The following is a 57,318-nucleotide window of genomic DNA, read 5'->3' on the forward strand; positions in this document are numbered from 1 at the left end:
GCCGAGGCTGCCTGATGCGCCCGATAACCTTATTCGAATCAGGGCAGCCGCTGGCGGCTGTCCGGGAGTCTTGCATGTCTGAACCAAGCGCAATTGCCGTTAACCCTGCTCTGGACCCCCGTGCATTTCGCCGGGCGCTGGGTAATTTCGCCACCGGTGTGACGGTGGTCACCGCCGCCACCGCTGCGGGTCACAAGGTCGGGGTGACGGCCAATAGCTTTAACTCGGTGTCGCTGGACCCGGCGCTGATTCTCTGGAGTCTGGACAAACGCTCGACCAGCCATGAGGTGTTTGCCGAGGCCACCCATTTTGCGGTCAATATTCTGGCTGCGGATCAGATCGAGCTGTCCAACAACTTCGCCCGGCCACGCGACGACCGCTTTGCCGGTATCGCCCATGAGCCGGGTGTCGGTGGTTCACCGTTGTTGCTCGATTGCTCGGCGCGTTTCGATTGCCAGAAGTATCAGCAGATCGACGGCGGCGACCACTGGATTCTGATCGGCAAGGTGGTGGCCTTCGATGATTTTGGCCGTTCACCGCTGCTCTACCATCAGGGTGCCTACTCGATGGTGCTGCCACATACCCGGATGACCAGGCGTGAAGAGGGCCAGGCGCCGAGCAGTCACTTTCAGGGGCGTCTGCAGCACAACCTGTATTACCTGATGACTCAGGCCTTGCGTGCGTATCAGGCCGGCTACCAGCCTCGCCAGTTATCTACCGGCCTGCGCACCAGCGAGGCGCGGATGCTGATGGTGCTGGAAAACGATGCCGGCCTGAGCCTCAATGACCTGCAACGAGAGGTCGCGATGCCGGCCCTGGAAATCGACGAAGCCGTCGCCAATCTGCGCCGCAAGGGGCTGGTCTGTGATCGTGGCGAGCGGGTTTGCCTGACCGCCAGCGGCGTGGATGAAACCGAGGGCCTGTGGAGCATTGCCCGCGAGCAGCAGGACAAGGTATTCGGTGCGTTCAGCGCTGAACAGATCGCGACCTTCAAGGCGGTGTTGCAGGCGGTGATTCGCGGCTGAGCAACTGGGGGGTGGGGGCTGGCTGGCAGGGTGATGCAAATCGCCTGGCAGCCTGGCACATGCGAACCCCGGCGATTTAAGGCCTGATGGCAACGGGTGTCTCTCACGTCCGGGGTGTCTGATGTTTTTCAATAACAACAAATGGGTCGATGAACTTAACCAGGCCTTGCAACAGTTGGGCAATGGACAGCCCGTGGCACCAGGCGTGATGCAGCGCTTTCCTCTGGTGCAGCAAAACCTGCAGGCAGTTGCGGCGTTACACGCTCAGTGGCGTGCCCGTGAGCAGCAACAAGCCAGCGCGCAGGCCGACGTCGAGGAACGTCTGAGCCAACTGCGCAATGCGTTGGCGGCGGCCGAGCTTGAGCAGCAGCGGCTGTTGCCACAGCTCAAGGCGCTTGAAGACAGCAACCAGCAGTTGCATGAACGCTTGCATCAGCATCATCAGGAGCAGCGGGTCTGGGAGCTGTTGCAGTCGACCCTCACTGAAGGCTTCTGGGACATTCGCGTGGCGCATGGGCGGATTGACGATCCGGCCAGCTTCATGCGCATCTCTGACCCGTTTCGGGCCTTGATGGGCTATGCCGCCAACGAGTTGCCTGATGGCTGGGATGCCCAGGTCGGTATCACTCATCCGGATGACCTGGCGGCAATCATGGCGATCTTTGAACGTGAGATCGTCATGCCCGCAGGCAGCGGAGAGTATGTGTTCGAGTACCGCATGCGGCACAAGACCCGTGGCTATATCTGGTGCCGCGAGCGGGGCCGGGCGGTCCGTGACGAGCGCGGTGTGCTGCAACGGGTGATGGGCGCGGTGCGCGATATCAGCGACGAGCGTTCGGCCCAGGCCAGTCACGCGCAGATGCTGGAGCAGAACCAGGCGACTTACGCGCAGATTTCCACGGTGGTCGGGGTGATCAAGGGGATTGCCGAACAGACCAACCTGCTGGCCCTCAATGCAGCGATTGAAGCGGCCCGTGCCGGTGAGGTGGGCCGCGGCTTTGCGGTGGTCGCCGATGAGGTCAAGAAGCTGGCCGAAAGCACCCGCCACGCGACCCAGCAGATCCAGACCATGCTGGTGCGTGATGCGCGGCGTTAGGGGCTAGCTGCAGGAGTGTTCAGTAGCAGCCGGTCGGCGTTCCGGTTGCTCGCGAAAGCGGCGATGAAACCAGCACATTCGCAGTGGATCTCACGCCGCCTTCGTCAATCTGCCGACCAGACCAAGGTCCGACAAGGATCGCGTCGGCCTTGACTGATCAGCATTAACCACAAGCTCGCTGCTGGCTATCAGAACGGGACCGCGACAATCAGCTGGCTGTAGACGTTGGTGCCGTTGCCACCGACCTGGTTTCCGCCGTTGTCCTGATCCTTGCGCGGTTTGTACAGGCCGACCAGCGGGGTGATGATCAGGTGATCATTGACCGCCCATTCGACATACAGGTCGGCTTCGCGGCCATCGAGGTTGAGCGCCTGGCCGGTGTGCAAGGTCCGGTAGTCAAAGAACAGGGCGCCGATGGTCAGGTTGTCCAGCGGCTTGAGCTTCAGGCCCAAGTGGTGAATGGCGGTGTTGCTGTTGAAGGGGCCGGCATAGTTGGCGGTGACCTCACCCTGGAACCAGGTGCCAAAGCCACGGTTCTGGCCATTGAACATCGAGTCCCAACCCTCGGAGTAGCGGCTGTAGCGGTAGCTCAGGTCCGGGCTCCAGGGCAGATCGGCGAAGGTGTAGCCGGCCTCGGTGTACCAGGCTTGCTCGTGACCTGCGTCCTTGGTTTGCCTGGCGTATTCGAACGAGAAGTGTGCGTTGTCGATGCCGGCATTACCGGCGCCACGCAGGCTGTAGATGTTCATGCCGTCACGCTGGCGCTGAAAGTCACTGGCGTATTGCTTGTCGACGCCCAGACCGTGGATCCAGGTCAGGCCCAGGGTGCCTGGCGCAGCGCTGTATTCCAGGGTCGCGGCGGCCAGTTCGGTATTGGCCTGGGCACGGTTGTCGGACTTGAACCACAACAGGCTGCCATGCAGGCCATCCTTGCCGCCCAGGCGCAATACTGCCGTTTTGTCGAAGGCGTGACGGGCGGCCAGATAGTAGGCGCCGCCGCGGTTCATGTCACCGTCAGCGATACCTTTACCCAGGTTGATACCGTCGTCGTTGATGATGAAACCGTCTCCCAGGGTAATGACCTGGCGTCCCCATGACAGATCGACACCATCCTTGCCCAGCACTGGAAACAGGTCACCGGACTTCCAGCCGGCAAAGGCTTCGTCGAATTTTGTCGTGCGCTCACTGCCATTGGTGTAGCCGGCCGCATCGCCGTCGCCCCAAGTGGCTGAACTGACCAGGTTTGCGGTGCCATACAGGCTGCCAAAACCCGCCAGGCCCTGGCTGGCGCTCAGCCCGTATTTGATGAACCCCTCGCGCCAGGTCGAACCGCCTGGCGTGCCGTCGTAGTTCTTGCGGCTGTTGAAGTGGCCGTAGACGGCGAGGAAGTTACCCGTTAGTTGGGTGTCTTCATCGCTGTACAGTTCGATGGCCTGGCTCTGACTGACGCCGAGCAGGCTGCTCAGGCCGATGACCAGAGCCAGGGTGTTACGTCGGGTAAAGCGCTCCATGGTGTTGCCCCTTTTTTCTAATGGACGTGGGTTGCCATCAGTTAGGGGTATTGCAAGGCGGCAGGTCTTTGCCGAGCGTGCCAGCCATTTGTATCTGTCCGCCATGGCCTCGCTGCTGGCAGGCTGCAACAAAATCGCCGTCAGCCATGGGCAAGACGTTGAAGGAGGGCCGGCGCACAGTGATTGCATGGCGCAGTGCGGCGATCGTCGGCTGGCATCGCTTGACAGGGGAGTGGCGCAATACTTGCCGGCGATTGTTTGCATTGCCTGATCGAACGACTAGAACAGCAGGGGTCCAGCATGTCACTCAACCAACAGCTCACTGAGCATCTGAATCGCGGCACAGTGGGGTTTCCCACCGCGCTGGCCAGTACCATCGGCCTGATCATGGCAAGCCCGGTGATTCTCACCGCGACCATGGGCTTCGGCATCGGCGGCAGCGCCTTTGCCCTGGCCATGATCCTGGCGGTGATCATGATGCTGGCGCAGGCCACCACCTTTGCCGAGGCGGCCTCAATCCTGCCGACCACAGGCTCCGTATATGACTACATCAACTGCGGTCTGGGACGCTTTTTCGCCATTATGGGCACATTGGCGGCTTACCTGATCGTCCACGTTTTTGCCGGCACCGCCGAGACCATCCTGGCCGGGGTCATGGCGTTGGTGAATTTCGAGCACCTCAATACCCTGGCCGAATCGGCCGGCGGTTCCTGGTTGCTGGGCGTAGGGTTCGTGGTGGTGCTGGGTATCCTCAATGCCTTTGGCGTCAGTGCGTTCGGCAAGGCCGAGATCATCCTGACTTTCGGGATGTGGGTGACCCTGATGACCTTCGGTGTGCTGGGCCTGATCGCCGCGCCGGCGGTGCAGCTCGACGGGCTGTTCGGTGCGTCGCTGGTCGGTACTGACCTGGTGACCATTCTGTCGCTGGTGGGCATGGCGATGTTCATGTTCGTCGGCTGCGAGTTCGTCACCCCGCTGGCGCCGGACTTGCGCCGTTCGGCTCAGGTCATGCCCAAGGCGATGATCCTGGGATTGCTGGGCGTGGCGAGCTGCATGTTCATCTACGGCGCTGCGATGAAGCGCCAGGTGGAGAACGTGGTGCTGGACGCCGCTACCGGCGTGCACTTGCTCGACACACCCATGGCCATCCCGAAATTCGCCGAGCAGGTAATGGGCGATATCGGCCCGATCTGGCTGGGTATCGGTTTTCTGTTCGCCGGTGCAGCGACCATCAACACGCTGATGGCCGGCGTGCCGCGAATCATCTATGGCATGGCGGTCGACGGTGCGTTACCCAAGGTGTTCACCTACCTGAGCCCGCGCTTCAAGACGCCGCTGTTGTGCATTCTGGTCGCGATGCTGATCCCATGCGTGCATGCCTGGTATCTGGGCGGTAACACCGACAACATTATCAACCTGGTGCTGGCGGCGGTGTGTGCCTGGAGCACGGCTTATCTGCTGGTGACCCTGTCGGTGGTCAGCCTGCGTATCCGCCGCCCGGACCTGCCGCGCGCCTATCGCTCGCCGCTGTTCCCGTTGCCGCAGATCGTCTCCAGTGTCGGCATCCTGCTGGGCATGTGGTTTATCACCCCACCCGGGATGAATCCTGCAGATATCTACGTACCGTTCGGCATCATGCTCGCGGGCACTGCCGCCTATGCATTGTTCTGGACGCTGGTGATACAGAAGGTCCATCCATTCAAGCCAGCCAGGGTCGAAGACGTACTGGCCAAAGAGTTCGCCAACGAACCAGGCATTCACCCGGAGGCTGCAGCCCGTGATGCTTTCAAGACTGTTTGATGGCCTGACCGCCCCGCGTGATCCGGCCGGTTACCGGCCGGGCGTGACGCTTGAGTGCCTGCGGCGCAACCTGGCGCTCAGCGGCTGGCAGCAGCTTGAGCCGCGCCTAGCGCGAGTGAGCCTCGATGGCCTGATGGTTGAGGTGCGCGAGCGCACCGAGTCGCAATTGCTGATGCACCTGGTGATGAGTGAGTTTGTGCTGCAGGTGCCGGGCGCAAATCAGTGCGCCGGGCGTTATGAGCTGCACCATACCGGTTCGATCCGCCGCAGCGGCTTGCGTTGCCGGCGCCGGGGTGGTGATAGCGCAGCACTCGCTACGCTGCGTCAGGCACTGGAGCTGGATCAGCCGCTGCGTGAGGCCCTGATGCCGCTGGACTTCAAACGTCTGCTTCTGGAGGCCGCTGACGGCCAGTGGACGGTGCGTCTGGAGCATATGGGCGGCAGTGAAGTGGTCAACCGCATGCCTGCGTTCCGTCGCTATATCGCTATCAGCGCAGAACAAAAAACCAGCCTGTTCGCGGCGCTGAATGCCTTGTCCCGCGTCTTGCGCGAGATCTAGGTCGACTGGCACGTATCCTGCCTGTACATGAACGATTCAAGTGAAGTTGTGTGCTTATTATTAACATGTTATCAATAAGCGCATAACAACAAGATTCATCGTGGAGGCAGGTATGAACACTGATCAAATCGCCCGCAATGCCCTTGAGCAATGGAATAGCCGACTGCGCGCCATCTGTGGCCGCTTCGAGACTGACCTTGCGTTCAATCGCTCACTGTTCATCGGTGAGATCTGCACCTGGACACGCTCCGGTCTGGAGTTGGCCAGCCTGCGCACCAACGCTGGCAATATCGTCCGTCAGGCCGGCAATGCCGACCTGGACAACGACCAGGACTGTTTTCTGGTCAGCCAGCGCAGTGGCTATTCACAGATCACCCAGCACGGCATCAGCATCAAGCTGGCGCCGGGCGACATGTTGCTGATGGACTCGAGCGGCTACTGTGAAATTACCCCGTTCGGCCTGATCGAACACGCCTCGCTATCCTTGCCGCGCCAGGATGTACTCAAGGGGCTGAAAAACCAGCGGCTGGCCTTCGGCAAGGTATCTGCCGCCAAGACCTGCGGGCGCATGCTGCATGTGTTGATGGATCAGATTTGCAAGGACACCCGCGATGACGAGGCCGTCGCAACCGATGAGCACGGCTTGCAGAATGCACTGATCTCGCTGCTGCCATCGGCGCTGGAACACAGCGATGAGGCCTGTACCGACTTGAGCGCGTCAGGCAGTGTCAACCTGCGCAGTTGTGTGCAGAAGCTGATCGACGAATCGCTGGGCCAGCCTGGCCTGAACCCGGCGGTGCTGGCGGGGCGCCTGAACATCTCGGTGCGGCATCTGTATCGCTTGTTCGAAGATGAAGGCGACAGTGTGTGCCGTTACATTCAGCGTGCACGGCTCAAACGCAGTGCCGAAGACCTTGCCAATCCTTTCCTGCGCAGCGAATCGATCACCACCATTGCCTACAAATGGGGCTTCACCGACTCGGCGCATTTCAGCCGCTCATTCAAGAAGCAGTTTGAACAGTCGCCCAAGGATTTCCGCAGTGTCAGCCTGACCCATGCGGCTGGCGCGGCGTGAAGCAGCACAACCAAAACCTGGAGCGTTTGCCTCTTTGCGAGAAGGTTTTTATAGTGGCCAATTACCCTTCCTATCGATAGGTAGATTTGGGCGTCGGTAGGCTGTACGGGAGGGGCGGGGGTCATGCCGGGACTCTGCGTAGCCCCGTATGGTCCCCACCGGCATTACTGGCGTGAGCCACTAAAATAGTGATTGGCAGGAAAACACTGATGAAAACCCTGAGTGCCTCGGCTGAACGCATCTGCTGCCTGGCCATTGAGCATTTCGCCGAACGCGGCTACGACGGTTCGTCGCTCAACGACATCGCGATCCTGGCCAATATGCGCAAGCCGTCGCTGTATGCGCATTTCTCCAGCAAGGATGAGCTCTACAGCGTGGTGTTTGAACGCGCTCTGGAAAACGAACGGCTGCACATGCAAAGCTGCTTCGATACCGCCAGCGAGCTCAATAGCGTGCCGGGCGGCCTGCTGGTCCACCAGTTGGCCGAGCGCTACCAGGCATCGGCCTCGTTGCGTTGCCTGTTGCGCGCGGCCTTCTACCCGCCAGAAGTCCTGAGGCCATTGATCAGTGCGGGCTTCGAAGATTATCTGGCACAGATGCGCCAGTTGTTCAGACCACTGCTCGCCCAGCGTTACCCGCAGATGGACGACACCGACCTGGAACTGTACTGCGACGCCTGGCAAGGCATCGTCGACAGCCTTCACGTCGAGCTGCTCTATGCAACACCCGAGGCTTATGCCAGACGCCTCAAGGCGCTGTGGAGGGTGTACGGCGACTCACTGTCGCTACTGCGTCAGGGATCGTCGCCGTACGTTTCGTACATCACATCAGGCCGATAGCGGGTAGCTCGCCAAGCCCTTACCGATCATGTCCTGTACCCCCAGGATCAGCCGCTCAGCCGGGTAGGCAGGGCAGGATGCGCCGACCTTGCCGATCAGCTCAGCCGCCGAAATGGGCTTGATGGCTGTATGGCGGATCAGATCCGCCACCTGGCGGGGCAGGAAGATGGTCTGGCTGTCGGTATGCGAATCGGCAATCAGGATGTTTTCCGGCGGTAGCGAAACCGGTGTTTGCCGCCTCACCCAGAAAGGTGAAGTGCCAAAGCGGGTTTCCATGCCGTAAATGCGCCAGCGTGTACGCAAGTACTGGCGAAAGTCAGCGGCAATGGCGGTCTCGTAGGCCGACACCAGTAGCCCCTCGCCGTGCAGACGATCCGAGGCAACACGGGCAGCCTGTATGCCTGTAGCCAGGGCGTGGGGAATACCACCGGAAGACAGCGGGTCAAACGATGCCGCTGCATCCCCGGCAGGAATGATCCCGCCGCCTGAGCCAGGCACAAGGCAGGCCGAGAAGGCCGGATCAGTGCGTAACTCGACATCGTTCCCGGCAGGATTGATGAGCTCGGCGATATGGCGCGTGCCCGCCAGGGCTGTCAGCCAGTTCTCCGGGCGCGACAGCTTGTTCTGATGAATGATGTCCGAATCACTCATGAACGACACTGCAACGCGGCCTCCGGGTACGGGGGCCGCATACCACCAGCCATTGGCCACGGTCTCAACGGTCGTCAAGGCCGCCGGCGAATGGGTTGCAGAGGCCGTCAGCAGAGCGCTGACGCCGACCAGATCATCATGGCGGTGGTGCAGCGCCTCATTCCAGCGTGATGTCCGGCCCGCAGCATCAATCACCACTCTGGCACGCACCGCATGCTCGCGGTCATCGCTGCTGCGCAGTGTCAGTTGCCAGCCAGCATATTGATCACGATCAGGCATCAACTGGCGCACTGCCAGGCAGCGGGTATCGCACTCCAGCCGCCCGCCGCGCTGGCTCACCAGGCGGGCCATCATGTGTTCAAAACGGGCGCGGTCAATCGCCCAACCGTGCCCGTGGACGTTGAACATGAAGTCGAACGACGCCAACTGTTCACTGCCCCAGGCGGCCTGGTTGCCCCAAGTCTGCAACGGTGCCATCCCGGCAAATTCATCCCACACCGCCAGGTAATCCAGCAGGTTGCGAACCCCGGGTGATAAGGACTCACCCGACTTGGGCCGGTCATAATGACCGGCCTCTACTACCAGAACCGAGATATCGGTGCGTTTTAGCAGAGTCAAGGCGGCCGAGGTACCGGCCGGCCCGCCCCCGATTATCACGACATCGAAACACGGTATTGTTTCGTCGACAGAACCGGTCATGACGTTTACTTACCTTGGGCTTTAAGTCTGATGGCGTAATCGTTATTCATTTTGAACTGCGCCAACTGCCCAAAGTTACGCTCTTTCTCCACCAGATAGGGGATTTCGTTACTCCCTTGATTAACGACAAAGCCCAGCGCCGACCAGTTGCTGATCATGTCTTCTTTCGAAAAAATGCCGCGTTGATATTCAACATTCTGCCCGGCCGGGATAACGGGCTGCCCGTCAATCTGGCTGACATAAGCGTCCAGCACCTGATCTTGCGGGTGAGTGGCGCCAGTCATGACATTGAACGGGCTTTGTGGCGGCCACCAGTACACATAATAGGTCGGCGGCAGTTCAATTCCGGAACCATCGGAAAGTTGGTTGATATTGATATCGGAAATATTCGGGGTCTGAACCGTGCATTCCTGAAAGTCGGCCATCCACGGGATTGCCATGCGTTTGGTCAAGTCCCCCGGTTCACAACCAATTTTCTTGCCATCAGCATCTGGGGCGGTTTCATTACGGCTTTGAATCGACAGGCCATATTCCCGATAGTGTGCCTGCATATCGGTTTGCCCCGAATTGGCATGGGCCAGCATGATATGGAAAGGCGCATCATAGAGATTGGCACTGCGCATGCTCCAGGTCACTTCGATGCCTGGTGAGAACGGCCCGCCGACACAGTTGCTGATATCTACCAGCGCCAGTTGGGTTTGCGGAGCCTCTGCGGCCGCATGATGGAGCTGATGATAGTATTTCTGCACCGAGCGATGGGACGTGCTGCCGCTTGAGCGGGCTGTCGTAAAGTTACCCTTCGCCCATTGGTAGAGAAAGAAGTACTGGGTGGCGGAGAGGGTCAGGAATTTATAAATGGGGCCAAAATTGGTGACGGAGTTGTCACCGGAATTGAGCGGCATCATCGGCTGACCGTCGCGCTCAAGCTGGGCCGGACCGAATTCCATGTCGGCGTAATGGCTGTCGTAGTCTGCGGGCAAGAGCGGAACGCGGAAGTATTTGAAGTAGGCCATGCGCAGTTCACGGTTCGCGTCACTGCTATCACGCATGTCAAAAGACGGCCTGGCAAACTCATCCATGGTGGGAACGTTGGCGACCCATTTGTAGCGGGACAGGGCATCCAGAATCGGCTGAATATGGGCGTCGAAGTTGATTTTGAACGTGGGGTTGAAGCCGTACAACGGACAATATTTTCCGATCTCGGCAAAATAATCGGCCGAGTTTTGCGCCGTGTGCTGCTCCGAATCAAACAGGCTCGGATCTGCCCCCATCTGGCGAACCGCTACATCGTACAAGGTATCGGCGAGGGTGATGACGTTGACCACCTCGGGCACATACTTCGGACTGCCAACGATCAGCCATGCCGGCTCAGGTGTGATTTTACTGCCATCGCGCAGGGTGATTTGCGCACAGACAAAACCGTCGGAGATATCATCCCAATACCCGGAGGCACCCCGAAATGAAGATATTTCTCCTGACCCCGTCACCTTGCCAAAACCACCCAGTGCCACAAGATTGCCGCTGCTGTCGGTTTTCAGCTCGCCCAATACATCAATTTGCTCTCCACCCGAACCCACGGACGGGAACGAACCTTTTGAATAATCGCTCGGGATGTTATAGCGCGAGAATTGAATGTTTTGCCCGGCCCCGGAAATACTGCGCGGACCCGGGTCAATAATCAGTTGCTGACGCGCCACGGGGTCGGTGACATTGGAGTTGTTAACCGGAATATGTTGGGCTTCATAACTGTTGTCTGGACCAAACTCCAGATTGCCCTGCAACTCGGAAAACGTGTACCAGATCGGCTTCTTGTTAGCGATATGGACAGTCCACTCAATGGAACTGATTTCTTCACTGTCAAGTGTGACTGGTTGCGGGCTAGTACCATCAGTGCGGACAATCTGAAACTTGGCAGCCTGGCGCTTGATACGACCAACACTGTCTTTGAAGGCATTGACGAACCTGGGCTTGCCGTTATCCAGTTGCAGATTGCCCTGTGCGTCACATTCAAGGGGTAAGCCCCCGGTGGCTTGTGGCGATAAATAAAACTCTGTGGGGCTGTTACCAAGACGGGCAACACCAATCTTTGGAAAAATCTCGTAAGTCGAACTCATCCGAACCGCCCCTCCGTTGGGCACTTGCGCGATACATGCTCTGGTGCTGAATACCGATAATGGCATTACGGCATCAGATTATTGGTGGTCTTTTGAGTTCGTCAAGTTGAGATCAGAAAAAAATGGGTGACAGATAGCCGGCCAATTGTAAAAAGCGCTCTGCGGCACGGCTCAGGCTGGTTTGGGTTTTTATAAATAACTTGGAAAATCAGTTGTCTGGCGCGGGTGTTATGCGAGGGATTGAAGCGACGGTTCTTTGGCTCCTCGTCACTTCTGAAACACCCACTCACATTTAAGCCACTTTTGTTCACTTAAATGCCGCCTGCTCCTGTAGGAGCGACCTTGGTTGCGAAGACGGCGGCACATTCGCCGCTGTTGCTGTGACCTTACCGGCCTCTTCGCTACCCAGGTAGCTCCCACAGAGATGTATAGCGTCTAACCGATTAAGCCACTGCTGCCTGGCTTGAACCATTGCTGTTGCCCGGATCGACGACGAGCGCACGCCCGCAAAATCAGTAAACCCCGCCCCCACTGCTCGGCGCAGGCCCGTCCTTGAATGCCGCCGCCAGGGTCTGCAACCCCCGCATCAGCACGGTCGTATCCACCCCTACTGCTACAAACTTTGCTCCCAGCTCAATGTACCGCCGTGCCAGCTTCTGGTCGGCGCTGAGAATCCCTGCCGCCTTGCCGGTCTGACCGATCCGCACAATCGCATCCTCGATCGCCGCCTGCACCTCAGGATGCCCGGGATTACCCCGATGCCCCATGGCCGCACTCAGGTCCGCCGGGCCAATAAACACCCCGTCGACCCCCTCTACCGCGACAATCTCGTCCAGCCGCGCCAGACCCTCCAGATTCTCGATCTGTACCAGCAGGCACATCTGCTCGTCGGCCTTATCCAGGTAACCGTCAATCGTGTTCCAGCGCGAAGCCCGCGCCAGTGCGCTGCCCACCCCGCGTATTCCGTTGGGCGGATAGTGAATCGCGCGCACCAGCTCACGGGCCTGCTCGGCACTTTCGACCATTGGCACCAGCAGCGTCTGCACACCAATATCGAGAACCTGTTTGATCAGCGCTGTATCACCGATCACCGGACGAATCACCGCCTGGCCAGGGTAGGGCGCCACCGCTTGCAGCTGACCGAGCAGACCCCGCAGATCATTGGGCGCGTGCTCACCGTCGATCAGTAGCCAGTCGAAACCGGCATTGGCCGCCAGCTCGGCGCAATACGGGTCGGCCAGACCCAGCCACAGACCGATTTGCGCCTCGCCCGATTGCAGGCGCTGCTTGAAGGTATTGATAGGCATATCCATGGGGGGACTCCTGGGTAGGAGCGGCTTTGGCCGCGAAGTCTGCCCGACATAATGAATGTGATGCCTGGCGTGGTCTTTTTCGCTGCTAAAGCAGCTCCTACAGCATTTCAAAGGGGGTTACACGAAACGGCAGGCAATGCTGCCCAACTGGTCGTAATCGACGTGGAAGGTGTCGCCCGGCCTGGCGGCGACCGGTCGGGTGAAGGAGCCACCCAGAATGATCTGCCCGGCCTGCAGGGTGACGTCATACGGCGCCAGTTTGTTGGCCAGCCACGCCACGCCTTTGGCCGGATGATTGAGCACGGCAGCCGAAACCCCGGACTCTTCGATTACGCCATTGCGGTAAAGCACCGCTGGCACCCGGCGCAGGTCGATGTCGGTAGGGCGTACCGGCTTGCCGCCCATGACCACGCCGGCATTGGCGGCGTTGTCGGAAATGGTGTCGAACACCTTGCGGGTGACCTGGGTCTGCGGGTCGACCTGCTGGATGCGGGCATCGATGATTTCCAGCGCCGGAACCACCCACTCAGTGGCATCGAGCACATCGAAGATCGTCACGTTCGGGCCTTTGAGCGGCTTGCCGAGGATGAACGCCAGCTCCACCTCCACGCGCGGCACGATGAAGCGATTGAACGGGATGTCGGTGCCTTCGTCGAAAAACATGTCATCGAGCAGCGCGCCGTAGTCCGGTTCGGTGATGTTCGACGACACCTGCATGGCGCGGGAGGTCAGGCCGATCTTGTGGCCGACCAGCTTGCGCCCGTCGCGGATCTTGCGGGCGACCCAGGCACGTTGGATGGCGTAGGCGTCTTCGATGCTGATGTCCGGGTATTGCAGAGAGAACTGGCCAACCTGCTCGCGGGAGCGTTCGGCCTGGTCGAGCCGCTCGGCGGCTTGCTGGATGAGGGTAGGGGCAAGCATGGAAAGCTCCTTATTGCGGATTGACGATAGCGGCCGGGGTACGCAACACCAGCAGGCCGCCCAGGGCGATGAGCAGCGCCAGCACATAAAGGGCCAGGCTGGCGCTGTGAGTGGTGTCGCGCATCCAGCCGATCAGGTAGGGCGCGAGAAACGAGGCAATGCTGCCAAACGAGCTGATCAGGCCGATGCCGGCGGCGATGGCGCGCAGCGAGAGAAAGGCCGGCGGCAATTGCCAGAACATCGGCAGTGCGGCGCTGGCACCCATGCCGGCGATGATCAGCCCGGCCATGACCGGCACCGCGCTGGCTGGCGTGACGCCGGTCACGGCAATGCCAAGTGCGCACATCAGCAGCGGCACGCACAGGTGCCAGCGGCGTTCACGATGGCGGTCTGACGAGCGTCCGCAGGCGAGCATGAACAGCACACCGGCCAGGTAAGGAATCGCACTGAGCAGGCCGACCATGCTGTCGCGGCCAATGCCGGCGCCGTGAATCAGGGTCGGCATCCAGAATGCCAGGGTATTGACCGCCAGCATCACGGCAAAGTAGATCGCCACCAGCAGCCATACGTGAGCATCACGCAGGATCCCGGCGAACGAGGTGATGGTTTTGCGCTGCTCTTCGGCGGCCAGTTCTTCGCCCAGGCGTTGCTTCTGCTCAGCGCTGAGCCAGCCGACCTGGCTGAAATGCTCCGGCAGCACCCGCCAGACCAGCAAGCCGAGCAATACCACCGGCGAGCCCTCCAGGACAAACATCCACTGCCAGCCGCGCAGCCCGCCGGTGCCGTTGAACCACTCCAGGATGGCCCCGGACAGCGGGCCGCCAATCACTCCGGCCATCGGTACCGCAATCGCAAACAACGCGGTGATCTGCGCACGGCGGCGTGCCGGGTACCAGCGGTTGAGGTAGACCAGAATGCCCGGAAAGAACCCGGCCTCGGCCACCCCCAGCAAAAAGCGCAGGGTGTAGAAGCCGCTTGGGCTCTGGACCAGAAACATACCGGCAGACAACAGCCCCCAGACCACCATCAGGCAGGCGATCCAGCGGCGTGGCCCGACCCGTTCCAGTGCCAGGTTGCTGGGCACCCCGAACAGCGCATAGGCGACGAAGAACAGCCCGGCACCCAGGCCATAGACGGTGTCGCTGAAGTGCAGGTCGGCACTCATTTGCATCTTGGCAAAACCAATGTTGATGCGGTCCAGGTGGGCGAACAGGTAGCACACCAGCAACAGCGGCATCAGCCGCCAGGTGACGGTGCGGTGCGTGGCGTCGCTGAGGTTGTGCTCAGCAGCGGCGCTTGCGGCAGAGTGGGTTGCGCTCATGGTCTTGTACTTTTTGTTGGTTGAGACGACACGGCTGGGTTCTTTGGCGGCAGTCAGGTGCTCTTGTTGAACAAGGGGTGCAGGCTGCTGTGCTTGCCGTCATAGACCTGGTTGTGGCTTTCATCGACCTGCAGGGTGATGCCCACCGGGCGTTGATCGAGGATCGGCTGCAGACGCTGGCGCAGCACGCTCAGCAGGTTGTCACCGACCGCTTTGTGCACCGCAGCGCTTCGACCGCTGCCCATGCGCAGGTTGGCGTATAAAAAGCCATAGTTGCCCTGGCCGTCAGCCACCGCGCTGTGCGCCGCCGGATAGGCCAGCACCCGGGTGCCGCCGGTGGGGAACACCGCCTTGCCGGTTTCATCGCGTTGTTCAAGCATGCTGTCGGCCAGCGCACGGCACAGGCCGGGAATATCGGCTTGGTGTTCCAGGTCGGCGGTGTAGAGCAGGACCAGATGGGGCATGAGGATGTGTTCCTGAATAGGTTTGCAATGCTGTGGGAGCGCCCGGGCGGCGATCGGTTTTGGTCGCGAATTTTCCAGGCACCATGAATGCTGCGTCTGGAATGGCCCTTTTCCGGCTAAAGCCGGTCCTGCAGCCGGTCCTGCAACCAGTGCCGCAACCGGTTTTACAGCCGGCTCGTGGACACCACCGCCGCCGGATTGGCGGCCTGGGCCGGTGGAATCGCCGAGCCATCCTGCGGCGTGACCGGGAACAGCGCGTTGATCTGCCCGGTGCCCGAGGAGCCGAAGTAGGGCGTCAGCACTTCGGCTTTGCCGTCATAGTCCGACCAGCCCAGCGCACCAAGCAGCATCGCGGTGTCATGCATGAAGCCTTCGCCGTGACCCTTGGCTGCGTATTCGGGGAGCATGCCGCAGAACTCCGGCCACTCGGCGTTTTCCCACATCTTCACCACGCGGTGGTCGAGGGTTTCCAGGAACGGGCTCCAGACTTTGGTGGCAAAGTCCGGCGCCTGGCCGTTCTGGGCGAAGCGGTGTGACAGCGAGCCGCTGGCCAGGAACGCCACGGTGCCGTCGTAGTGATCCTCGACCGCTTTGCGCATGGCCCAGCCCAGCCGTGCGCTGTCGTTGAGGTAATGCGAGGTGCACAGCGCCGAGACCGAAATCACCTTGAAGTGCTGGTCCTGGTTCATGTAACGCATCGGCACCAGGGTGCCGTATTCCGGCCCCAGAGTCGTGGCGTGGTGGGCCATGGTCTCGACGTTGAAGCGGTTGCACTCTTGCGCGAGCAGCTTACCCAGTTCGGTGTTGCCGGGGAATTCGTACTCCATGTTGCTGATGAAGTGTGGCAGTTCATTGCTGGTGTACACGCCTTTGAAATGCGGCCCGCACAGCACGTGATAATTGGCATTGACCAGCCAGTGGGTGTCGAACACCACGATGGTGTCGACGCCCAGTTCGCGGCAGCGTCGGCTGATCTCGTGATGCCCGTCGATCGCCGCCTGACGAAAGCCCTGGCGCGGGCCGGGCAGCTCCGACAGATACATCGACGGAACGTGAGTGATCTTGGCAGCCAGAGCAAGTTTGCCCATGGTGGTTCTCCCGGTTTTTATTGTTAATTGAGCGCCAACCGGCAAGCTACAAGCCAGAAGCGTTACGCTCTTTCTTGCAGCTTGTCGCTTCAAGCTTGCAGCTGCCTTATACCCCCCAGCGCGGGATGTGGTGGCTGCCCATTGAAATACACACGTTCTTGATTTCAGCAAATACTTCGAAGCTGTACTGGCCGCCTTCACGGCCGGTGCCTGAACCCTTCACGCCGCCGAATGGCTGGCGCAGGTCGCGCACGTTCTGGCTGTTGATGAACACCATGCCAGCTTCGATGCCTTGTGCCAGGCGGTGAGCCTTGCCGATGTCCTGGGTCCAGATGTACGAGGCCAGGCCGTACTCGGTGTCGTTGGCCAGTTGCAGAGCCTCGGCTTCGTCCTTGAACGGGATCAGGCACACCACCGGGCCGAAGATCTCTTCCTGGGCAATGCGCATCTTGTTGTTCACGTCGGCGAACACGGTGGGCTGAATGAACTGCCCCTTGGCCAGGTGCGCAGGCAGGTTGGCCGGACGCTCCAGGCCACCGGCCAGCAGGGTGGCGCCTTCTTCGATGCCGATCCTGATGTAGCCGGTGACTTTGTCGTAGTGCGCCTGGGTGATCATCGAGCCGACTTGAGTCTTCGGATCAGTTGGATCACCGACAATCAGCCGTTTGGCGCGGGCCGCGAATTCAGCAACGAACTGCGGGTAGACGCTTTGCTGAATGAAGATCCGGCTGCCGGCGGTGCAGCGTTCGCCGTTGAGCGAGAAGATGGTGAACAGCGCCGCATCCAGGGCGCGGTCCAGATCGGCGTCTTCGAAAATCAGTACCGGCGACTTGCCGCCCAGCTCCATGGAGTATTTTTTCAGGCCGGCGGTCTGCATGATCTTGCGCCCGGTGGCGGTGCCGCCGGTGAACGAGATGGCACGTACGTCCGGGTGGCGAACCAGTGCGTCGCCAGCGGTTGCGCCATAGCCCTGGATCACGTTGAGCACGCCGTTGGGAATGCCGGCTTCAACGGCCAGACGGCCCAGTTCGTTGGCGGTCAGCGGTGACAGCTCGGACATTTTCAGAACCGCAGTGTTGCCCAGCGCCAGGCACGGCGCGGTTTTCCAGGTCGCGGTCATGAACGGCACGTTCCACGGCGACACCAGGCCACAGACACCCACCGGCTGGTACAGGGTGTAGTTGAGCATCTGGTCGTCCACCGGGTAGGTGTGGCCGTCCATGCGGGTGCAGACTTCGGCAAAGAAATCGAAGTTATGCGAGGCGCGGGGGATCAACACGTTCTTGGTCTGATGGATCGGCAGACCGGTGTCCAGGGTCTCCAGTTCGGCCAGCTTCGGCACGTTCTGGTCGATCAGCTCGCCGAGCTTGCGCATCAGCCGGGCGCGTTCTTTGGCCGGCGTGTTGGCCCACTTAGGGAAGGCTTCCTTGGCCGCAGCTACCGCCTGGGCGACTTCCTCGGCGCCGCCGCTGGCAACTTCGCCGATGGCTTCGCCGGTGGCCGGGTTGTAGTTGACGAATACGTCTTTGCTTTCGACCTCACGGCCATTGATCCAGTGTTTGATCATGCTGCTCACGCCTTATTGTTCTTGAAGAAATCAGCTTCGCTGACGATTCGGTTGACCAGCCGGCCGACGCCTTCGACTTCCACCACCACCTCATCGCCCGGCAGCACATCGGCCAGGCCCTCGGGCGTGCCGGTGGCGATCATGTCGCCCGGTTGCAGGGTCATGAAGCTGGACAGGTATTCGATCAGGTAAGGGATATCGAAAATCATGTCAGCGGTAGTGCCTTCCTGCTTCAGCTCGCCGTTGATCCAGGTCCGCAGCTTGAGGTTGCTTGCGTCTGGCACATCGGCTACGTCGACGATGTACGGCCCGACCGGGGTGGTGGCGTCGCGGTTCTTGACCCGCAGGTTGGGCCGGTAGTAGTTCTCCAGGTAATCGCGGATCGCATAGTCGTTGCACACCGTGTAACCGGCCAGATACTGCAAGGCGTCTTCACGCTTGACGTTACGTGCCGGCTTGCCGATTACCGCCACCAGCTCACACTCGTAGTGCATGTAGGCGACGTTGTCCGGGCGCCAGCTGATTTGCCGGTGGCCGGTGTAGGTGCCCGGCGACTTGACGAAGGCCAGTGGCTCGGTGGGCGGCGCGAAGGCCAGTTCTGCGGCGTGATCGGCGTAGTTCAGGCCCAGCGCGAACATGTTGCCGGTGGCCGGTGGCAGCCACTGCACCTGGTCCTCAACCAGCACGCGGCCATCGGCCAGACGCACACTCAGACTGGTGTCATCGCCGACTTCGACCTGCACGTTGTGGACCTGGCCTTCAAAGCCAATGCGAGCGTGTTTCATGGGCGTGGCTCCTGTTCGGCGACGATGCTGTTGCTCAGTCGGCCCAGGCCGCTGATCTGCACCTCGACACGGTCACCGGGCACGACATCGACGCGGCCTTCCGGGGTGCCGGTGATCAACACATCGCCTTCGTGCAGGGTCATGAACTCGCTGATTTCGGCGATCAGTTGCGGGACATTGCGCACCCAGTTGGCGGTGCTGTTTTGCTGGCGCAGTTCGCCGTTGACGAACAGTTCCAGGGTCAGTTGGCCGGCGTCCGCCACCTGCGCGGCAGGCACCAGTTCAGGGCCCAACGCGCAGAAACCATCGCGGCACTTGGCCTTGACCGCCGGACGGTAATAGCTGTCTTCGGGCAGGCTGAACTCATTGACGATCAGGTAACCGGCCACATGCGCCAGGGCATTCTCAAGGCTGACCCGGCTGGCCGACTTGCCGATCACCACACCCAGCGCGGGGCCGGCCTGCAGGCGTTCGCCGCGCGGCTGGATGACCTGGCCTTGATGGCTGTTGCGGGTATTGGGGGTCTTGATGAACAGCACCGGTTTGACGGGCGGCTGCTTGTAGGGCGTTTGCTCGAATTCGGCGAGACGCTGCTCCAGCAGACCCTGATAGTTCAGCGCAACGCCGAGCAGGGTGCCATGGGCGACGTCGTGCAGGGCACGGGTCATGTTGTTCTCCTGGCAGTGATCGGGCAGCGGCTGCCAGATCGTTTACTTGTTAATGTATTAACTTTATAAGTTAAGATGTTAATGATCGTCAAGTGCCAGGCACTGGTATGCGTCGCGCAAAAGGCGGAGCATGGCTGCAGGCGCACTGACGCTGGAAAACAACAACGAGAATGATCAGATGAACGATCGACAGCCGATCCCCAACATCAACATCGGTCAGGTCTATGACCAGCGCTACAGCGATGCCGAGGTGCATTACGACAAGCTGGGCAACCTGGCGGGCTTCTTCGGCCGTAACATGCCGGTGCATCGGCATGACCGTTTCTTTCAGGTGCATTACGTCAACAGCGGTAGCGTGCGGGTGTATCTGGATGACCAGCAATACGTCGAGTCCGGCCCGATGTTCTTCCTGACTCCGCCGACCATCGCGCATTCGTTCGTCACCGAACCCGACAGTGACGGCCACGTCCTGACCGTGCGTCAGCAGCTTGTCTGGAACCTGATCGAGGCAGACCCCAGCCTGGCACCGGGGCCGCAACTGCCGGCCGCTTGCGTGGCGCTGTCGCAACTGGGGCCGGCGTTCGCCGCAGAGATTCGCCGTCTTGAATTTCTGTTCGAGGAACTGCGCGAGGAAATCAACGACCGGCGTGCCGGACGCGGCACCGCGCTGGACAGCCTGACCCAGTTGATCATGACCAGCCTGCTGCGGCTGTGTGCCCGTTCGCTGCAAGCGCGGCCTGCACGTCATGAAGACCTGCAGATTTTCCACCGCTTCAACGAACTGATCGAAAGCCATTATCTGGAGCACTGGGCGTTGCCGCGTTATGCCAGTGGCATTGGCGTGACCGAGGCGCGGCTCAATGATGTTTGCCGGCGCATTGCCGACCTGCCGTCCAAGCGGCTGATCCTTGAGCGGCTGATGCAGGAGGCGCGGCGCCTGCTGTTGTTCACTGGCCTTTCGGCCGTTGAGATCTGCTACCGGCTGGGCTTCAAGGACCCGGCGTACTTCAGCCGCTTTTTCCTGCGCTATGCCGGGATGAGCCCCGGCGAGTACCGGCATAGCCAGGCGCACGCTCATGATCGATCTCCTGCGCAGGGGTGAAAATGTGGGAACGAGCTCGCTCGCGAAGGCGGCATCACGCCCGGTGATCTATCCCTGAATGCGACAAGCGTGGTGTCTGGCGCTGATGATGGGCGCGGCGGCCCTTGCGCAAAATGCCTTTTAGACAGTTGCGCTGGTACTTTTCAAAGCGCCGCTACTTGCCAGCGGATCAGGCAAGAAATCCAGCGTAATGAGCTACCCGGTTTACCCGGGCTCTGGGTAAATAACCTGTCTATAGTTTTCCAGCCAGGCTCTGCTGCGCAGAGTGCTGGCCATGAATATTAAAAAAGCAGTTCACCCACCGGGATTAGCGCCATGCAGTTGAATATCAACGACAAGACCTATGAGGTCGAGGCCGAGGCGGGCACCCCGTTGCTCTGGCTGATTCGCGACGACATCGGACTGACCGGCACCAAATACGGCTGTGGCCTGGCGCAATGCGGCGCCTGCGCGGTCATGGTCGATGGCATGCTGGTGCGCTCCTGCGTCACGCCGGTCGAGGGCGTGGTCGGTCGCAAGATCCGCACCATCGAAGCGGTAGAAGACGACGAACTCGGCCAGCGGGTTGTCGCTGCCTGGGTCAAGCATCAGGTGGCGCAGTGCGGTTATTGCCAGTCCGGCCAGGTCATGGCTGCCACCGCGTTGCTCAAACGCTCGCCCAATCCGTCACCAGAGGAGGTCAGTGCGGCAATGACCCACCTGTGCCGGTGCGGAACCTACAACGCAATCCAGGCGGCGATTGCTGATCTTTCCAGCGGACCTGCTTGAACCCGCGCGTTTTCGACCTCATTCGATGGAAGAACAAAACATGGCAAGGCACAACCGACCTACCGGCGGCGACGGTCAATTTCCGTTGGCAGAACCGGTCAATATCTCGCGGCGTGGCTTTCTTCTGGCCTCGGCAGGTCTTGGCGCTGGCGCGCTGGTGATTGGCTTCGGCCTGCCGCTCAGGGAGGCGCGTGCCGCTCAAGGCCCGGCGGCAATGGCGCCCGGTGCACGGGTGCCGGCGTTTCTGGAAATTCGTCCGGACAACAGCATCCACTTCAAGAGCCCCTTCGCGGAGGGCGGGCAGGGGATTTTCACCGGCCTGGCGCAAATCGTCGGTGAAGAGCTGGACGCCGACCCGCAGCGCTTTGTCGTGGCAATGGCCCCGCCCGGTGGCGACTACAAGGTCATGGACATAGGCGCACGTTTTACCGGCGGCAGCATGTCGGTGCGGTCGAGCTACACCACCATGCGCAAGCTCGGCGCCGCCGCACGCCTGATGCTGCTGGAGGCCGCCGCCGAACAGTGGTCGGTGCCGGTGGCGCAACTGACCACCGAGCCTGGCCGGGTCATCCACCAGGCGTCGGGCCGCTCGGCAAGCTATGGCGAATTGGCCGGTGCCGCGCTGGACCGGCCGGTTCCCGACCCTGAGCGAGTGCAACTCAAAGACCCGCAGCAGTTCCGCTGGATCGGCAAGCCGGTGGCGCGCCTGGACGTGCGCGACAAGTCCACAGGCAAGGCGGTGTATACCATCGACTGTCGGGTCGATGACATGCTGCAGGCGGCTATCCAGCACGCGCCGCGGCTCGGCCTGGAAGTACAGCAAGTGCGCAACCAGGCGCAGGTCCAGGCGCTGCCCGGTGTCCATTCGGTGCATGTGCTGCCCGGCGCCGTCGCGGTCGTCGCGCAGCGCTGGTGGACTGCCAAACGGGCCGTCGAAGCGCTGCAGGTCGAGTGGCGAGAGCCGCAAGACAATACCGCCATGCGCTACATGCCGGCGGACTTTTCCAGCGCGGCGTACCTCAAGCAGCTCAAGGACGATCGCGACCCCGGTCAAGACAGTGAGGTCGAGGGTGATCCGGTCAAGGCCTTTGCCGGTCCCGGCAAGACCGTGAGCGCCACTTATCATACCCAGAACCTGCACCACGCCCAGCTGGAGCCGCCCTCGGCGCTGGCGCGTTTCAACGCTGACGGCGGGCTTGAGGTGTGGCTGCCTAACCAGGCCCCGGATCTGTTTCTGGCCGAGATCGTCAAATTGACGGGCCTTGAGCCGTCGCGCATCACCCTGCATTCACCGTTGCTGGGCGGTTTCTTCGGTCGGCACTTTATCTACCCGAGTGCTTCGCCTTACCCGCAGGCGATCTTGCTCGCGCAAGCGGTCGGGCGTCCGGTCAAGGTGATCTGGAGCCGTGAGCAGGAGTTCTTGCGTGACCCGTTGCGACCGATGTCAGTTGTGCATCTGCGCGGTCACGTCAACGCCGAGGGATTGCCGGTCGCGCTTGAGGCAATCACCGTCACTGAAGGGCCGACCGAAGGCATCGCCAACAAACGCGGTGAGAAAATCGACCCCACGGCTGTGGAAGGGCTGACCGGCAAGCAATACCGCATCCCTGACCGGCGCATTGCCCAGCGTTACCGCAAAACGCCGCTGTCGCTGGCCTACTGGCGTTCGGTGGGCAACTCGATCAATGACTTTGTCTACGAAGCCTTTCTCGATGAACTGGCCGATGCCGGCAAGCAAGACCCCTTTGAATTGCGGCTGCGGCTGTTGCAGGGCAATCAGCGGCTGACCCACTTGCTCAACGCGGTGGCCAGCCTGGCCGGCGGCTGGAAGCGCGGCCCGTTTACCGCAGAAGATGGCAGCCGGCGGGCGAGGGGGGTTGCCATGGCCTCGCCGTTCGGCACCGAGGTGGCGGTGATTGCCGAGGTGTCGATTCACAACGGCCAGGTCAAGGTGCACGACATCTGGCAGGCGATCGATCCGGGCAGCATCGTCAACCCGGCAATTATTGAGGCGCAGGTCAACTCCGCGGTGGCGCTCGGGCTGTCGCAGACCCTGATCGAAGAGGCGCAATACGAAGAGGGCCAGCCGCTGGCGCGTAATTACGACCTGTATCGGATCTTGCCGCTGAGCATGATGGCCAGGGTGCATGTCACGGTGATCGAGAGCGGCGCCAAGATGGGCGGGATCGGCGAGCCGCCGTTGCCGGCCGTGGCACCGGCAGTGGCCAATGCCGTCGCCAGATTGACCGGGCAGCCGATTCGCAGCATGCCCCTGTCGCACTATCGCTTCGACACCTGAGCAAGGAATCAGCCGTTGAACAGAACAACACGCTATCTGTTGGTGGTCGGTGTCGCGGTGGCTGCGGGCCTGGCCTGGTTTGTCACCCGCACACCCCATTCGCCGCTGGACAACCAGACGCCGGCAGCGGCCACGCCTGAACTGATCCAGCGCGGCGAATACGTCGCCCGGCTCGGCGACTGTGTGGCCTGCCACAGCACGCCCAAGGGCGCGCCGTTTGCCGGCGGCTATGAAATGGCCACGCCCATGGGCTCGATCTTCACCACTAACATCACCCCCGACCCGCAGACCGGGATTGGCCGCTACAGCCTGGCCGACTTCGACCGGGCGGTACGCTCCGGGGTGGCCGCCGACGGGCATCGCCTGTACCCGGCGATGCCGTATCCGTCGTATGCCAAGTACAGCGATGAAGACATTCGCGCGCTCTATGCCTTCTTCATGCATGGGGTAAAGCCGGTACAGCAGGCCAATCAGCCGGGCAAGATTGCCTGGCCGCTGAACATACGCTGGCCCATCGCACTGTGGAACGCCATGTTTGCCCCGCAAGGCGCCTATCAGGACAAAGCCGGCCAGGATGCGCTGTGGAATCGCGGCGCCTATATCGTTCAGGGGCCGGGCCACTGCGGCAGTTGCCACACGCCACGCGGGCTGGCCATGAACGAGCAGGGCATGGATGAAAGCAGCCCGCGGTACCTCAGTGGTGCGTTGCTCGATGGCTGGTATGCACCGAGCCTGCGCCAGGACCCTAACACTGGACTGGGGCGCTGGAGCGAAGGCGAGATTGTCCAGTACCTGCAAAACGGCCGGAACGTTCACAGCGTGGTCACCGGGACGATGACCGAGGCCTTCAACAACTCGACCCAGTACATGACCGACCACGACCTGGCCGGTATTGCCCGCTACCTGGCGTCATTACCCGGCGACCCGCAACGCGACGGGCCGGCCTGGGACCCGGCGCGCGCCCAGGCCTTGACCGCCAGTGACATGCAAAAACCGGGGGCGGCCAATTACGTGGCCAAGTGCAGTTCCTGCCACGGCATCGACGGTCGCGGTCAGGGGCAGTGGATGCCGCCGCTGGCCGGTGCGTCGTCATCGATGGCCAAACACAGCGCCACCAGCATCAACGTGGCCTTGAATGGCTCGGACCGGGTCGTGGCGCAGGGCATGCCCGATGCCTATCGCATGCCGCCTTATCGCAATCAGTTGAACGACCAGGAGATGGCCGATGTGCTGAGCTTCATCCGCAGCAGTTGGGGCAATCAGGGTGGGGCAGTAACGCCTGCCGAGGTGGCTGAACTGCGCGAGCGAACCCGCGCGGCGAGCAGCAATCCGATCATTCTGCAGATGCGCTGATCACGGCCGAGCAAGGAGATCGAAGATGGAAAGCGTTGACCTGCTGGTACTGCGCACCGCTTCAGGCTGGCTGGCTGAAGGGCGGCGGGTGCTGCTGGCCACAGTGGTCAGGACCTGGGGTTCATCGCCGCGCCCGGTGGGCTCGATGATGGCGTTGCGTGATGACGGTCGCACCGCTGGCAGCGTCTCGGGTGGCTGTATCGAGGATGACCTGATTCATCGTTACAGCGCCGCCTTCAGCACTCAACCGATGCCCGTTGGCGCACCCCAAGTGGTGCGCTACGGGGTCAGTGCTGATGAGGCGCATCGTTTCGGTTTGCCGTGCGGCGGCACCCTTGAACTGGTGTTGGAATTCGAGCCTGACCAAGCGTCACTGGCGCACCTGCTGGTCGCGCTGGATGACGGCGTGTTGATGCGCCGCACGCTGTGCATGGCCACGGGTGATGTCACGCTGGTGCCTGCCAACCAACCCGAAGCCTTGCAGTTCGATGGCGCGACCCTGATCAATACCCTGGGGCCGGCGTACCGGATGCTGCTGATCGGCGCCGGGGCACTGGCCGAGTACCTGGCGACCATGGCCTTGTTCAGTGGTTTTCGGGTCACGGTCTGCGACCCGCGTCATGAATATCGGGCCGGCTGGTCGGTGGCCGGAGCTGAACTGGTGACCGGCATGCCGGATGACGAGGTGCTGGCCTTCAGACCGGATGTGCGCAGTTGCGTCATCGGCCTGACCCATGACCCGAAACTCGACGACCTGGCGCTGCTGGCCGCGCTGGACAGCCCGGCCTTTTACGTTGGTGCCATCGGTTCGCGGCGCAACGACCGCAGCCGTCGTGATCGACTGATCGAGCATTTCGGCCAGAGCGAAGCCTCGTTGCAATGCTTGCATGGCCCGGTCGGCATCTTCATCGGCAGCAAGACCCCGGCAGAAATCGCCGTGAGCATCATGGCCCAGGTACTGGCGATCAAGAACGGCGTGTGCCTGCCCGACACCCTGTCGGTGGCGCACGGCAAGCAGCAACTGGAACGCAATACGACCGACGCGGCCTGAGCCTTCCGGCAGGCCGATCGGGGGTTCGGGATCGGTCAATCGTTTACTTGTTAACCAGTCGTCGGCTATAGTCCTCGGCCATCATCCGAACCCTCCCACCGCCGGTCCTGCACCGGCTATTGTGTAGACCATGCCCAGCCCCAGACCCTCTCTGACCCTTACCCTGCTGCAGGCCCGTGAAGCAGCGATGGCGTTCTTTCGTCCGTCATTGAACGAACATGGCCTGACCGAACAACAATGGCGGGTCATTCGCATCCTCAACCAGCAGGGTGAAATGGAGAGCTACCAACTGGCCGAGCAGGCCTGCATCCTCAAGCCGAGCATGACCGGCGTGCTGGCGCGCCTGGAGCGCGACGGCATTGTACGGCGCAGCAAACCGGCCCATGACCAGCGACGCATGCTGGTCAGCCTGACCGAGCAGGGCCAGCAGTGCTTCGTCTCGATGAGCGAAGACATGGAGCGCAACTATCAGCGCATCCAGGCGCAGTTTGGCGAAGACAAGATGCAGCAACTGCTGGAGCTGCTGCGCGAACTCAAACGCATTGAGCCGTGATTCACAAGGGTAACCTTGGAGGGGTAATGCTGATCCGTTAAGGACAACGCGGTTCCTGTGGGAGCTAGCTTGCTAGCGAAAGCGGCTGCACATTCGCAGCAGATGCTGTGACTTTGCCGGCCTCTTCGTCGGAATGCCGCCCAGACCAAGGTCGCTCCCACAAAGGCAGATAGCGCTTATCCGAACAGGATTGGCTCTAGCCGGGAAGCCTTCGCGGATAAATCCGCTCCTACGGCGCCCGTCATCCGCACACGCCGTTGTGCAAGCACACAACAACGCGGCCATACCGTCGTGCAAACCGCCAAAGAGTTTTTGTTGACGCACCCCTATGATCAACGGGCTGCCCATAACAACAACATCCTTCAAGGACTCCACACCATGTCCAACTCGCCGACTCGCGAGGCTGACGACGTGCAAGGCAATCTTGTCTACCGTCGCATCACCCTGCGTCTGATCCCCTTCATTTTCATCTGCTACCTGTTCAACTACCTGGACCGCGTCAACGTCGGTTTCGCCAAGCTGCAGATGCTCGACGCCCTGAAGTTCAGCGAAACGGTCTACGGCCTGGGCGCCGGGATCTTCTTTATCGGTTACGTGCTGTGCGGCCTGCCCAGCAACCTGGCCTTGAACCGCTTCGGGCCGCGGCGCTGGATCGGCCTGATGATGATCACCTGGGGCACGTTCTCGACCTGCCTGCTGTTTGTCACCACGCCGATGGAATTTTATGTGCTGCGCTTTCTGACCGGCATGGCCGAAGCCGGCTTCTTCCCCGGTATCGTGCTGTACCTGTCGCGCTGGTACCCCAACCAGCGGCGCGGTCGGATCATGGCGCTGTTCATGTCGGCGATTCCGGTGTCCGGCCTGCTTGGCGGGCCGTTCTCCGGCTGGATCCTCAACCACTTCGCCCATGGCCAGGGCGGCCTGGATGGCTGGCAGTGGATGTTTCTGATCCAGGGCCTGCCGACCGTGTTGCTCGGCCTGCTGGCCTTCAAGCTGCTGTGCGACAAGGTCGAAGACGCCCGTTGGTTGACCGCCGAACAACAGAAACGGGTCATGAGTGATGTGGCCAATGACGAGTTGAACCGCCCGAAACAGGCCAGTTCGTCGCTGGCCAGCGTGCTGACCATGCCGCTGATCTGGACCCTGGGCTTTATCTACTTCTGCATCCAGAGCGGGGTGTATGCCATCAACTTCTGGCTGCCCTCGATCATCAAGAACCTGGGCTTCAGCGATGCGCTGGTGATCGGCTGGATCAGTGCGATCCCTTACCTGCTGGCCGGGGTGTTCATGCTGTTGGTGGGGCGTTCGGCCGACTTGCGCAACGAGCGGCGCTGGCACCTGGTGGTGCCGATGCTGATGGGCGCGGCGGGGCTGATGATTGCCGCCAACTTCGCCAGTGTGCCGGTGATCGCCATTGCCGGCCTGTGCATTGCCACCATGGGCGCGCTGACCGGTCTGCCGATGTTCTGGCCGTTGCCGACCGCGTTGCTCAGCGCCAGCGTGGCCGCCGGTGGCCTGGCCTTGATCAACTCCATCGGCCAGATGGCCGGGTTTCTCAGCCCTTATCTGGTGGGCTGGATCAAGGATCAGACCGGTTCGACCACCGCCGCGCTGTATGCGCTGGCGGCGTTGACCATTGTCGGTAGCCTGGTGGCGCTGCGTCTGAGCCGGCCTGCCTCGGTTCCGGCAACGGCGGCCACCTGACCCGCGTTACCAGCGATAGCTCAGGGTACTGACCAACTGGCGTTCGTCACCGTAGCGGCAGATGGCGAACTCGCAATAGGTGTAGCGCTTGTTGGTCAGGTTGTTGGCGTTGAGCGCGACTTCCCAGTGTGGGTCGATCTCGTAGCTGGCCCGCGCATCGAACAGGGTGTAGGCCGGCATGCCTGACGGGACGCCCGAAGCCTGGGTGCTGCCCTTGTAACGGGCGCCGCCGCCGATGCGCAGATTGGGGATACCCAGCGCGTGCAGGCGGTAGTCGGCCCACAGCGCGGCCTGGTGATACGGGCTGTCTTCGCTGCGCTGGCCGATTTCTGCGGCCACGTTACTCTTGGTGATGCGTGCATCGATGTAGGCGTATGAGGCGATCAGGCTCAGGTTCGGCACAGGTTCAGTGCGTGCTTCGAGTTCCAGGCCACGGGAACGGACTTCACCGGTCTGCACCGAGAAATTGATGTCGGTGCGGTCCTGGGTCAGGACATTCTGTTGGGTCAGTTCATAGACCGCTGCGCTGAGCAGAGTGTTGCTGCCCTCGGGCTGATAACGGATACCGACTTCGTACTGCTTGCCTTCGGTAGGCACGAACGCCACGCCGTCACGGTCAGTGCCGGCCACCGGGAAGAATGACTCGCTGTAGCTCAGGTACGGTGCCAGGCCATTGTCGGCCTTGTACACCAGGCCCACACGCCAGGTGGTGGATTCATCGCTCTGGCTGCTGTGGCTCTGGTTGCGAAACAGTTTGGTGCTCTGGTCGGCCCAGTCATGCCGCCCCCCGAGCAGCAGAACCCAGCGCTCGTCGAACTTGATCTGGTCCTGCCAGTAAATGCCTTTTTGCAGGGTGTCTATTTGCGAGCCACGATCGGTTGCCGGGTTGCGGTTAACCACCACCGGCTGGCCGTATTGCGGGTTATTGAGGTTCAGCGACGGCGCATTGCCACGGAAGTTGTGTGAGTCATAGCTGCTGTCATAGGCGTCGAAACCCAGTAGCAAGGTGTGCTGCCAGTTGCCGAACTGCCACTGGCTTTGCACATTGGTATCGCTGGCCAGCGCGCGCGAACGTTCGCGGCGGTCGCTGTACTGGCGGCCGAGAGTCCCGGTATTGAGGGCATTGGCCAGTGTCGCTGTGTTGACTTGCAGATAACGCCAGGTCACGTCAGCTTCGTAGTAGCGCAGCTTGTGGCTGACTTTGGTGTGTTCATCGAAGCGGTGGTCGAACTCATAGCCGAGCGCCGACATATTGCCATCCATGCGGTCGTAATCCGGCTCACCGATAAAATCGTGGCGGCCGATGGCGAACGGGCTGTCACCCACGCCCTTGGTCAATTGCCAGGGCAGTGGCGCCGAGAAACCCGTTGCGGTTTTCTGATAGAACGACAGCAGTGTCAGCGAGGTGTCTTCGGTCGGTTGCCAGGTCAGGGCCGGCGCAATGTAGAACTTGTCATTGTCGATATGATCGGCGCTGGTCTGGCTGTCGCGCTCCAGCACGGTCAGCCGGTAACTGAGGGTGTCGCTGTCGCCCAAGGGACCGGTGAAGTCGCCGGACAACTGCTTGCGGTCATGCTCACCGAGCTGCGCGTTGACTTCATTCCAGGAGGTCTGGCTGGGGCGCTTGCTGACTGCGTTGATCAGCCCGCCCGGCGACAACTGGCCGTAGAGCACCGAGGCGGCGCCGCGAACCACTTCGGCGCGTTCCAGGCCGTAGGGTTCCTGCACGCCATCGTAAGAGTTGTTCTGCAAACGCAGGCCGTCGCGCAGCGATCCACCGGTGGCTGACTCAACGTCAAAGCCGCGAATCCGGAATCGGTCGGCGGTGCGGTTGAAGCTGGTGGGCTGGCTGGTAAAACCGGGGGTGAGGTCCAGACTCTGCGAAAGCGTCTCCGCTTGCCGGTCACGAATCTCATCGCTGGTGGCCACCGACAGTGACTGCGGGGTTTCGGTAATGAGCGTGTCGGTCTTGGTCGCGCTCAGGTTGCGTTTGGCCACGTAGCCCTGTACGTGGCCGGTGGCGGTTTGTTCGGTAGTGGCGCCAATCGCGGTGGGCGCCAGCTCCAGGCTGTCGCCGGCCTGCAGCGCCGGGGTCAGCAGATAGCCGTTGGCACCACGCAGCGCCTGGTAGCCGCTGCCCTGCAGAATCCGTGCAAAGCCTTCATCGACCCCATAGCTGCCTTGCAGGCCCTGGCTTTGCACACCGGCGACTGTTTGCGGGTTGAACATCAACGCCACGCCGCTGTGCTGAGCGAAGCGGCTCAACACCTGGGCCAGCTCACCAGCAGCGATGTTGTAAGACTGAGCCTGCTGCTGAGCGTGTGCAAACGGGACGCCCAGGCCGAGCAACGCGCTGCTGGCCAGGCTGATGGTCAGCGCCAGAGGCGCCAGGCGGCAGGGGAAGGTCTGGGGCGTGTCCAGCGGCATGGAAGGCAGTCCTGTCTTGTGGTTAGTCCTTCCTTGACGCAGGGCGTGGGCAAACCGGAACCGGCGCAGAATTTATTTTTCTGCCGGGGCCGCAATCCGTTCGACCTGCAACCACCAAGGCCCGTAAGGTTCGATACGCACTGGCAACACGTCGCTGATCAGGCGCATGGCCTGCTGCGGGTTATCCAGCGGCAGCACCGCCGAGACGCGCAGATCGGCCAGTTGCTGGCGGTCGAACTGCACATGGCCGCGATACTGGCGGGCCAGTTCATCAAGCACTTCAGGCAACGGCCGGTCATCCACCACCAGTTGATGGCGTTGCCAGGCAGCCGACAACGCCGCCGGGTCGATGCTGCTGAGCCGTTGCACCTGCTCGCGGGTGATTCGAACCTGCTCGCCGGCACTGACCTGGGTCTCTTCAGGCGCCAGCGCAGTGCGCGCAGCCACTTTGGATTCGAGCATGCTCAACAGCGTTGAGTCGTGTTCACGCTTGACCGTAAAGCGCGTGCCGAGGGCGCGCATACGCCCGTCTTCGGTCACCACCGTGAAGGGGCGCTGGTGGTCACGGGCCACATCAATGAGGATTTCACCGCGCAGCAGCTTGATCTGTCGCTGGTTGTGGCTGAAGTCGATGTCCACCGCGCTGTTGCCGCTCATGACCAACCGCGAACCATCATCCAGAGTCAGCTGTTGCCACTGCGCCGGTGCACTGCGTTGATCGGCGAGCAGCACCGCAGGCGGATAGCTGCGCAGCAGCAGGGCCAGTGGCAAGGCCAGCAACAGCGCCCAGGTCGCGCCGCGTAGCGGCAAGCGTCGGCGCGCCACCGCGCCTGCATTCAGCGCCGCCCGGGCCGGTGCCTGCCTGGCGCGCAACGACTGCACGCCGCCAACGAAGGTCTGCAGCCGCTCGAAAGCCGCCGCATGCCGCGCATCGATTGCTTGCCAGTGTTCGAACTGTTGTCGCTCGGCATCCGTAAGCGGGCCTTCGGTGCAGCGGATCACCCAGTCGGCAGCTTGCTGTTCGATGCTTTGTAGAGGTGCCATGCCGGCTCAGACGTCCAGCGCATGATTGCAATGCACCAGCGCATTGAGCAGATGCTTGCGCACCATGCGCTCGCTGATCCCCAACTGGCTGGCGATATCCACTTGGCGTAAGCCTTCGAGGAAATACAGCAGGAACACCTGCCGGGCGTTGTCATGCAGACCGTCGAGCACGAAGGTGATGTGCTCCAGCGATTCCAGGGTCAGCAGAATCTGCTCCGCCGACTGCTGGCAGTGCTCCAGCACATCGGCAGTCAACGCCAGCTCGCGCAGGTAGGCGTCCTCGATCTTGCGCCGCCGGGCGCGGTCGATCAGCAGATGACGCGCCGTGGTGGTCAGAAACGCCCGCGGCTCACGCAACCGCCCAAGACTTTCGCGCGAGCCCATGATGCGCACAAAGGTGTCATGCGACAGGTCGGCGGCATTGTGCGGGCAGCCAAGCTTCTTGCGCAGCCAGGCGAACAGCCAGCCATGGTGCTCGGTGTAGAGCTCATGCACGGCTTGCTTGAGAGGGAGTTCGCTGGCGGCCATGGCGAATGCATCTGTAGATAAGAATTATTCGCAAGGTTAAACCAGCCTATGGCCATCAGCAAGGCGGGCGCGCCGGGTCAGGGCATAAGTGCCTGTCATGGACGCAGATGCACAGTATTTCTACCCACACGATTCTGCTTCAAAACAGCCTCCTGAAACACAAAGTCACATTTATTAAAAGTGAAAGTTACAGCTTACGTTTGGCGGGTCGCCGCCGAAAACGAATGGACGGTGCAGGCTTGATCACCGCAAGCCGACAGCGCTCGTTCGTTCACCATCAAGACAAGGAAGCAGCAAATGGCAGTAATCAATGGAACAGCCGGCGAAAATATACTGATCGGCACAGATGAAGATACTTATGAACTGCGGATTTCGGTCGACGGCCCGCATGGCACTGCCTTGCCCGCGGGCATTAACAAACTGACTTATGTTGGTGAGGGCGCTTTCACGGGCATTGGTAACGATGCCGATAACATTATTACCGGTGCGGCAGGCGACGATACTTTTTACGGCGGTGCTGGCGCTGATCAATTTATCGGTGGTGCTGGCTACGATACGGTGCGCTATTCCGACAGTATGGAAGCAGTGACTATTAATCTGCACACGGGGGAGCATTCCGGTATCGCTACAGGCGATACCTTTACCGAGATCGAGGCAATCAGTGGTTCGTATTACGACGATACCTTCGTCGCTAATGGCAGTGCTATGGATGTCGATGGCGGCCATGGTCAGGACGCTGTCGATTATTCGGCATCGACTGAAGGGGTGAATATCGAGACTCGCGCCGACGGCAGTGTGGTCGTTACAAGCATCGCAGCCGAGGGCAGTGCGCTGATTGATATCGAGAGGCTCATCGGTTCTGCATTTGATGACAGCTTTATCAGCAATGCGGACGCTTGGGCAGCGTACATCACGTTTGAAGGTGGCGCTGGCGACGACACCTATTACATCAACGGTACAGAAACACCGCCCATTGTCGAACACGCTGATGGCGGCATCGATGAAGTGCGGGTGTCGGTTGGTAATCCAAATGGTACTGTCCTGGCCGCGAACATCGAGAATCTGACTTATGTCGGTGATCAGTCGTATCTTGGGGTTGGTAATGACGGTGATAACATCATTCGTGGTGGGGCGGGTGACGATGCGCTATTGGGCGGCGGTGGTAACGACATACTGATCGGCGGCGCAGGTGGCGATTGGTTCTCCGGCGGCGATGGCTACGATACCGTGAGTTATGTGGACAGCACTGTCGGCTTGACTATTAACTTCATTACCTATGATATCAGCGGTATCGCCGCAGGCGACTTTTATGATGGCATCGAAGCGATCAGGGGTTCTGACTACGACGATACTTTCTCCAGTTTTAGTGTCTATGCCATTGATTTCGATGGCGGTGACGGTGTCGACACGATCGACTACTCAACTTCGTACGAGGGGATCAACGTTGACGTGCGCGAGGGTGCCGGTGCGGTGGGTATCGGCGGAGAGGCTGAAGGTAGCACACTGACCAATATTGAGATTGTCATCGGATCAAACGCCAATGACACCTTTACCAGCGGAGCAGACAGTCGCGGTACAGCCATCACATTTGAAGGCAACGCCGGTGATGATATCTATTACATCGACACTGCCATCACACCGACCATTATTGAAGAAGAGTTTGGCGGCATTGACGAAGTTCGTGTTTCGGTAAGCAACCCGAACGGTACTGTGCTGGCCGCAAACGTAGAAAATCTGATCTATACCGGCAATGAAGCGTTCATCGGTATCGGTAACGACAGCAATAACGTCATCACGGGTGGCGCGGGTGTTGATTCGCTGTACGGCGGTGCTGGCGATGACACCATTACTGTCACCCATGGCCTGGCCGATGGCGGCGATGGCAATGACCAACTGACCGGTACGGGCACGGGCTTCTCGCTACTGGGCGGTGCGGGTGATGATCAACTTGTGTTCCAGGCCAGTGGTTCGGCCAACGGCGGAGAGGGCGATGATTTCTATAGGGTCGAGACCTCGGATCTGGTCACGATTCAGGACGTCAGCAGCAGTTACTCCGATACGTTGTTTCTGAACATCAGCAATAGCCAACTGCTGGTTGATCGGGTCGGCGATGACCTATACCTGCATAGCTCTGTCTTTACGGCGGGAGAGACTCCGCAAGAGGGCGTACTTCTGACGGATTGGTTTGCCGGCTACGATAGCATTGAGCATATCTATACCTCGGATAATTCCCGCATCACTCTGACTGGTCAGGGTACGGCAGACTTCGTACTGGGTTGATTTGTTGATCCATTGAGCCCGTAAAAATAAAGGGATGAGCCCGGCAACGGACTCATCCCTTTTTTCATTCCACCGCCTCGTAAGGCAACCCCACATAATTCTCGGCAATGGTCTGCCGCCCGGCCTGCGAACCCACGTAGTAATCCAGCTCGGTCTGCTGGATACGCTGGCTGAAATCGTCGGTGCCTGGAAACTTGTGCAGCAGCGAGGTCATCCACCAGGAAAACCGTTCGGCTTTCCAGACCCGGCGCAGGCAGATTTGTGAATAGCGTTGCAGCAGGTCGGTACGGCCCTCGCGGTAGACCTTGAGCAGAATGCGGTACAAGGTGCTGACATCGCTGGCCGCCAGGTTCAGACCCTTGGCGCCGGTAGGCGGGACGATGTGTGCTGCATCGCCAAGCAAAAACAGCTGGCCGTACTGCATGGGTTCGGCGACGAAGCTGCGCAGCGGCGCGATGCTCTTCTCGATGGATGGGCCGGTGATCAGACGTTCGGCCAGATGGTTGGGCAGGCGGGTTTTCAGCTCGTTCCAGAAACGTTCGTCTGACCAGTCTTCGACCTTTTCCTCTGCTCCGACTTGCACGTAATAACGGGTGCGGGTCGGTGAGCGCATGCTGCACAGGGCAAAACCACGCGGGTGGTTGGCGTAGACCAGTTCGTCGTTGACCGGCGGGGTGTCGGCCAGCACGCCGAGCCAGCCGAACGGGTAGACCCGCTCGAAGACCTTGAGGCTGTCGGCCGGGATTGACTGGCGTGACACACCATGAAAACCGTCGCACCCGGCGATGTAATCGCAGTCGACCCGCTGGTTTTCGCCATTGCGGGTGAAGGTTACGTAGGGCCGGTCGGTCTTGAGGTCATGCAGTTGCACATCGTCGGCGTCGTACACAGTGCTACCGCCAGCGGCCTCGCGGGCCTGCATCAGGTCGCGGGTCACTTCGGTCTGGCCGTAGACCATCACGGTCTTGCCCTGGGTCAGGTGCTTGAGGTCGATGCGTTCGCAGCGGCCATCGAAGGCCAGTTCGAACCCGTCGTGTACCAGCCCTTCTTCGTCCAGACGTGCGCCGACACCGGCTTCACGCAGCAGCTCAACCATGCCTTGTTCCAGCACGCCGGCACGAATGCGCGAGAGTATGTAGGCGGGGTCTTTACGTTCGATGATGATGTTGGCAATGCCGGCACGTTGCAGCAGTTGGCCCAGCAACAGCCCGGACGGGCCTGAGCCGATGATTGCGACTTGGGTTTTCATTGTTGTTGTCCTGTATTTGCGCCCTGCACACCAAGGGTCTGCGGGCTGTCATTGTTGTTGTCTCCTGTATTTTTAATGGATGGATACGGCATAAGAAGGCACTATCCAGCGCATTATCTGGATTTTTCGAGGGTTATCTCAATGTCCGGCCGGCCTGCCAGCAACATCCCGGTGTTCAAGCTGTACGGCGAGACGGTCGTCTGGCCGACACCCGATCTGATCCATTGCGAATCGATTGCCGAGCGCAGCAGCCTGCACGACTGGGAAATCAAGCCGCACCGGCACAGTGATCTGGTGCAACTGCTGTATGTGCAGTCGGGGCGGGCGTTGCTCAAGGTTGAGGAGGTGGTGCGTGAGGTCGAGGGGCCGGTGCTGCAGGTCGTGCCTGCCCTGAGCGTGCACACCTTTCGCTTCGCGGACACCATCCAGGGCCACATTCTGACCCTGGCGATGCCGCTGGTGGAGCAACTGGAGGCTGCGCTGGACGGTTTCAGGTTGGCCACCCCGCTTTGTCACGGGCCGGGTGACGATTCACCCGAGCTTGACCGGTTATTCAGCGCGATTGTCAGTGAGTACCATCAGGTCAGGGTCGGTCGCGAGCTGATGCTGCAGGCGCTGATCAATCAGTTGCTGGTGTGGTTATGCCGGCGCAGTGAGCATAGTGGCGCAGGGCAGGCGGCGGGCTCCCCCGACCGGGGGCGTGAGCATTTGCAGCGCTTTATGCATCAACTCGAAGAAAGCTTTCGTCTGCACTGGTCCATCGAGGAGCATGCGCGGCGCCTGGGGATCAGTGCCGCGCACCTCAATGCGCTGTGTCGGCGGCTGGCGGACCAGTCGGCGTTGCAGATCATCAACCAGCGCCTGCTACTCGAAGCCAGGCGTGGCCTGGTGTACACCACCATGACCATCAATCAGCTATCCGACAGCCTGGGGTTTTCGGAACCGGCGTATTTCACCCGGTTCTTCAAGCGTGCTGCCGGAGTCTCGCCCCGGCAGTTTCGCGATCAGCTCACCACCCGATAGCATGGCTCGTAGGCCGCGCCACCGGGCAGCTTCATGCGGTGCTGTTCGACGAACGCCTGCAGCAGTTTGTCCAGTGGCTGCATGATCGCCGGGTCGCCATGAATCTGATAGGGGCCGTGCTCTTCGATCAGGCGAATGCCTTTGTCCTTGACGTTACCCGAGACGATCCCGGAAAACGCCCGGCGCAAATTGGCCGCCAGTTCGTGCGGCGGCACGTCGTGGCTGAGCTTGAGCCTGGCCATGTTTTCGTGGGTCGGGTCGAACGGATGCTGGAAGCTCTCGTCGATTTTCAGCAGCCAGTTGAAGTGGAACGCGTCGTTACGCTCGCGGCGGAACTGCTTGACCTCTTTCAGGGCGTGGGCCATCTGCCGGGCGACTTCGGCCGGATTGTCGATGATGATCTTGTAGTGCTTGCGCGCGGCTTCGCCAAGGGTGGCCTGGACGAAAGCATCCAGTTGATGCAGGTAGGCTTCAGCGCTTTTCGGGCCGGTGAGCAATACCGGGAATGGCAGGTCCTGGTTGGCCGGGTGCATGAGGATGCCCAGCAGGTACAGGAACTCTTCGGCCGTGCCGGCACCGCCGGGGAAGATGATGATGCCGTGGCCGACGCGCACGAAGGCTTCCAGGCGTTTTTCGATATCTGGCAGGATCACCAGTTCGTTGACGATCGGGTTCGGTGCTTCGGCGGCGATGATGCCCGGCTCGGTCAGGCCCAGGTAGCGGCCGCCGTGAATGCGCTGCTTGGCGTGGGCAATGGTGGCGCCTTTCATCGGGCCTTTCATCACGCCCGGGCCGCAACCGGTGCAGATGTCCAGGCTGCGCAGGCCCAGCTCGTGGCCGACCTTCTTGGTGTACTTGTACTCATCGGTGTTGATCGAGTGGCCGCCCCAGCACACCACCAGCTTCGGCTCGACGCCGGCACGCAGGGTGCGAGCGTTGCGCAGCAGGTGAAACACGTAGTCGGTAATGCCTTGCGAGGAGCTCAGGTCGATGCGCTGGCTGTCCAGTTCGCTTTCGGTGTAGACGATATCGCGCAGGGCACTGAACAGCATTTCACGGGTGCTGGCGATCATCTCACCATCAACGAAGGCATCCGCCGGGGCGTTGAGCAATTCAAGACGTACGCCGCGATCTTGCTGGTGAATACGGACTTCGAAGCTCTCGTAGGCTTCCAGAATGGTCTTGGCGTTGTCGACATGCGCGCCGGTATTGAGGATTGCCAGGGCGCACTGGCGAAACAGGCTATAAACGCTGCCGGAGCCGGCGGCGGAGAGTTGCTGGACTTCGCGCTGGGAGAGCGTTTCAAGGCTGCCCTTGGGGCTGACCGAGGCGTTGATCACTTGTCTTGGGAGCATTCTATTTTCCATTAGAGCGATGCCGCCGACACTGTGTCGGTGGCACCTTGATGGTGAACATCAGCGACGTTAACGCTTGAGGGCTATTCTTGCTGGCAGCCGCGCTGCAAAGCAAACCCTGCGCAGTATTGCCAGCATTTGTGCCGCAAGAAAACCACTCTGGTGAATATCTTGCCGGGAACGCCTTGCGGCTGAAAATTGACGCCGATATCGGCCAGTAATGAACCTGACACCTTTTACAGGGTCTGTAGAGCGATGGATTCTCGACGGCCTGCTGATTCGAGGCCTGGCCTTGCGGCCATGGTGCTCGTGTACTGCTGACATCCGGCGGCTGCAGGAGTTGCACGCAAAGTCCCGTCATGGATGCCCATCGTGCGCCGGCCCGTTCACCGCGGCCTTTGTTTTATTCAGCGAAGATAGTCACTGCCATGCCTCGTCATTTTTCCTCACTGCTGGCCCGCGCGCCCGGCCTGTTCCTGTCAAACCCGCCACGTCGCCACCTGCGTGCCGGGCTGTTTCTCGCGCTGCTGGGCCTGCTGGGTTCGCAATCGCTGCAGGCAGCCGCCAATGACCGCTGGATCAGCGACAGCCTCAATACCTACGTACGCAGCGGCCCGACTGATGGCCACCGGATTGTCGGCACGCTCAAATCCGGTCAGAAGGTCGAGTTGCTCGGTAGCCAGGGTTCCTACAGCCAGATCCGCGGCGAGGGTGGCAGCACTGTGTGGATTCTGACCAGTGACCTGCAGGAAGAGCCCGGTCAGTCCGAGCGGCTGCCACAGCTCACCAGTCAGGTGGCACAACTGACCGACCAGTTGGCCAAGATCGACGACACCTGGAAGGCTCGCGTGCAAGGCATGCAGGAAACCATGGATTCGCGCAAGAAACTGATCGATGAGCTTGAGGCTCGCAGCCAGGGACTGACCGAGCAGTTGACCCAGGCGCAGTCCGAGCTGCGTGATACTCAGGCACGGCTGGGTATCGAAAACCAGCAGGCGCTGATGAGTTACATGGTCTACGGCGCCAGCATTGCCGGGGTCGGTCTGCTGATCGGTCTGATCCTGCCGGCCATGAGCCGCAAGCGCAAACGCAACGACGGCTGGGTCTGACAGTCATCTATCCGGGCGTTCGACAGCCGCCATCGGGTTCGCAAGCACCTGGCTTGCGAGCCTGATGGCCGCTGAAAACTGAAGAAAATCCGCTTTCCAGGCGTCTAACTGTGATTTCGCTCTACAGTTTCCCGCTTCAAGGTCGAAAAACTTTTTGGCTTTGCTAACTTGTCCATCAGGCAGGTAGCCGAACGGGCGCAGGAAAATCAGTTTGATGGCATTATGCCGTTAGTTATTATCTGCGCCCTCAGAATCGTGTCGAACCCGGGACCCAAACCCGCAGAGCCGATTTCGCACCCCCTTGAAGACAGGACCCTGGATGCTGGCGTACAACCAAAAAAGCTTTCTGATCGTCGATGACTTTTCCGACTTCCGCAGTTCGGTCAGGTCAATGCTGCGTGAGCTGGGCGTCAAGGAAGTGGATACGGCCGACACCGGCGAACAGGCGCTGAAGATGTGCTCGGAGAAGCGCTACGATTTCGTCCTGCACGATTTCAATCTGGGTGACGGCCGCAAGAATGGCCAGCAAGTGCTTGAAGATCTGATGACCGAGCGACTGCTCAGTTATGAAAGCGTATTTATCATGGTCACCGCCGAGAATAGTCAGGCGATGGTCATGAGTGCTCTGGAGTGGGAGCCGGATGGCTACCTGACCAAACCGTTCAACCGTGCCGGGCTCGCGCAGCGCATCGAGAAGATGGTCCAGCGCAAGACCCTGCTCAAGCCGATCTTCCAGGCGCTGGACCGCGGCAAGCCTGCCGAGGTATTGGCGGCCTGCGTCAATCTGGCCAAGCAGGACCCGCGCCTGGCGCCGTTGTGCCTGCGCTACAAGGCTGCTGCCTTGCGCGACCTCAATCAGGTCGAGCCGCTCGAAGCCCTGCTCAACTCGATCATTGCCGACCGGCCCACGCCGTGGGCCTACGGCATGCTCGGCAGCCTGTTGCTCAAGCGTGGCCGCACCGCCGATGCGCAAGGGGTCTACGAGCAGGCCACCAAGGCTTTTCCGATGTTTCCTGCGCTGTTCGACGGGCTGGCCGATGTGCTGATGGTCCGTGGTGAAACCAAGCGCGCCCAGAGTGTTCTGGAGACCGCCGTGCGCCTGTCGCCGCTGGCGGTACGCCGGCAGACGATGCTCGGCAAGCTGGCCATGGATAACCAGGATTTCGAGAGCGCCTCGCGGGCTTACCGTCAGGCGGTTTCCCAGGGCCAGTTCTCGCGCTTCAAAAACCCTGAAACCAATCTGGGCCTGGCCCATGCCTTGATCAACAAAGGCGGCGATCAGGGACTCGACGTGCGCGCCCGGGCGGAAATCAACCAGGCGCTGGGCGATGTGGCCAAGGAACATGCCAATGACGAGGGCTTGCAGGTACGTGCGCGCTTGATGAAGGCCGCCAGCCTGCAACACTCGGACCCGGAAACCGCCGCCAAGCTCACCGAACAGGCTGTGGCGCGGCTCGATGGCATGAGCCAGTTTCTTAGCGCCGACGCCGCCATGGTGGTTGCGAGCCAGCTTAAGCAACTGGGTCAGGAGCAGGCGGGTGCCGGCGTGTTGAAAAACACCGCAGAGATCTACGGTGATGACCCGCAGGTCATGAAAACCCTGGCCAGCCTGACTGATGATCCCGAGATACTCGGTGCCAACAAGGCCGCCATCGACTTGAACGTTCAGGGCGTGCGCAGCTATAAAGCCGGTCAGTTGTCCGAGGCCCAGGAGCTGTTTCGCAAGGCCTTGGCGCTGCAGCCGAAGAACATCAGTATTGCGCTGAACCTTGCCCAGTCACTGTTGCACCCAGGCCAGAGCCTGAGCGCCGAAGCGCTGCAAGAGTGCCGGGCATCGCTGACCATGGTCGGCAAAATGCCAGAAACTGACGCGCGCTACCCGCGCTACCAGAAACTCAAGGAAAGGGCATTTGGTGCATGACTGATCAACCGCAAGGCCCGGACTTTTCGATGGTCATCGCCTCCACGGTGCATGACATGAAAAACTCCCTGGCCATCCTCAGCCAGGCCCACCACAACTGGGTGGAGCGCCTGAGTCAGGAGCAGCTAGAGCACCCCGAGCACGGGGTCATGGAATACGAGTTCGCCCGCCTCAATGGCATGTTGGTGCAACTGCTGGGGCTCTACAAACTGGGCGTCAACCAGTTGCCGATGCAGGCCGACTACCACGACCTGGATGACTTCATCGAAGCGCAACTGGTGCACCATAAAGAAGTGCTCGACAGTCGCGGCATTTCGGCCAGCTACAGCGTCGATGGTCTGACCCCGCTGGGCTTCTTTGACCGGGAGCTGATCGGCTCAGTGCTTAATAACATCATGGTCAATGCCATTCGCTACGCCGACAAGGCGATTGCCATTACCGCCGGTGAGCAGGGCGGTGAGCTGTTCATCACGATCAATGACGATGGCCGGGGGTATCCGGCGTCGATGATCGAACACCAGCATGAGCTGGTCCAAGGCATCAACCCGATCAGTGGCAGCACCGGTCTGGGCTTGTACTTTGCCGGTCATATCGCCAGCCTGCACGCGCGTAACGGGGTGGCAGGCCGGGTTGAGCTGGCCAATGGCGGGGCGTTGGGGGGCGGGTTGTTTACGCTGTTTTTGCCTTGAGGCGTTCCCAGCTCTGGTTGGGGGCGTCACAGCGTGCCGAGCCGCCCCTTGGGGACATCAGTAAGGAGCGTTTAGCAGTCTCTTGGCGATGTTCTGAAGGCTTGTTTGCGGCGCTTTCTTGACCGGTATCGAGCCGCGCTGGAACACCACGACACTGTCGTAATAGCTGATGCTGAAGGTGAAGCGAGTCATGAAGGTGGGCGCGATCTGCCCGCGCGAGTGGTCGGCATTCAAGTCATCAATGAAGCTTTTGCTGATGTTGATGAATGTGTTGGGGTTGTCTTTGCCTCCCCCGTATTCTGGCCAGTAAGCGGTGTGCAAGTCCTCAACGATGTAAACGCCGTTTTTAGGCAAGGTCGGGTACAGCAACTCAAAGGTCTGGGTAATGTGGTCCATGCGGTGGCTACCGTCATCCAGCACGATGTCGAATGGACCAAACTCATCGATCAGCTTTTGAAGAAACTCAGGATCTGATTGGTCGCCAATGCGAATGTGGATGCCATCTTCTTCCATGGTCTGGCATTCGGGGTTGATGTCTATCCCCACGATGGTGGCCAATGGACCAAAAAAACGTTTCCACATTTGCAGCGAGCCACCTTTGGACACGCCAATCTCGAGAACCGTTATCGTTTTGTTTCGCCACTCGGTCAGATGTTTTTCGTAGATGGGAAAGTAGTGGGTCCACTTGTGGATAAGGCGATCGTCATTCTTCAAAAAGTCTTGCCAAAGGTTCATGTGATACTCCGTATGACTGATCGCAGCTCTACAACTGATAGGGGGGCGGGGTTACAGGACAGGGTTGGCGTAGACGGCACCTGACCATTCGAAAAATTCTTTTCGGAAGGCTTCGTTTTCTGGCTCGATGATCAGTGCCTGACGAAGAAACTCGATGGCCTCGCTGGTATCGCCGATCTGCTTGGCCAGATGGCCTGCGAGGTGCAGTTTTACCGGGTCAAAGAAGTTAAAGGACAGTGAGATCTTTAGCATGGCCAGGGCCTCGCCAGGGCGGCCAGCCTCCCATGCGCCGAAAAAGTCTCGCGCGAAACTTTCATCGTCCGGCCAGCGCGATTCTGCCAATTGATCATACTTTCGCAGTACGATGGTGTGCCCGTTACCTACCTTGCTGTCGGTTTCTTCAACGCATTCGATGAGCCATTTACCCAAGCGTTGCTGGTTGAGATGGTTAACGACGCGAATCATGCTTTGGAGGGAGAAAACCTGATAATGGTCGCGCCAGGTTTCCGGTGGCATGTCGGACATGCCAAGCTTGCTGTCATGGGCCGCGATCATTTCCTCAAGCGTCGTCAGCCGACGAAAGCGGTCTTCTTGTGCAGCGATGCGTTTGGGAAAAATACAGAAGAATACGCCGAAGTTTTTGAGCACCCGGTCTGATTCAATAAATGCAGCGAAGGTATTAGGGTCGTGCTCGATGACGTGAGAACTGACCAGGTAATCCAGGCTGGCATCAGGTTTGGGAATATTCTGGAAGTCGCCGATCAAGTCGACGGGCGCCATTTCACCGCCTGAGTGATCGATATAGTTGGCTTGATAGCGCTGATAATCGAGCAGGTCGCGCTCAAACAGGTAGGAGGTTCCGTCACTGGGCGACAGATTGGGGCAGTTCGACAAATAAAAAGAGTTGTGTATGGAAGCGCCGAGCTCTAGGCCCTCGCCAACGCAATACTTGTAAGCGAGGTTCATGCCGTGAGTACGAAACATATTGATTCCTTGAGTGACGGAAATTTGAACTCCACGAGCGGTGTGCAGTTTTCATGCCGTTGCCTGGTGCAAGTTTTAAGGCCCTGCGGGCAGCAGGATTGAGGCTGATCCGGGTGCTGGGCGGGCGATGAGTTTTTGATCTCGTAGGTGCTTGAAATTGCTCGCAGTCAGTATCTATGTGTATTTTTGTTGCCGAGCGGTTTGAGCGACGATCAAGGATTGAGAATGAGTAGCAATGTTCTTGTTTTGCCGGCGCAGCCGTTGCTGGGAGTGCATGAGATCGAATGCATCACCCCTGACCTCAATGGCGTACCGCGTGGCAAGGTGATGACCGCCGAGGGCTTTCTCGGCGGACGACGGTTGCAGATGGCGCGGGGCGTGTTGCTGCAATGCATCATGGGTGGCTATCCGCAGGCGAAGTTCTACGGCAGCGATGACGGCGACCTGGCACTGGTCGCTGATCCGCAGCACGTTTATCAGCTGCCCTGGAGTGACGGCGATCGCGCTTTGGCAATCTGTGATGCGCTGGAGCTGGACGGTCAGCCCAGCGGGCTGTCTAGCCGTAACGTGCTCAAGTCGGTGCTGGCTCGTTACACCGGGCAGGGGCTGGCGCCCGTGGTCGCCACTGAGCTGGAGTTCTACGTGTTCGCGCCCAACCCTGATCCACAGCAGCCGTTCCAGCCCCCTGTCGGGCTTGATGGCCGTCGTGAGCAGGGCTTCTCGGCGTTCAGTGTGACGTCCAACAATGGTTTGCGGCCTTTCTTTGCCGAAGTGCGTACCTGCATGGCAGCGCTTGGGTTGCCGCGCGACACGTTCATGCATGAGATGGGCGTCAGCCAGTTCGAGATCAATCTTCTGCACGGTGATCCGCTGTTGCTGGCCGACCAGACCTTCCTGTTCAAGCACCTGCTCAAGGAAGTGGCGCTCAAACATGGCCTGAGCGTGGTCTGCATGGCCAAGCCGCTGGCCCAGGCGGCGGGTAGTTCGATGCACATTCACCAGAGCGTTGTTGATGTTGCCTCGGGGCTTAATCTGTTCAGCGATGCGGACGGTCAGCCAACGGCGGCTTTTCATCACTTTATCGGCGGGCAGCAGGCGTGCATGGCGGACTTCACGGCATTGTTCGCGCCGAACGTCAATTCCTACCAGCGTCTGTTTCATCCCTATGCCTCACCGAACAATGCGTGCTGGTCTCATGACAACCGCGCGGCCGGGTTGCGCATTCCGGCCAGTGGTCCCGAGGCGCGGCGGGTGGAGAATCGCTTGCCCGGTGCTGATGCCAATCCTTATCTGGCGATTGCTGCCAGCCTGGCAGCGGGCTGGCACGGTCTGCAGCATGCCCTGGAGCCGGCGGCGCCGGTCCAGGGCGAAATCGATGTGCCGCCGGCCCTCCGGCTGCCCGTCACCTTGCAGGAGGCGCTGTTGCGGCTTGAGCGCAGCGCCTTGGCCAAGGAACTGTTCGGGCAGGCGTTCATCGAAGGCTTCATTGCCAGCAAGACCCTGGAGCTGACAAGCTTCCTCGATGAAATCACGCCCTGGGAAAGAAGAGTGCTTGGCAGCCAGATCTGAGCGACCAGTATTGTCTTTGGCCGGCAGCCGGATCGAAACCATTCCCGGCTCAAGCCAGTCCTACGGGCACCGCGCTGCGAATGATTGACCATGCCCACACGGGCAACTTTGATAGTCGGGACTACCATGCGCCAAATCTGGAAATCGTTTCGAGCGCTGTACTTCGCTTCACTGATGATGTTGATCGGCTCCGGCCTGCTCAGTACCTACCTGGCCTTGCGCCTGGCGGCCGATCAGGTTGATAGCCTGTGGGTGGGTGGATTGATGGCAGCCAATTACGTCGGCCTGGTGCTGGGCGGCAAGATCGGCCACCGGCTGATCGGCCGGGTCGGCCATATCCGTGCCTATGCCACCTGCGCCGGGATCGTCGGTGCGGCGGTGCTGGGCCATGGCCTGACCGACTGGTTGCCGGCCTGGCTGGGGCTGCGTCTGATTGTCGGCCTTGGCATGATGTGCCAATACATGGTCATCGAGAGCTGGCTCAACGAGCAGGCCAATGCCAGCCAGCGCGGTATTGTCTTTAGCGGCTACATGATCGCTTCCTACCTGGGGCTGGTACTGGGGCAACTGATTCTGGTGGTGCATCCACAGTTGGGCCCTGAGCTGCTGATGCTGGTGGCGATGTGTTTTGCCCTGTGCCTGGTGCCGGTGGCGATGACCCGCAGTATTCACCCTGCACCGTTACACCCGGCGCCGCTGGAGCCGCTGTTTTTCATGAAGCGTGTGCCGCAGTCACTGACCACCGTGCTGGGCGCAGGATTGGGGCTTGGCGCATTCTATGGCCTGGCGCCGGTGTATGCCGCCGGGCACGGGATGCCGACCGAGCAGGTGGGTCTGTTCATGGGCTGCTGCATTCTGGCCGGCTTTATCGTGCAGTGGCCGCTGGGGCTGTTATCGGATCGGTTTGACCGGGCGTTGCTGATTCGCGTCATTGCGGCGCTGCTGGTGCTGTTCAGTCTGCCGTTGGTGGTGTTGGCCGATGTGCCGGTGGAGGTGCTGTTTATCGTGTGCTTCCTGGCCGCACTGATGCAGTTCAGTCTTTATCCTTTGGCGGTCGCTTTCTCCAATGACCACGTTGAGGCTGAACGGCGGGTTTCGCTGACCGCCATGTTGCTGATGACCTATGGCATCGGCGCAAGTATCGGACCATTGCTGGCGGGTGTGCTGATGCGCACCTTTGGCGGCAACATGCTGTATGCCTTCATTTGTGCTGTAGCGGCCTTGCTGGTGCTGTTGATCCGTCCCAAAGCCGTTACCCGCCTGCATGAAGTCGAGAATGCACCTTTGCAGCACGTGGCAATGCCCGACAGCATGGCCAGTTCACCGCTGTCGGTGGCCCTTGACCCTCGGGTCGATGAGCAGGTTGTGCAGGACAAGATGCAGGCTGATTCCGATGCCGAGCCTGAGAGCGGCACTGAGCCTGTAGAAGAGCTTGATGAATCGCAGCGCAAGGCTGCCGACGTGCAGGGCTGAGGTAGATGCAGGAGCGACCTTGGTCGCGAAAGGGCCGGGTCAGGTGCAGAATTTGTAGCGTCTGAGAAACAGCTTTCGCGAGCAAGCTCGTTGCCACTGGAAAATCAACATGCTGGAATCAATGCCGCTCCCGGTATCGGGAGCGGCAGACGATTCAGAAATCGTCGTCCTTGTCGAAGCGGCGCGCTTCGCGTTGCAACTGGTAGACAAAGCGCTCGACCTGGCGTTGTACCAGGCCGCTCATGTTATGGAAGCGTACGCCGGCAAAGGTCGTGTGAAAACGCTCCTCGAAATGCAGATAGCGCAGTTCCACCGGGGCGGTCATGGCGCCGAACGGAAGCTTGGCGATAAACCGCTCATAGACCTGGCCCAATTGCATGCGGTCGGAAATGTCACCTTCGAAGCGCAGCTTGCAACCGGTAGCGGAAATATCCAGCAGTTTGCCAACCAGAGGTGACTTGAGCTTGTCGCCGCCGATTTCGATATCGACCAGATGCGACAGCTTCAGCGCAGCGCGAAACGCATTGCGGCGCTGGTGATAGACCACTTCATCAGGCAGCGGAGTGCGATAGAAGCGTGCCTCGGGTGTGTCAATCAGGGTTGCGGGTGCGGTGGATTCCCAGGCGATACGTACGCCGTCATGAAAGCCTTCGACGCGAAAGGATTCACCATTGGTCAAAAAACGTTCGCCGTCGCGCGGGATCATTTCGTCCAGGCCGATGGTCCCGGTGTCGCGGTCAACCTCGACCAGGTAGCTCTGGAAGCGCTGGGCACGGTCATGGAAGGTAATGATCAGTGGATCGTGACTTTCCATCAGCAACCGCAGGTTGGAGGCAATTTCCAAAGGCGTATTGAGAACCTTTGGGGGTTGCGGAGCATCATCCGCGGCTAAACCATTCACGTTTAAGCATCTCCAGGCAAAAAACTACGGCAACGCTGAATAAGAGCATTCTGCCATCACGCAGGGCGACTTGAATAGCAAGTTACGCCTGACTGAGTGGGCGAGGCCGGGCTCTTCCAGCGGTCGAACCGCGGTTATCGTACAGCGTCGGTGTGTCGCCGCCGTTCAGGATGCGCAATTGATGAGCGGTTGTCATCTGTTGCAACTGAATGAGTTTGCCGTTCTGCTCGTTGAGTGCCTGGCAATCGGAAATCAGACTGGCCAGCTCATCGCCTGCCTGCAGCAACTGCTCGCCTACCGCAGACTGGCTGGCCAGCTCTTCGAGACCGGCCCGGTTGGTCGGCAAGCCGAGGCCAGCCAGCACCTGGCTACGCCTGCGCCCATGCTGCTCCAACTGGACGACCAGTGCCTGCTTCTTCGCCAGCACCTGCTCCATCTCGGTCATGTCCCGGCCGTGCAGTACCAGCGACTCTGCCTGGAGCAGATCGAGCAACTGGCGTGTCGGGGCCATATCATCCGTAATCATCTGCAGTAACGTTGTGTCTTGCATCGCATGCTCTGGTTTTTCAAGCGTCCGGAGGATGCCTCGGCTTTAGCTCAAGGCCTCGAAGTTGAGCAGTTTGCTGGCCAGACGGTTGCTGTCCACGGTGTAGCTGCTGTCTGCAATCGCCTGTTTGAGCTCGGCAACGCGAGCGCTGTTGACGGTTGGCAGGTCGCGCAGTTTGTCAGTGATACCTTGCAACTGTTGAGCCTCGCTGCTCAGGTGAACGGATTCACCTGCATTTTTTACATTGGCACTATCACCGATCGTAGCAGGTACGTCGGTTTTGCCGGCTTCTCGGCTGTTGCCGGTGCGTGATGCACCGCCAAGTGGTTGTGAATTACCTAGTCGACTGAAATCTATGGGCATGATCGTAAACCTCTGGGTGTTCTGGACGCTTGCCTTGTTTTCGGCCACCCAGGAAAAAACTTTAGGCACATTATGGCAATGCACGAATGCAGGAGCTGAAAAGTCGCCCCTGGCTATTCGGACCTGCCTGGCAGTCTAGAAAAAACCGCTGCCGCGCACCAGTATCAGATGCCTCTCGTTGCCTCTCACATGGCCACTTCCACCTGTCCCGGGGCGGTAATCTGGGCCTTGATGACCTTGTTTGAATTAAGGTTGCGGACCCGGATCTGCTCGTTGAAGCCGCCATCGGACAGCGCCTCGCCGGGCATGCGCACTGCCAGGCTGCTGCTGCGAGCGATGATCACTACATGGTCGCCTTTGCGTACCATAGCCGGTTGCTCGAGAAAGTTCGGTGACAGCACTTGGTCGACGACCGCTGGTCGGACCAGCTTCTGGCCAATTGCCTGGTCCAGGCTGGTCATATAGCTCAGACCCAGTGAGCTGATATCGCGCTCGCGCAGCGTCACGTCCATCTCGCTGATGACGGTGTCACGTTTGAGCGGGCGGGTAGTGGTGATGACCTCGCGGTACAGGTTGACCTGGGCCGGCACAAACACGGTCCAGGGCGCAGACCCCTCGCAGCGGACTCGCACTGATATCCGACCCACCGGGCGCGGGCTCTCCAGGCTCGCTGTCAAATCCTTGTCGCAAAACGCCATGCGCATGCGCGGGTCCAGGGAGCGGACCTGAATTTCATGGCGACCCTGAATCTGATTGGTCGTTAAATACTCTTGAACTGTGTACTCAAGAAACCCCTCGGTGACGCCGATAAGCTGTTCAGGCAGAGTAAAACTCTGTGCATTGCCCGGTGTTGTTGCGCAAAAAAGACTCAGCATGACGATTGCACCCAGCAGTCGGCGGGTTTCTAATGCGGCGTGTCGAAAAATTGTCGTCTTGGCATTCATGACGTATAAAAAGCAAGGCCCGTGCCGCTTACCAAACCTGGTACGTGGTGAACGATGGCAGAGGTAAGGGGGTCAGGGCATGGCGGGAGTTATGGATTCGGTAAACCAGCGCACGCAGCTGGTTGGTCAGAATCGCCTGGAGTTGCTGCTGTTTCGTCTGCAGGGCAAGCAGCTCTACGGGATCAACGTATTCAAGGTCAAAGAAGTGCTGCAATGCCCCAAGCTCACCATCATGCCGAAGTCGAGCAGGATCGTGCGGGGCGTGGCGAATATTCGCGGCGGTACCATTCCGATCATGGACCTGGCCATGGCCACCGGTTCGGCGGGGATGATTTCGCTCGAAAACTCCTTTGTCATCATTACTGAATACAACACCAAGGTTCAGGGTTTTCTGGTGCACTCGGTCGAGCGCATCGTCAACATGAACTGGGAAGAGATTCATCCGCCACCCAAGGGCACCGGCCGCGATCATTACCTGACGGCAGTGACGCGGGTGGACAATCAGCTGGTGGAAATCATCGACGTCGAGAAGATTCTTGCGGAGGTGGCGCCGATCAGCGAGTCGGTGTCGTCGGGTGTGATCGATGAAGAGATTCATCACAAGGCCGTTTCGCTGCGGGTATTGACGGTCGACGACTCGTCGGTGGCGCGCAAGCAGGTCAGTCGCTGCCTCGAAACCGTAGGTGTCGAGGTTGTGGCACTCAACGACGGGCGTCAGGCGCTGGACTACCTGCAGGCGATGCTGGCCGAGGGCAAGAACCCCGAAGAAGAATTCCTGATGATGATCTCCGACATTGAAATGCCGGAGATGGATGGCTATACCTTGACAGCAGCGATCCGCAGCGATCCGCGGTTGAAGAATCTGCACATCACTTTGCACACCTCGTTGTCTGGGGTGTTCAACCAGGCGATGGTCAAGAAGGTCGGCGCCGACGATTTCCTGGCGAAATTCCGGCCTGACGATCTGGCGGCCCGAGTGGTTGCCAGGATCAAGGCAGCAGACCACAGCTAGGGATGTGTCCCTGGTCGATTACATGATTTGAGAGGCGGCACCTTTGTCTACGGGTAATTTGGATTTTGAGCAGTTCCGGGTCTTTCTGGAAAAAGCCTGTGGCATCTTGCTGGGGGAGAACAAGCAATATCTGGTGTCCAGCCGTCTCAACAAGCTGTTGGAGCAGCAGGGCATCAAATCTCTCAGTGAGCTGGTGCAGCGGATCCAGAGCCAGCCGCGCAGTGGTCTGCGTGAGCAGGTGATCGACGCGATGACGACCAACGAAACCCTGTGGTTTCGTGATACCTATCCGTTCGAGGTTCTGAAAAACAAGGTGCTACCCGAGCAGATCAAGGCCAGCCCCGGCCAGCGTCTGCGTATCTGGTCGGCGGCCTGTTCTTCGGGGCAGGAGCCGTTCTCGCTGTCGATGTCGATTGATGAGTTCGAGCGTAGCAATCCTGGCCAGCTCAAGTCGGGGGTGCAGATCGTGGCGACCGATTTGTCCGGTGCAATGCTCAATAACTGTAAAAGCGGTGAGTACGACAGCCTGGCCATTGGTCGTGGTTTGTCGCCAGACCGCTTGCAGCGTTACTTTGATGTCAAGGGGCCGGCACGCTGGGCGGTCAAGGCGCCGATCAAGAACCGGGTGGAGTTTCGCCCGTTCAATCTGCTCGACAGCTATGCCAGCCTGGGCAAATTCGACATCGTGTTCTGTCGCAACGTGCTGATCTACTTCTCAGCCGAGGTGAAGAAGGACATCCTGTTACGCATTCATGGCACGCTCAAGCCGGGCGGCTACCTGTTCCTGGGGGCCTCCGAGGCGCTGAACGGTTTGCCGGATCATTATCAAATGGTCCAGTGCAGCCCGGGGATCATCTACAAAGCCAAGTAGGAGCGGTAGGATCGGTAGGATCGGTAGGATCGGTAGGAGCGACTTTAGTCGCGAATACAGCGAATACAGTCAGCCATCTGCGGGAGCGACGCCCATCCATAACAGGACCGGGCGCCGCTCCCGCAGCCGTTTTGGCTCTTGCTAACGAAAGCGCCGCGCTGAACGGTTGTCGCCTGCCGATACTGGCAAAAAAACGGCACCTTGTTTGCCGTATGGCCCGCCTGGAGAGGAAAACTCTTGCCGCTTTTCTGGCAGCGACTTCTGCCCAAGGGCTCCGGCCCCCGGTAAATATGGCTTTTGAGGAACTGGCACGCAGCTTGCTTTCTCAGAGCTACGAACATCAGGTCAACCGGTAAAGGTTTCCCGACATGAGCATCAGCTTCGATAAAGCACTGGGTATCCACGAGAAGGCACTGAACTTCCGTGCGCAGCGCGCCGAGGTGTTGGCCAACAACATCTCCAACGCCGATACCCCTAACTACAAGGCGCGTGACCTGGAGTTTTCTGCGGTGCTGGCTGCCGAGAGCGAGAAGGCCAGCAAGGGCCAGTTCGCGATGAATACCACCAATGGTCGCCATATCGCAGCGCAAGGGGCTGGCAGTGATCTGGAGGGCGTGTTGATGTACCGCACCGCCACTCAGCCTTCGCTGGACCAGAACACCGTCGATGCTCAGGTCGAACAGGCCAGCTACACCGAGAACTCCATGAGTTTCCAGGCCAGCTTTACGCTGCTCAACAGCAAGTTCAAGGGCCTGGTCTCGGCCCTTCGCGGAGAGTAATCCATGTCGCTGACCAATGTGTTCAACATTGCCGGTAGTGCCATGAGTGCCCAGACCACACGTCTGAACACCACGGCCAGTAACATCGCCAACGCCGAAACCGTCTCTTCGAGCATGGATCAGACCTACCGCGCCCGTCACCCGGTGTTTGCCACCGTGCTGCAGGGTCAGCAGTCGGTGTCTGGTGGTTCGCTGTTCCAGGATCAGGGCCAGGCCGGCCAAGGTGTGCAAGTCGCCGGGATTATCGAGGACAGCTCCAATCTGGAAGCGCGTTACGAGCCTGATCATCCTTCGTCTGACGAGAATGGCTACGTTTACTACCCCAACGTCAACGTCGTCGAAGAAATGGCCAACATGATTTCCGCCAGCCGGTCTTTCCAGACCAACGTCGAGATCATGAACACCGCTAAAACCATGATGCAGAAAGTGCTGACGCTGGGTCAGTGACGGAGAGATGAAACATGGCCGTTGAAAACGACGTATCCGCGAAATTCGTCAATTCGTTGCAGAATCCGACCTCCACCAAGGTCGAGCAGAAAACCGGCACCAGCGCGCTGGGCAAAGACGCGTTCCTGCAACTGCTTGTGACCCAGATGAAGAACCAGAACCCTCTGGATCCTCAGGACAACACCCAGTTCGTGTCGCAGCTTGCGCAGTTCAGTAGCCTGGAAAGCATGCAGAACCTGACCTCGTCGGTGGATGCGATTGCTACCACCTACAAGTCTTCGCAGGCGCTGCAGGCGTCTTCGCTGGTCGGTCGCTCAGTGATGGTTGATGCGGGCAGTGTCTATGTGGAGGCGGGCAAGGGGCTGACCGGTTCTGTGGTTCTGCCAGCATCGAGCACTTCAACCAAGATCAGTGTGTACGACGCCGAAAAGAATCTGGTCGATACCATTGATATGGGGTCGAAGTCTGCCGGTACGCAGAGCTTTACGTGGGATGGTCTCAAGGACGACGGTACTGCATTCCCTGCAGGCACTTATACCTTTAGTGCCAATGCCTCGATCAATGGCGAGGGTACGGCATTGACGACTTACCTGCCGGCCACTGTCAGCAGCGTGAAGATGTCGTCCACTGGCGCCGACATGACCCTTAACCTGGCGGGCGGTAGCAGTATCGCGTTGTCCAAAGTACAGACAATCGGATTGTAAGAGCCGACCAAGCGGCGAGGAGTGGTAAATGTCATTCAATATCGGCCTTAGTGGGCTCTATGCGGCGAACAAGAATCTCGATGTCACCGGCAACAACATTGCCAACGTGGCAACGACCGGTTTCAAGGGGTCGCGTGTCGAGTTTGGCGATCAATATGCGCAGTCGATTCGTGGTACCTCCGGCAACGTCAATACCGGCAGTGGGGTAGCGGTCAACTCCGTGTCCCAGCAGTTCCAGCAGGGCAACCTGACTACCGGGACCGGTAACAGTCTGGATCTGGCTATTAACGGTAATGGTTTCTTCCAGCTCAGCAATAGCGGTGAGAAACTCTATACTCGTGCCGGCGCATTCCATACTGATAAAGACGGCTATGTGATCAACAGTGAAGGGATGAACCTGCAGGGTTACAACGTTGACGGCAACGGTAATGTTGTAGTGGGTACGCTGGCGAACCTGCGGGTCGATTCTTCGAACCTGGCGCCGAGTACGACCAGTATGATCACCAACGTGGCCAACCTGAACTCCACGACTACGACACCGAGCATCACGACGTTCGACCCAACGGACACCAAGAGTTATAACCTCAAGTACGATACGCCTATCTACGACTCGCAAGGTAACGCTCACAAGCTGGAGAGTTACTTTGTCAAGACTGGGGTAAACTCCTGGTCGATGTACACCTTGGTTGATGGACAAAACATTTCGCCGGCTGACCCGACTGCTCCGGTCGATGCTCAGTTGGACCGAGTGGACTTCAAATTTGACTCGGCGGGTAATCTGTCATTGCCGCGTACTGCGACCGGTGATGTGGATGCCGCTGATCCAAATGCTCCGCAGCCTGTCAGCGGTAGCAAGGTCACCCTCAATGCTGATGGTACCTTTCAGGTCGCTGACTGGAAGCCGTTGATCCAGACCGGTACTGCCGCCAACCCGGTATGGGCTGAAAACGGCGCCACGGGTTCGGCGACCGGGATCAAGCTGGACATGACCGGTATCAGCCAGACGGCGTCGGTTTCCGGTCTGATTACCCAGAGCCAGAACGGCTACGCTACTGGCCAGATCAGTGCCATGAGCGTTGACTCGACAGGTAATCTGTTCGCCACCTACACCAACGGCCAGTCGAAGGTTATTGGTCAGGTGTCGCTGACCAGCTTTGCCAACGTGCAAGGTCTGGCCTCGGCCGGGGGCACCAATTGGCGTGAAACATTTGCCTCTGGCGTACCGGTCAGCGGTCCGCCGGAAACCGGTACCCTGGGTTATATCACCGGTCAGGCGCTTGAGGAGTCGAACGTCGACCTGACTGCCGAACTGGTCAACCTGATCAAGGCGCAGAGTAACTATCAGGCCAACGCCAAGACGATCTCCACTCAAAGCACGATCCTGCAAACGACTATCCAGATGGTTGGCTAATCGGCCTGTTCAAAAAACCCTGCTCCGGCAGGGTTTTTTGCGTTTAAGTGCAGCTGTTTTGCTGTAAGGCTGTTGTTGGGGAGTATGCGCTTCTCTGAGGGTTGTTCAATGAGCTCGTCTGGCTTTTATGGACGACTTCAATATTTTAATTAATCCAGAACTTTCCCACTCGATACCCGGAAACTTCCGATTCTGATCAATGCAAGACTCGAAACTACAGTCTGGTCTCGCCATTGTGAATGCAGTCCAGCTGGCTGTTTTATCACTCATTGAGCAGAGCGCCATCTGGCGTCCGGGAGTTTTCATGACATTTAATGTGGCCATGAGTGGCCTGCGTGCGGCTCACAAGCGGCTGGAAGTGGCGGGTAACAATATTGCCAACGTGGGCACGGTAGGCTTCAAATCTTCGCGTGCGGAATTTTCAGCGCTTTATTCCTCATCTCAGTTGGGCAGCAGTGTGCATAACATTGGTGATGGTGTGCGCCTGGCCGATGTCGCGCAGAACTTCAACGCCGGTGACGCGATGAGCAGCGATGGCGCGCCATTGGATATGCGTATTCAAGGCAGCGGTTTCTTTGTGGTCAGTGAGCGGGGTGCGTTGGGTTATACCCGTGCGGGCGCTTTTCATAAGGATGCTGAGGACTTTATTGTCGACAGTGCCGGTAATCGTCTGCAGGGGTACGGGGTGGATGACGATGGGCGGGTGCTGGTCGGCATGCGCACTGATTTGAAAATCGATACTTCGGTGATGCAGGCACGGGCAACCCGTGAGCTTGAGCAGGCGGTGAATCTGAGTTCAGCCATGCCATCGCTGGCCGCATTGCGCGAGTTCAATCCGGCCGAACCGGGCAGTTACACCCGGGTCATGACCCGAACCGTACGCGACGCAGGTATTGCTGAAGTGGTCGAAATGGTCGATGCCAGCGGAGTGGTTACCCGGCCGGGCGTCCCAGCGGTGGCGCCAGAGGATCATGAGTTCAGGCAGTATCTGGTCAAGACTGATGCGGATCGCTGGACGTTGTATGTCACCGTGGATGGGCGCAACCCACTGGACGCCGGCTCTGACAAACCCTTGCAGTGGTCGCTGCAGAAGCGGCCTGATGGCTCGGTGGTGCTTACTGGTGGTAGTGAGCACATCAAGAAGGTGTCCGATGCAGAGTTTTCCTTGAGTGGCTGGCAGCCGGCTCGGCAAGTCAATGGGCAGTGGCTGGCCAGTGCCGCGGGGTCGGCAGGCCCTTTGGCCCTGCCTTTGATGGAAGGGGGTGATCACGCGCTGAGTGATGCCGATCCGTTGCTGGAGCGCCCGGTGCCAGTGTTCAGGCCAGCGGATCTGGGGTCGTTCAACAAGACTTTTTCCAGCACCCTCCACGATTCATTGGGTAATCCACATGAGTTGCAGCAGTATTTCGTCAAGGACGGCACCAATAGCTGGAAGATGCACGTGCTGGTCAATGGTCGTAACCCGGCTGATCCGCAAAGTGCTGAGCCAGTGACCGCCAGTCTGTTGTTCAATGCCAACGGCACGCTGGCCAGTGTCACAGGGGCTGCTGGTCTCGATCTGGATCGGGGTGCCCTGGTGCTCAAACATTGGTTGCCGGCGCGGCTCAGTGATGCGTCCGGGCGTGGCTGGGTCGCCAACGGCGCAGCAGCGCATCCTGACGGCGTGCGGATTCAGGTGGATCGCCTGACCCAGCACAACGCTGACACCGCATTGCTTGCCAGTCGTCCCGACGGTCACGCGCCGGGGATGCTGGCCGGAATCGGGATCGGGCGTGATGGTGTATTAAGTGCGGCTTACACCAACGGGCTGCATCGGGCGATTGGTCAGGTCATGCTGGCGCGGTTCGCCAATGAACAAGGCTTGTTGCCGGTCAGTGATACGCGCTGGAGTGCAGCCCAGGCTTCGGGTGCGGCGATGTTTGGTGTGCCGGGAGGGGCAGGAGCCGGAGGTATTGTCGCTCAATCTCTGGAGGCTTCGAATGTTGAGCTGTCGGCGGAGCTGATAGAGCTGGTTCAGGCGCAGACGGCGTTTCAGGCCAATTCCAAGGCAATCTCAACGCAGACCACGGTGTTGCAGACTTTGATCCAGTCAACCTGAGGGTCAGATCGAGCAGTCTGATTTCACATAAAAACCGTTCAGGCGTGTCCAGCCCCAGCCGGGGCTGGTCTGGGCGCAGATCACGCGGTCGGCACCTTGCCATTTGTAGTAGCGCGCTGGTGCGGCCTGGCTTGGGGCGATGCTGCTCAGCAGAGTCAGGCCCAGCAGGCTGGCGGTCAACAGGCGCAGCCCGGGTTTGATTCGCATGGTGATCACTACTTCATGCTCGGGGTGGGGTTTTGTCACGATAAAACACCTTGCTGCGATTGGCAAAGCTGTGCGGCGCAGTTTTTTGGCGGTCAGTGCCGGGTTGTTGGCCGCCAGCGGCAGTCCTTCGCCGCTTTGGCAAATGAGTGCCTGCCAGCCCGCAAGCGAGGTGCCCGTCAGTGCTGGGGATCAGCGCTTTTGCATCGCTAATGACAAGTTGGTGCAAAAATTGCTTCGCTTGCATCAGTACAGCTACAGACGGCAAGCGTCTGTCGGAGGAGGAAGACTGTGGACAAGTTGCTTTACGTGGCAATGAGCGGTG

Annotated in this window: 50 protein-coding genes and 2 pseudogenes (1 of these 52 only partly in view); 29 read left to right on the forward strand and 23 right to left on the reverse strand. The window is 59.9% G+C overall.

Features of this window, described 5'->3' with window-relative positions; translation table 11 throughout:
• Positions 1-74 precede the first annotated feature (74 nt).
• The 3 genes and pseudogenes from NJC40_RS14660 to NJC40_RS14670 form a co-directional block, all read left to right on the forward strand.
• Entirely contained in the window at positions 75-1,025 is a 951-nt protein-coding gene (locus tag NJC40_RS14660; RefSeq protein ID WP_253140081.1) for a p-hydroxyphenylacetate 3-hydroxylase reductase component, read from the forward strand.
• 571 nt (positions 1,026-1,596) lie between these two features.
• Positions 1,597-1,812: pseudogene (locus NJC40_RS14665) on the forward strand (PAS domain-containing protein); the annotation flags it as partial.
• A gap of 15 nt (positions 1,813-1,827) precedes the next feature.
• A pseudogene (locus NJC40_RS14670) lies at positions 1,828-2,100 on the forward strand (methyl-accepting chemotaxis protein); the annotation flags it as partial.
• A 209-nt stretch (positions 2,101-2,309) separates the two neighbouring features.
• On the opposite strand, the gene NJC40_RS14675 reads toward NJC40_RS14670, so the two are convergent.
• Complete coding sequence (locus NJC40_RS14675) at positions 2,310-3,632, reverse strand: alginate export family protein (protein ID WP_253140082.1); 1,323 nt, start codon at positions 3,630-3,632, stop codon at positions 2,310-2,312.
• A 300-nt stretch (positions 3,633-3,932) separates the two neighbouring features.
• Between NJC40_RS14675 and NJC40_RS14680 the strand changes: the two genes are divergently transcribed.
• The 4 genes from NJC40_RS14680 to NJC40_RS14695 all read left to right on the forward strand — a co-directional run bounded on the left by NJC40_RS14680 (position 3,933) and on the right by NJC40_RS14695 (position 7,905).
• Positions 3,933-5,432 carry an APC family permease gene (locus NJC40_RS14680; protein WP_045489261.1) on the forward strand — a complete coding sequence of 500 codons (1,500 nt, stop codon included), beginning with the start codon at positions 3,933-3,935 and terminating at the stop codon, positions 5,430-5,432.
• Positions 5,413-5,991, forward strand: a complete 579-nt coding sequence (locus tag NJC40_RS14685) for a DUF3156 family protein (RefSeq protein WP_045489264.1) — start codon at positions 5,413-5,415, stop codon at positions 5,989-5,991. Before NJC40_RS14680 ends, NJC40_RS14685 begins: the two co-directional genes overlap by 20 nt.
• A 112-nt stretch (positions 5,992-6,103) precedes the next feature.
• Positions 6,104-7,066 (forward strand): transcriptional regulator FeaR, encoded by a 963-nt coding sequence (gene feaR, locus NJC40_RS14690; RefSeq protein ID WP_253140083.1) that lies wholly within the window; start codon positions 6,104-6,106, stop codon positions 7,064-7,066.
• A 209-nt stretch (positions 7,067-7,275) separates the two neighbouring features.
• The gene (locus NJC40_RS14695) at positions 7,276-7,905 is read left to right on the forward strand and encodes a TetR/AcrR family transcriptional regulator (RefSeq protein ID WP_253140084.1); all 630 of its coding nucleotides are present in this window, start codon (positions 7,276-7,278) and stop codon (positions 7,903-7,905) included.
• On the opposite strand, the gene NJC40_RS14700 is transcribed toward NJC40_RS14695, so the two are convergent.
• From NJC40_RS14700 to NJC40_RS14745, 10 genes are all read right to left on the reverse strand, one after another.
• The gene (locus NJC40_RS14700) at positions 7,894-9,174 is read right to left on the reverse strand and encodes an NAD(P)/FAD-dependent oxidoreductase (protein ID WP_253140085.1); all 1,281 of its coding nucleotides are present in this window, start codon (positions 9,172-9,174) and stop codon (positions 7,894-7,896) included. The two genes, NJC40_RS14695 and NJC40_RS14700, sit on opposite strands and share 12 nt — an antisense overlap.
• A gap of 86 nt (positions 9,175-9,260) precedes the next feature.
• On the reverse strand, positions 9,261-11,369 hold the full coding sequence (locus tag NJC40_RS14705) for a LodA/GoxA family CTQ-dependent oxidase (RefSeq protein WP_253140086.1): 2,109 nt from the start codon (positions 11,367-11,369) through the stop codon (positions 9,261-9,263).
• A gap of 512 nt (positions 11,370-11,881) precedes the next feature.
• Entirely contained in the window at positions 11,882-12,682 is an 801-nt protein-coding gene (hpaI, locus tag NJC40_RS14710; RefSeq protein WP_045489278.1) for a 4-hydroxy-2-oxoheptanedioate aldolase, read from the reverse strand.
• A gap of 117 nt (positions 12,683-12,799) precedes the next feature.
• A complete protein-coding gene (hpaH, locus tag NJC40_RS14715) occupies positions 12,800-13,603 on the reverse strand; it encodes a 2-oxo-hept-4-ene-1,7-dioate hydratase (RefSeq protein ID WP_045489281.1) in 804 nt (267 codons plus the stop codon).
• Positions 13,604-13,613: 10 nt separating this feature from the next.
• Positions 13,614-14,924 (reverse strand): MFS transporter, encoded by a 1,311-nt coding sequence (locus NJC40_RS14720; protein WP_253140087.1) that lies wholly within the window; start codon positions 14,922-14,924, stop codon positions 13,614-13,616.
• 53 nt (positions 14,925-14,977) lie between these two features.
• Entirely contained in the window at positions 14,978-15,388 is a 411-nt protein-coding gene (locus tag NJC40_RS14725; protein ID WP_045489288.1) for a 5-carboxymethyl-2-hydroxymuconate Delta-isomerase, read from the reverse strand.
• 164 nt (positions 15,389-15,552) lie between these two features.
• Positions 15,553-16,476, reverse strand: a complete 924-nt coding sequence (gene hpaD / locus NJC40_RS14730) for a 3,4-dihydroxyphenylacetate 2,3-dioxygenase (RefSeq protein WP_045489290.1) — start codon at positions 16,474-16,476, stop codon at positions 15,553-15,555.
• 106 nt (positions 16,477-16,582) lie between these two features.
• Positions 16,583-18,043, reverse strand: a complete 1,461-nt coding sequence (hpaE, locus tag NJC40_RS14735) for a 5-carboxymethyl-2-hydroxymuconate semialdehyde dehydrogenase (RefSeq protein WP_253115422.1) — start codon at positions 18,041-18,043, stop codon at positions 16,583-16,585.
• A gap of 5 nt (positions 18,044-18,048) precedes the next feature.
• Positions 18,049-18,828, reverse strand: a complete 780-nt coding sequence (locus NJC40_RS14740; protein WP_045489292.1) for a fumarylacetoacetate hydrolase family protein — start codon at positions 18,826-18,828, stop codon at positions 18,049-18,051.
• Entirely contained in the window at positions 18,825-19,496 is a 672-nt protein-coding gene (locus tag NJC40_RS14745) for a fumarylacetoacetate hydrolase family protein (protein WP_253140088.1), read from the reverse strand. Before NJC40_RS14745 ends, NJC40_RS14740 begins: the two co-directional genes overlap by 4 nt.
• A gap of 178 nt (positions 19,497-19,674) precedes the next feature.
• Here NJC40_RS14745 and hpaA point away from each other — a divergent pair, with 178 nt between their 5' ends.
• The 7 genes from hpaA to NJC40_RS14780 all read left to right on the forward strand — a co-directional run bounded on the left by hpaA (position 19,675) and on the right by NJC40_RS14780 (position 28,326).
• Positions 19,675-20,598, forward strand: coding sequence for a 4-hydroxyphenylacetate catabolism regulatory protein HpaA (gene hpaA, locus NJC40_RS14750; protein ID WP_253140220.1), 924 nt, complete (start codon positions 19,675-19,677; stop codon positions 20,596-20,598).
• A gap of 315 nt (positions 20,599-20,913) precedes the next feature.
• The gene (locus NJC40_RS14755; protein ID WP_253140089.1) at positions 20,914-21,366 is read left to right on the forward strand and encodes a (2Fe-2S)-binding protein; all 453 of its coding nucleotides are present in this window, start codon (positions 20,914-20,916) and stop codon (positions 21,364-21,366) included.
• 40 nt (positions 21,367-21,406) lie between these two features.
• Positions 21,407-23,665 carry a xanthine dehydrogenase family protein molybdopterin-binding subunit gene (locus NJC40_RS14760; RefSeq protein ID WP_253140090.1) on the forward strand — a complete coding sequence of 753 codons (2,259 nt, stop codon included), beginning with the start codon at positions 21,407-21,409 and terminating at the stop codon, positions 23,663-23,665.
• A gap of 15 nt (positions 23,666-23,680) precedes the next feature.
• Positions 23,681-25,018 carry a c-type cytochrome gene (locus NJC40_RS14765; protein ID WP_253140091.1) on the forward strand — a complete coding sequence of 446 codons (1,338 nt, stop codon included), beginning with the start codon at positions 23,681-23,683 and terminating at the stop codon, positions 25,016-25,018.
• A 25-nt stretch (positions 25,019-25,043) separates the two neighbouring features.
• Positions 25,044-26,069, forward strand: a complete 1,026-nt coding sequence (locus NJC40_RS14770) for an XdhC family protein (protein ID WP_253140092.1) — start codon at positions 25,044-25,046, stop codon at positions 26,067-26,069.
• Between the two features lie 130 nt (positions 26,070-26,199).
• Positions 26,200-26,622 (forward strand): homoprotocatechuate degradation operon regulator HpaR, encoded by a 423-nt coding sequence (gene hpaR, locus NJC40_RS14775; RefSeq protein WP_045489305.1) that lies wholly within the window; start codon positions 26,200-26,202, stop codon positions 26,620-26,622.
• A 378-nt stretch (positions 26,623-27,000) separates the two neighbouring features.
• Entirely contained in the window at positions 27,001-28,326 is a 1,326-nt protein-coding gene (locus NJC40_RS14780) for an MFS transporter (protein ID WP_253140093.1), read from the forward strand.
• Positions 28,327-28,332: 6 nt separating this feature from the next.
• On the opposite strand, the gene NJC40_RS14785 is transcribed toward NJC40_RS14780, so the two are convergent.
• From NJC40_RS14785 to NJC40_RS14795, 3 genes are all read right to left on the reverse strand, one after another.
• Positions 28,333-30,753, reverse strand: a complete 2,421-nt coding sequence (locus NJC40_RS14785) for a TonB-dependent siderophore receptor (RefSeq protein ID WP_253140094.1) — start codon at positions 30,751-30,753, stop codon at positions 28,333-28,335.
• A gap of 72 nt (positions 30,754-30,825) precedes the next feature.
• Positions 30,826-31,797, reverse strand: coding sequence for a FecR family protein (locus NJC40_RS14790; RefSeq protein WP_253140095.1), 972 nt, complete (start codon positions 31,795-31,797; stop codon positions 30,826-30,828).
• A gap of 6 nt (positions 31,798-31,803) precedes the next feature.
• Positions 31,804-32,325, reverse strand: a complete 522-nt coding sequence (locus NJC40_RS14795; protein ID WP_253140096.1) for a sigma-70 family RNA polymerase sigma factor — start codon at positions 32,323-32,325, stop codon at positions 31,804-31,806.
• 297 nt (positions 32,326-32,622) lie between these two features.
• On the opposite strand from NJC40_RS14795, the gene NJC40_RS14800 reads away from it, so the two are divergent.
• Entirely contained in the window at positions 32,623-34,605 is a 1,983-nt protein-coding gene (locus tag NJC40_RS14800; protein WP_253140097.1) for a calcium-binding protein, read from the forward strand.
• Positions 34,606-34,669: 64 nt separating this feature from the next.
• Here the strand turns inward: NJC40_RS14800 and pobA are convergent, their stop codons facing one another.
• Entirely contained in the window at positions 34,670-35,854 is a 1,185-nt protein-coding gene (gene pobA / locus NJC40_RS14805) for a 4-hydroxybenzoate 3-monooxygenase (RefSeq protein WP_253140098.1), read from the reverse strand.
• Positions 35,855-35,995: 141 nt separating this feature from the next.
• Here pobA and NJC40_RS14810 point away from each other — a divergent pair, with 141 nt between their 5' ends.
• Positions 35,996-36,877: a helix-turn-helix domain-containing protein gene (locus NJC40_RS14810; RefSeq protein ID WP_253140099.1), complete on the forward strand. Its 882-nt coding sequence runs from the start codon at positions 35,996-35,998 to the stop codon at positions 36,875-36,877.
• On the opposite strand, the gene ppnN is transcribed toward NJC40_RS14810, so the two are convergent.
• On the reverse strand, positions 36,859-38,232 hold the full coding sequence (gene ppnN / locus NJC40_RS14815) for a nucleotide 5'-monophosphate nucleosidase PpnN (protein WP_253140100.1): 1,374 nt from the start codon (positions 38,230-38,232) through the stop codon (positions 36,859-36,861). The genes NJC40_RS14810 and ppnN overlap by 19 nt on opposite strands.
• A gap of 428 nt (positions 38,233-38,660) precedes the next feature.
• On the opposite strand from ppnN, the gene NJC40_RS14820 reads away from it, so the two are divergent.
• From NJC40_RS14820 to NJC40_RS14830, 3 genes are all read left to right on the forward strand, one after another.
• On the forward strand, positions 38,661-39,341 hold the full coding sequence (locus NJC40_RS14820; protein WP_045494503.1) for a TIGR04211 family SH3 domain-containing protein: 681 nt from the start codon (positions 38,661-38,663) through the stop codon (positions 39,339-39,341).
• Between the two features lie 319 nt (positions 39,342-39,660).
• Positions 39,661-41,262: a tetratricopeptide repeat-containing response regulator gene (locus NJC40_RS14825; protein WP_253140101.1), complete on the forward strand. Its 1,602-nt coding sequence runs from the start codon at positions 39,661-39,663 to the stop codon at positions 41,260-41,262.
• Positions 41,259-41,951 carry a sensor histidine kinase gene (locus NJC40_RS14830; protein WP_253140102.1) on the forward strand — a complete coding sequence of 231 codons (693 nt, stop codon included), beginning with the start codon at positions 41,259-41,261 and terminating at the stop codon, positions 41,949-41,951. The genes NJC40_RS14825 and NJC40_RS14830 overlap by 4 nt, the downstream gene beginning before the upstream one ends.
• 57 nt (positions 41,952-42,008) lie before the next feature.
• On the opposite strand, the gene NJC40_RS14835 is transcribed toward NJC40_RS14830, so the two are convergent.
• Together NJC40_RS14835 and NJC40_RS14840 are read right to left on the reverse strand one after the other, a co-directional pair.
• Positions 42,009-42,686 (reverse strand): class I SAM-dependent methyltransferase, encoded by a 678-nt coding sequence (locus NJC40_RS14835; RefSeq protein ID WP_253140103.1) that lies wholly within the window; start codon positions 42,684-42,686, stop codon positions 42,009-42,011.
• A gap of 51 nt (positions 42,687-42,737) precedes the next feature.
• Positions 42,738-43,670, reverse strand: a complete 933-nt coding sequence (locus tag NJC40_RS14840; protein ID WP_253140104.1) for a methyltransferase domain-containing protein — start codon at positions 43,668-43,670, stop codon at positions 42,738-42,740.
• Between the two features lie 327 nt (positions 43,671-43,997).
• Here NJC40_RS14840 and NJC40_RS14845 point away from each other — a divergent pair, with 327 nt between their 5' ends.
• Together NJC40_RS14845 and NJC40_RS14850 are read left to right on the forward strand one after the other, a co-directional pair.
• Positions 43,998-45,239: a glutamine synthetase family protein gene (locus tag NJC40_RS14845; RefSeq protein WP_253140221.1), complete on the forward strand. Its 1,242-nt coding sequence runs from the start codon at positions 43,998-44,000 to the stop codon at positions 45,237-45,239.
• A gap of 126 nt (positions 45,240-45,365) precedes the next feature.
• Complete coding sequence (locus tag NJC40_RS14850; RefSeq protein WP_253140105.1) at positions 45,366-46,712, forward strand: MFS transporter; 1,347 nt, start codon at positions 45,366-45,368, stop codon at positions 46,710-46,712.
• A 154-nt stretch (positions 46,713-46,866) separates the two neighbouring features.
• On the opposite strand, the gene NJC40_RS14855 is transcribed toward NJC40_RS14850, so the two are convergent.
• From NJC40_RS14855 to flgA, 4 genes are all read right to left on the reverse strand, one after another.
• On the reverse strand, positions 46,867-47,613 hold the full coding sequence (locus NJC40_RS14855) for a flagellar brake protein (RefSeq protein ID WP_144403273.1): 747 nt from the start codon (positions 47,611-47,613) through the stop codon (positions 46,867-46,869).
• Positions 47,614-47,695: 82 nt separating this feature from the next.
• Entirely contained in the window at positions 47,696-48,163 is a 468-nt protein-coding gene (locus NJC40_RS14860) for a flagella synthesis protein FlgN (protein ID WP_045489345.1), read from the reverse strand.
• Positions 48,164-48,205: 42 nt separating this feature from the next.
• A complete protein-coding gene (gene flgM, locus NJC40_RS14865) occupies positions 48,206-48,523 on the reverse strand; it encodes a flagellar biosynthesis anti-sigma factor FlgM (protein ID WP_253140222.1) in 318 nt (105 codons plus the stop codon).
• Between the two features lie 185 nt (positions 48,524-48,708).
• Positions 48,709-49,467 carry a flagellar basal body P-ring formation chaperone FlgA gene (gene flgA / locus NJC40_RS14870; RefSeq protein ID WP_045489349.1) on the reverse strand — a complete coding sequence of 253 codons (759 nt, stop codon included), beginning with the start codon at positions 49,465-49,467 and terminating at the stop codon, positions 48,709-48,711.
• Positions 49,468-49,546: 79 nt separating this feature from the next.
• On the opposite strand from flgA, the gene NJC40_RS14875 reads away from it, so the two are divergent.
• The 7 genes from NJC40_RS14875 to NJC40_RS14905 all read left to right on the forward strand — a co-directional run bounded on the left by NJC40_RS14875 (position 49,547) and on the right by NJC40_RS14905 (position 56,789).
• Positions 49,547-50,479: a chemotaxis protein CheV gene (locus tag NJC40_RS14875; RefSeq protein WP_045489350.1), complete on the forward strand. Its 933-nt coding sequence runs from the start codon at positions 49,547-49,549 to the stop codon at positions 50,477-50,479.
• 43 nt (positions 50,480-50,522) lie between these two features.
• Positions 50,523-51,350, forward strand: a complete 828-nt coding sequence (gene cheR / locus NJC40_RS14880; RefSeq protein ID WP_253140106.1) for a protein-glutamate O-methyltransferase CheR — start codon at positions 50,523-50,525, stop codon at positions 51,348-51,350.
• Positions 51,351-51,718: 368 nt separating this feature from the next.
• Positions 51,719-52,129 carry a flagellar basal body rod protein FlgB gene (gene flgB / locus NJC40_RS14885; RefSeq protein WP_045489352.1) on the forward strand — a complete coding sequence of 137 codons (411 nt, stop codon included), beginning with the start codon at positions 51,719-51,721 and terminating at the stop codon, positions 52,127-52,129.
• A 3-nt stretch (positions 52,130-52,132) separates the two neighbouring features.
• The gene (flgC, locus tag NJC40_RS14890) at positions 52,133-52,576 is read left to right on the forward strand and encodes a flagellar basal body rod protein FlgC (RefSeq protein ID WP_045489353.1); all 444 of its coding nucleotides are present in this window, start codon (positions 52,133-52,135) and stop codon (positions 52,574-52,576) included.
• A 14-nt stretch (positions 52,577-52,590) separates the two neighbouring features.
• Positions 52,591-53,280, forward strand: coding sequence for a flagellar hook assembly protein FlgD (locus tag NJC40_RS14895; protein ID WP_253140107.1), 690 nt, complete (start codon positions 52,591-52,593; stop codon positions 53,278-53,280).
• A 28-nt stretch (positions 53,281-53,308) separates the two neighbouring features.
• A complete protein-coding gene (gene flgE / locus NJC40_RS14900; RefSeq protein ID WP_253140108.1) occupies positions 53,309-54,691 on the forward strand; it encodes a flagellar hook protein FlgE in 1,383 nt (460 codons plus the stop codon).
• Positions 54,692-54,995: 304 nt separating this feature from the next.
• Positions 54,996-56,789, forward strand: coding sequence for a flagellar hook protein FlgE (locus tag NJC40_RS14905; protein WP_253140109.1), 1,794 nt, complete (start codon positions 54,996-54,998; stop codon positions 56,787-56,789).
• Between the two features lie 3 nt (positions 56,790-56,792).
• Here NJC40_RS14905 and NJC40_RS14910 read toward each other — a convergent pair whose 3' ends face one another.
• Entirely contained in the window at positions 56,793-56,996 is a 204-nt protein-coding gene (locus tag NJC40_RS14910; protein ID WP_253140223.1) for a hypothetical protein, read from the reverse strand.
• A gap of 288 nt (positions 56,997-57,284) precedes the next feature.
• Between NJC40_RS14910 and NJC40_RS14915 the strand changes: the two genes are divergently transcribed.
• On the forward strand, positions 57,285-57,318 hold the start of the coding sequence (locus NJC40_RS14915; RefSeq protein ID WP_045489360.1) for a flagellar basal body rod protein FlgF. Its footprint extends 707 nt past the window's final position; the window shows 34 of its 741 coding nt (coding positions 1-34); the start codon lies at positions 57,285-57,287; the stop codon falls past the right edge of the window.

It is taken from the genome of Pseudomonas sp. 21LCFQ02 (genome assembly GCF_024129895.2).
Lineage (GTDB): Bacteria > Pseudomonadota > Gammaproteobacteria > Pseudomonadales > Pseudomonadaceae > Aquipseudomonas.

Excerpts from the sequence above, each read along its gene's own strand:
- NJC40_RS14660 (WP_253140081.1), top strand. The coding sequence starts at position 75 with ATGTCTGAACCAAGCGCAATTGCCGTTAACCCTGCTCTGGACCCCCGT.
- NJC40_RS14675 (WP_253140082.1), bottom strand. The coding sequence starts at position 3,632 with ATGGAGCGCTTTACCCGACGTAACACCCTGGCTCTGGTCATCGGCCTG.
- NJC40_RS14680 (WP_045489261.1), top strand. The coding sequence starts at position 3,933 with ATGTCACTCAACCAACAGCTCACTGAGCATCTGAATCGCGGCACAGTG.
- NJC40_RS14685 (WP_045489264.1), top strand. The coding sequence starts at position 5,413 with ATGCTTTCAAGACTGTTTGATGGCCTGACCGCCCCGCGTGATCCGGCC.
- feaR (WP_253140083.1), top strand. The coding sequence starts at position 6,104 with ATGAACACTGATCAAATCGCCCGCAATGCCCTTGAGCAATGGAATAGC.
- NJC40_RS14695 (WP_253140084.1), top strand. The coding sequence starts at position 7,276 with ATGAAAACCCTGAGTGCCTCGGCTGAACGCATCTGCTGCCTGGCCATT.
- NJC40_RS14705 (WP_253140086.1), bottom strand. The coding sequence starts at position 11,369 with ATGAGTTCGACTTACGAGATTTTTCCAAAGATTGGTGTTGCCCGTCTT.
- hpaI (WP_045489278.1), bottom strand. The coding sequence starts at position 12,682 with ATGGATATGCCTATCAATACCTTCAAGCAGCGCCTGCAATCGGGCGAG.
- hpaH (WP_045489281.1), bottom strand. The coding sequence starts at position 13,603 with ATGCTTGCCCCTACCCTCATCCAGCAAGCCGCCGAGCGGCTCGACCAG.
- NJC40_RS14720 (WP_253140087.1), bottom strand. The coding sequence starts at position 14,924 with ATGAGCGCAACCCACTCTGCCGCAAGCGCCGCTGCTGAGCACAACCTC.
- NJC40_RS14725 (WP_045489288.1), bottom strand. The coding sequence starts at position 15,388 with ATGCCCCATCTGGTCCTGCTCTACACCGCCGACCTGGAACACCAAGCC.
- hpaD (WP_045489290.1), bottom strand. The coding sequence starts at position 16,476 with ATGGGCAAACTTGCTCTGGCTGCCAAGATCACTCACGTTCCGTCGATG.
- hpaE (WP_253115422.1), bottom strand. The coding sequence starts at position 18,043 with ATGATCAAACACTGGATCAATGGCCGTGAGGTCGAAAGCAAAGACGTA.
- NJC40_RS14740 (WP_045489292.1), bottom strand. The coding sequence starts at position 18,828 with ATGAAACACGCTCGCATTGGCTTTGAAGGCCAGGTCCACAACGTGCAG.
- NJC40_RS14745 (WP_253140088.1), bottom strand. The coding sequence starts at position 19,496 with ATGACCCGTGCCCTGCACGACGTCGCCCATGGCACCCTGCTCGGCGTT.
- hpaA (WP_253140220.1), top strand. The coding sequence starts at position 19,675 with ATGAACGATCGACAGCCGATCCCCAACATCAACATCGGTCAGGTCTAT.
- NJC40_RS14755 (WP_253140089.1), top strand. The coding sequence starts at position 20,914 with ATGCAGTTGAATATCAACGACAAGACCTATGAGGTCGAGGCCGAGGCG.
- NJC40_RS14760 (WP_253140090.1), top strand. The coding sequence starts at position 21,407 with ATGGCAAGGCACAACCGACCTACCGGCGGCGACGGTCAATTTCCGTTG.
- NJC40_RS14770 (WP_253140092.1), top strand. The coding sequence starts at position 25,044 with ATGGAAAGCGTTGACCTGCTGGTACTGCGCACCGCTTCAGGCTGGCTG.
- hpaR (WP_045489305.1), top strand. The coding sequence starts at position 26,200 with ATGCCCAGCCCCAGACCCTCTCTGACCCTTACCCTGCTGCAGGCCCGT.
- NJC40_RS14780 (WP_253140093.1), top strand. The coding sequence starts at position 27,001 with ATGTCCAACTCGCCGACTCGCGAGGCTGACGACGTGCAAGGCAATCTT.
- NJC40_RS14785 (WP_253140094.1), bottom strand. The coding sequence starts at position 30,753 with ATGCCGCTGGACACGCCCCAGACCTTCCCCTGCCGCCTGGCGCCTCTG.
- NJC40_RS14790 (WP_253140095.1), bottom strand. The coding sequence starts at position 31,797 with ATGGCACCTCTACAAAGCATCGAACAGCAAGCTGCCGACTGGGTGATC.
- NJC40_RS14795 (WP_253140096.1), bottom strand. The coding sequence starts at position 32,325 with ATGGCCGCCAGCGAACTCCCTCTCAAGCAAGCCGTGCATGAGCTCTAC.
- NJC40_RS14800 (WP_253140097.1), top strand. The coding sequence starts at position 32,623 with ATGGCAGTAATCAATGGAACAGCCGGCGAAAATATACTGATCGGCACA.
- pobA (WP_253140098.1), bottom strand. The coding sequence starts at position 35,854 with ATGAAAACCCAAGTCGCAATCATCGGCTCAGGCCCGTCCGGGCTGTTG.
- NJC40_RS14810 (WP_253140099.1), top strand. The coding sequence starts at position 35,996 with ATGTCCGGCCGGCCTGCCAGCAACATCCCGGTGTTCAAGCTGTACGGC.
- ppnN (WP_253140100.1), bottom strand. The coding sequence starts at position 38,232 with ATGCTCCCAAGACAAGTGATCAACGCCTCGGTCAGCCCCAAGGGCAGC.
- NJC40_RS14820 (WP_045494503.1), top strand. The coding sequence starts at position 38,661 with ATGCCTCGTCATTTTTCCTCACTGCTGGCCCGCGCGCCCGGCCTGTTC.
- NJC40_RS14825 (WP_253140101.1), top strand. The coding sequence starts at position 39,661 with ATGCTGGCGTACAACCAAAAAAGCTTTCTGATCGTCGATGACTTTTCC.
- NJC40_RS14830 (WP_253140102.1), top strand. The coding sequence starts at position 41,259 with ATGACTGATCAACCGCAAGGCCCGGACTTTTCGATGGTCATCGCCTCC.
- NJC40_RS14835 (WP_253140103.1), bottom strand. The coding sequence starts at position 42,686 with ATGAACCTTTGGCAAGACTTTTTGAAGAATGACGATCGCCTTATCCAC.
- NJC40_RS14840 (WP_253140104.1), bottom strand. The coding sequence starts at position 43,670 with ATGTTTCGTACTCACGGCATGAACCTCGCTTACAAGTATTGCGTTGGC.
- NJC40_RS14845 (WP_253140221.1), top strand. The coding sequence starts at position 43,998 with ATGACCGCCGAGGGCTTTCTCGGCGGACGACGGTTGCAGATGGCGCGG.
- NJC40_RS14850 (WP_253140105.1), top strand. The coding sequence starts at position 45,366 with ATGCGCCAAATCTGGAAATCGTTTCGAGCGCTGTACTTCGCTTCACTG.
- NJC40_RS14860 (WP_045489345.1), bottom strand. The coding sequence starts at position 48,163 with ATGCAAGACACAACGTTACTGCAGATGATTACGGATGATATGGCCCCG.
- flgM (WP_253140222.1), bottom strand. The coding sequence starts at position 48,523 with ATGCCCATAGATTTCAGTCGACTAGGTAATTCACAACCACTTGGCGGT.
- flgA (WP_045489349.1), bottom strand. The coding sequence starts at position 49,467 with ATGAATGCCAAGACGACAATTTTTCGACACGCCGCATTAGAAACCCGC.
- NJC40_RS14875 (WP_045489350.1), top strand. The coding sequence starts at position 49,547 with ATGGCGGGAGTTATGGATTCGGTAAACCAGCGCACGCAGCTGGTTGGT.
- flgB (WP_045489352.1), top strand. The coding sequence starts at position 51,719 with ATGAGCATCAGCTTCGATAAAGCACTGGGTATCCACGAGAAGGCACTG.
- flgC (WP_045489353.1), top strand. The coding sequence starts at position 52,133 with ATGTCGCTGACCAATGTGTTCAACATTGCCGGTAGTGCCATGAGTGCC.
- NJC40_RS14895 (WP_253140107.1), top strand. The coding sequence starts at position 52,591 with ATGGCCGTTGAAAACGACGTATCCGCGAAATTCGTCAATTCGTTGCAG.
- flgE (WP_253140108.1), top strand. The coding sequence starts at position 53,309 with ATGTCATTCAATATCGGCCTTAGTGGGCTCTATGCGGCGAACAAGAAT.
- NJC40_RS14905 (WP_253140109.1), top strand. The coding sequence starts at position 54,996 with ATGACATTTAATGTGGCCATGAGTGGCCTGCGTGCGGCTCACAAGCGG.
- NJC40_RS14910 (WP_253140223.1), bottom strand. The coding sequence starts at position 56,996 with ATGCGAATCAAACCCGGGCTGCGCCTGTTGACCGCCAGCCTGCTGGGC.